The organism is Gemmiger sp. An120 (assembly GCF_002160955.1).
In the GTDB taxonomy this organism is placed as follows: domain Bacteria; phylum Bacillota; class Clostridia; order Oscillospirales; family Ruminococcaceae; genus Gemmiger_A; species Gemmiger_A avium.
The window spans coordinates 1-57,153 of record NZ_NFLN01000015.1 but is presented as its reverse complement, the minus strand read 5'-3'; the positions used below and the strand labels follow the sequence as shown (position 1 = coordinate 57,153).

Annotated in this window: 53 protein-coding genes and 1 tRNA gene (1 of these 54 only partly in view); 24 read left to right on the top strand and 30 right to left on the bottom strand. The window is 58.0% G+C overall.

Features of this window, described 5'->3' with window-relative positions:
- The 6 genes from B5E65_RS12000 to B5E65_RS11975 form a co-directional block, all read right to left on the bottom strand.
- On the bottom strand, positions 1-526 hold the 5' portion of the coding sequence (locus B5E65_RS12000) for a DUF8171 family membrane protein (protein WP_087172007.1). It extends 317 nt beyond the left edge of the window; the window shows 526 of its 843 coding nt (coding positions 1-526); it begins with the start codon at positions 524-526; its stop codon lies off the left edge, out of view.
- 249 nt (positions 527-775) lie between these two features.
- Positions 776-1,942 (bottom strand): MFS transporter, encoded by a 1,167-nt coding sequence (locus B5E65_RS11995; protein ID WP_087172006.1) that lies wholly within the window; start codon positions 1,940-1,942, stop codon positions 776-778.
- 69 nt (positions 1,943-2,011) lie between these two features.
- Entirely contained in the window at positions 2,012-4,066 is a 2,055-nt protein-coding gene (locus B5E65_RS11990; protein ID WP_087172005.1) for an oxidoreductase, read from the bottom strand.
- A gap of 19 nt (positions 4,067-4,085) precedes the next feature.
- Complete coding sequence (locus B5E65_RS11985) at positions 4,086-4,529, bottom strand: aconitase X swivel domain-containing protein (protein ID WP_087172004.1); 444 nt, start codon at positions 4,527-4,529, stop codon at positions 4,086-4,088.
- Between the two features lies 1 nt (position 4,530).
- Positions 4,531-5,802, bottom strand: coding sequence for an aconitase X (locus B5E65_RS11980; protein WP_087172003.1), 1,272 nt, complete (start codon positions 5,800-5,802; stop codon positions 4,531-4,533).
- 155 nt (positions 5,803-5,957) lie between these two features.
- A complete protein-coding gene (locus B5E65_RS11975; RefSeq protein WP_158098591.1) occupies positions 5,958-7,007 on the bottom strand; it encodes an aldose epimerase family protein in 1,050 nt (349 codons plus the stop codon).
- Between the two features lie 162 nt (positions 7,008-7,169).
- Here B5E65_RS11975 and B5E65_RS11970 point away from each other — a divergent pair.
- The 5 genes from B5E65_RS11970 to B5E65_RS11950 all read left to right on the top strand — a co-directional run bounded on the left by B5E65_RS11970 (position 7,170) and on the right by B5E65_RS11950 (position 9,901).
- Positions 7,170-7,244: transfer RNA gene (locus tag B5E65_RS11970), tRNA-Gly, on the top strand.
- Between the two features lie 137 nt (positions 7,245-7,381).
- Positions 7,382-7,879, top strand: a complete 498-nt coding sequence (locus B5E65_RS11965) for a GNAT family N-acetyltransferase (protein ID WP_087172001.1) — start codon at positions 7,382-7,384, stop codon at positions 7,877-7,879.
- Positions 7,880-7,932: 53 nt separating this feature from the next.
- The gene (locus tag B5E65_RS11960) at positions 7,933-8,652 is read left to right on the top strand and encodes a metallophosphoesterase (protein ID WP_242957548.1); all 720 of its coding nucleotides are present in this window, start codon (positions 7,933-7,935) and stop codon (positions 8,650-8,652) included.
- A gap of 44 nt (positions 8,653-8,696) precedes the next feature.
- The gene (locus tag B5E65_RS11955; protein WP_087172000.1) at positions 8,697-9,125 is read left to right on the top strand and encodes a hypothetical protein; all 429 of its coding nucleotides are present in this window, start codon (positions 8,697-8,699) and stop codon (positions 9,123-9,125) included.
- 212 nt (positions 9,126-9,337) lie between these two features.
- Positions 9,338-9,901, top strand: coding sequence for a TetR/AcrR family transcriptional regulator C-terminal domain-containing protein (locus B5E65_RS11950; protein ID WP_087171999.1), 564 nt, complete (start codon positions 9,338-9,340; stop codon positions 9,899-9,901).
- A 179-nt stretch (positions 9,902-10,080) separates the two neighbouring features.
- Here the strand turns inward: B5E65_RS11950 and B5E65_RS11945 are convergent, their stop codons facing one another.
- Positions 10,081-11,082 carry a GGDEF domain-containing protein gene (locus B5E65_RS11945; RefSeq protein WP_087171998.1) on the bottom strand — a complete coding sequence of 334 codons (1,002 nt, stop codon included), beginning with the start codon at positions 11,080-11,082 and terminating at the stop codon, positions 10,081-10,083.
- 340 nt (positions 11,083-11,422) lie between these two features.
- Here B5E65_RS11945 and B5E65_RS11940 point away from each other — a divergent pair, with 340 nt between their 5' ends.
- The 6 genes from B5E65_RS11940 (at position 11,423) to B5E65_RS11915 (ending at position 15,501) form a co-directional block, all read left to right on the top strand.
- Positions 11,423-11,896, top strand: a complete 474-nt coding sequence (locus B5E65_RS11940; protein ID WP_087171997.1) for an RNA polymerase sigma factor — start codon at positions 11,423-11,425, stop codon at positions 11,894-11,896.
- Positions 11,893-12,546 (top strand): anti-sigma factor family protein, encoded by a 654-nt coding sequence (locus B5E65_RS11935; RefSeq protein WP_087171996.1) that lies wholly within the window; start codon positions 11,893-11,895, stop codon positions 12,544-12,546. Before B5E65_RS11940 ends, B5E65_RS11935 begins: the two co-directional genes overlap by 4 nt.
- Before the next feature lie 119 nt (positions 12,547-12,665).
- Positions 12,666-13,196, top strand: a complete 531-nt coding sequence (locus B5E65_RS11930; protein ID WP_087171995.1) for an FtsX-like permease family protein — start codon at positions 12,666-12,668, stop codon at positions 13,194-13,196.
- Positions 13,196-14,461 carry an FtsX-like permease family protein gene (locus tag B5E65_RS11925; RefSeq protein ID WP_087171994.1) on the top strand — a complete coding sequence of 422 codons (1,266 nt, stop codon included), beginning with the start codon at positions 13,196-13,198 and terminating at the stop codon, positions 14,459-14,461. The genes B5E65_RS11930 and B5E65_RS11925 overlap by 1 nt, the downstream gene beginning before the upstream one ends.
- Positions 14,448-15,128, top strand: a complete 681-nt coding sequence (locus B5E65_RS11920; RefSeq protein WP_206406309.1) for an ABC transporter ATP-binding protein — start codon at positions 14,448-14,450, stop codon at positions 15,126-15,128. The genes B5E65_RS11925 and B5E65_RS11920 overlap by 14 nt, the downstream gene beginning before the upstream one ends.
- Positions 15,115-15,501 carry a hypothetical protein gene (locus B5E65_RS11915; protein WP_143403021.1) on the top strand — a complete coding sequence of 129 codons (387 nt, stop codon included), beginning with the start codon at positions 15,115-15,117 and terminating at the stop codon, positions 15,499-15,501. The genes B5E65_RS11920 and B5E65_RS11915 overlap by 14 nt, the downstream gene beginning before the upstream one ends.
- Before the next feature lie 70 nt (positions 15,502-15,571).
- Here B5E65_RS11915 and B5E65_RS11910 read toward each other — a convergent pair whose 3' ends face one another.
- The 3 genes from B5E65_RS11910 to B5E65_RS11900 form a co-directional block, all read right to left on the bottom strand.
- Complete coding sequence (locus B5E65_RS11910) at positions 15,572-20,314, bottom strand: right-handed parallel beta-helix repeat-containing protein (RefSeq protein WP_087171992.1); 4,743 nt, start codon at positions 20,312-20,314, stop codon at positions 15,572-15,574.
- Positions 20,315-20,478: 164 nt separating this feature from the next.
- Positions 20,479-22,239, bottom strand: coding sequence for a M56 family metallopeptidase (locus B5E65_RS11905; protein ID WP_087171991.1), 1,761 nt, complete (start codon positions 22,237-22,239; stop codon positions 20,479-20,481).
- A gap of 22 nt (positions 22,240-22,261) precedes the next feature.
- Complete coding sequence (locus tag B5E65_RS11900) at positions 22,262-22,633, bottom strand: BlaI/MecI/CopY family transcriptional regulator (protein ID WP_158098590.1); 372 nt, start codon at positions 22,631-22,633, stop codon at positions 22,262-22,264.
- Positions 22,634-22,780: 147 nt separating this feature from the next.
- On the opposite strand from B5E65_RS11900, the gene B5E65_RS11895 reads away from it, so the two are divergent.
- Both B5E65_RS11895 and B5E65_RS11890 read left to right on the top strand, forming a co-directional pair.
- Entirely contained in the window at positions 22,781-23,770 is a 990-nt protein-coding gene (locus B5E65_RS11895) for a 1-aminocyclopropane-1-carboxylate deaminase/D-cysteine desulfhydrase (protein ID WP_087171989.1), read from the top strand.
- A 20-nt stretch (positions 23,771-23,790) separates the two neighbouring features.
- Positions 23,791-25,221, top strand: coding sequence for a Na+/H+ antiporter NhaC family protein (locus B5E65_RS11890; RefSeq protein WP_087171988.1), 1,431 nt, complete (start codon positions 23,791-23,793; stop codon positions 25,219-25,221).
- 64 nt (positions 25,222-25,285) lie between these two features.
- On the opposite strand, the gene B5E65_RS11885 is transcribed toward B5E65_RS11890, so the two are convergent.
- From B5E65_RS11885 to B5E65_RS11840, 10 genes are all read right to left on the bottom strand, one after another.
- Complete coding sequence (locus tag B5E65_RS11885; protein WP_087171987.1) at positions 25,286-26,245, bottom strand: carbohydrate kinase family protein; 960 nt, start codon at positions 26,243-26,245, stop codon at positions 25,286-25,288.
- Between the two features lie 9 nt (positions 26,246-26,254).
- Positions 26,255-26,941 carry a D-lyxose/D-mannose family sugar isomerase gene (locus B5E65_RS11880; RefSeq protein ID WP_087171986.1) on the bottom strand — a complete coding sequence of 229 codons (687 nt, stop codon included), beginning with the start codon at positions 26,939-26,941 and terminating at the stop codon, positions 26,255-26,257.
- A 54-nt stretch (positions 26,942-26,995) separates the two neighbouring features.
- Complete coding sequence (locus tag B5E65_RS11875) at positions 26,996-27,634, bottom strand: SGNH/GDSL hydrolase family protein (protein ID WP_087171985.1); 639 nt, start codon at positions 27,632-27,634, stop codon at positions 26,996-26,998.
- Positions 27,631-28,989, bottom strand: a complete 1,359-nt coding sequence (locus B5E65_RS11870; RefSeq protein ID WP_087171984.1) for an FAD-dependent oxidoreductase — start codon at positions 28,987-28,989, stop codon at positions 27,631-27,633. Before B5E65_RS11870 ends, B5E65_RS11875 begins: the two co-directional genes overlap by 4 nt.
- On the bottom strand, positions 28,973-29,545 hold the full coding sequence (locus B5E65_RS11865; RefSeq protein ID WP_087172015.1) for a hypothetical protein: 573 nt from the start codon (positions 29,543-29,545) through the stop codon (positions 28,973-28,975). The genes B5E65_RS11870 and B5E65_RS11865 overlap by 17 nt, the downstream gene beginning before the upstream one ends.
- Before the next feature lie 14 nt (positions 29,546-29,559).
- Positions 29,560-31,710, bottom strand: coding sequence for a hydantoinase/oxoprolinase family protein (locus B5E65_RS11860; RefSeq protein WP_087171983.1), 2,151 nt, complete (start codon positions 31,708-31,710; stop codon positions 29,560-29,562).
- Between the two features lie 135 nt (positions 31,711-31,845).
- A complete protein-coding gene (locus tag B5E65_RS11855) occupies positions 31,846-33,147 on the bottom strand; it encodes a C4-dicarboxylate ABC transporter (protein WP_087171982.1) in 1,302 nt (433 codons plus the stop codon).
- A gap of 64 nt (positions 33,148-33,211) precedes the next feature.
- Complete coding sequence (locus tag B5E65_RS11850; protein ID WP_087171981.1) at positions 33,212-33,907, bottom strand: hypothetical protein; 696 nt, start codon at positions 33,905-33,907, stop codon at positions 33,212-33,214.
- Between the two features lie 14 nt (positions 33,908-33,921).
- Positions 33,922-34,932 carry a winged helix-turn-helix domain-containing protein gene (locus B5E65_RS11845; RefSeq protein WP_158098589.1) on the bottom strand — a complete coding sequence of 337 codons (1,011 nt, stop codon included), beginning with the start codon at positions 34,930-34,932 and terminating at the stop codon, positions 33,922-33,924.
- A 287-nt stretch (positions 34,933-35,219) separates the two neighbouring features.
- Positions 35,220-36,074 carry an AraC family transcriptional regulator gene (locus B5E65_RS11840; RefSeq protein WP_087171979.1) on the bottom strand — a complete coding sequence of 285 codons (855 nt, stop codon included), beginning with the start codon at positions 36,072-36,074 and terminating at the stop codon, positions 35,220-35,222.
- 116 nt (positions 36,075-36,190) lie between these two features.
- On the opposite strand from B5E65_RS11840, the gene B5E65_RS11835 reads away from it, so the two are divergent.
- From B5E65_RS11835 to B5E65_RS11820, 4 genes are read left to right on the top strand one after another with little or no spacing between them, the layout of a single operon-like run.
- Positions 36,191-36,880: a class II aldolase/adducin family protein gene (locus B5E65_RS11835; protein WP_087171978.1), complete on the top strand. Its 690-nt coding sequence runs from the start codon at positions 36,191-36,193 to the stop codon at positions 36,878-36,880.
- 5 nt (positions 36,881-36,885) lie between these two features.
- Positions 36,886-37,320 (top strand): L-fucose mutarotase, encoded by a 435-nt coding sequence (gene fucU / locus B5E65_RS11830; RefSeq protein ID WP_087171977.1) that lies wholly within the window; start codon positions 36,886-36,888, stop codon positions 37,318-37,320.
- Entirely contained in the window at positions 37,317-38,744 is a 1,428-nt protein-coding gene (locus tag B5E65_RS11825) for a rhamnulokinase (protein ID WP_087171976.1), read from the top strand. The genes fucU and B5E65_RS11825 overlap by 4 nt, the downstream gene beginning before the upstream one ends.
- Before the next feature lie 13 nt (positions 38,745-38,757).
- Entirely contained in the window at positions 38,758-40,542 is a 1,785-nt protein-coding gene (locus B5E65_RS11820) for an L-fucose isomerase (protein ID WP_087171975.1), read from the top strand.
- A 63-nt stretch (positions 40,543-40,605) separates the two neighbouring features.
- Here B5E65_RS11820 and B5E65_RS11815 read toward each other — a convergent pair whose 3' ends face one another.
- Positions 40,606-41,868 carry a helix-turn-helix domain-containing protein gene (locus B5E65_RS11815; RefSeq protein WP_158098588.1) on the bottom strand — a complete coding sequence of 421 codons (1,263 nt, stop codon included), beginning with the start codon at positions 41,866-41,868 and terminating at the stop codon, positions 40,606-40,608.
- 171 nt (positions 41,869-42,039) lie between these two features.
- Between B5E65_RS11815 and B5E65_RS11810 the strand changes: the two genes are divergently transcribed.
- The 7 genes from B5E65_RS11810 (at position 42,040) to B5E65_RS11780 (ending at position 49,812) form a co-directional block, all read left to right on the top strand.
- A complete protein-coding gene (locus B5E65_RS11810; RefSeq protein ID WP_087171973.1) occupies positions 42,040-42,678 on the top strand; it encodes a corrinoid protein in 639 nt (212 codons plus the stop codon).
- Positions 42,679-42,828: 150 nt separating this feature from the next.
- Positions 42,829-44,184 carry a uroporphyrinogen decarboxylase family protein gene (locus B5E65_RS11805; protein WP_087171972.1) on the top strand — a complete coding sequence of 452 codons (1,356 nt, stop codon included), beginning with the start codon at positions 42,829-42,831 and terminating at the stop codon, positions 44,182-44,184.
- Between the two features lie 51 nt (positions 44,185-44,235).
- Positions 44,236-45,141 (top strand): CobW family GTP-binding protein, encoded by a 906-nt coding sequence (locus B5E65_RS11800; protein WP_143403019.1) that lies wholly within the window; start codon positions 44,236-44,238, stop codon positions 45,139-45,141.
- Positions 45,138-46,094 carry a radical SAM protein gene (locus tag B5E65_RS11795; RefSeq protein WP_087171970.1) on the top strand — a complete coding sequence of 319 codons (957 nt, stop codon included), beginning with the start codon at positions 45,138-45,140 and terminating at the stop codon, positions 46,092-46,094. Before B5E65_RS11800 ends, B5E65_RS11795 begins: the two co-directional genes overlap by 4 nt.
- A 4-nt stretch (positions 46,095-46,098) precedes the next feature.
- Complete coding sequence (locus tag B5E65_RS11790) at positions 46,099-46,647, top strand: DUF2284 domain-containing protein (protein WP_087171969.1); 549 nt, start codon at positions 46,099-46,101, stop codon at positions 46,645-46,647.
- Between the two features lie 15 nt (positions 46,648-46,662).
- Positions 46,663-48,153 (top strand): ASKHA domain-containing protein, encoded by a 1,491-nt coding sequence (locus B5E65_RS11785; protein WP_087171968.1) that lies wholly within the window; start codon positions 46,663-46,665, stop codon positions 48,151-48,153.
- Positions 48,154-48,471: 318 nt separating this feature from the next.
- The gene (locus tag B5E65_RS11780; RefSeq protein WP_164488812.1) at positions 48,472-49,812 is read left to right on the top strand and encodes a hemolysin family protein; all 1,341 of its coding nucleotides are present in this window, start codon (positions 48,472-48,474) and stop codon (positions 49,810-49,812) included.
- A 115-nt stretch (positions 49,813-49,927) separates the two neighbouring features.
- Here B5E65_RS11780 and B5E65_RS11775 read toward each other — a convergent pair whose 3' ends face one another.
- The 9 genes from B5E65_RS11775 to B5E65_RS16075 all read right to left on the bottom strand — a co-directional run.
- The gene (locus B5E65_RS11775) at positions 49,928-50,500 is read right to left on the bottom strand and encodes a hypothetical protein (protein WP_087171966.1); all 573 of its coding nucleotides are present in this window, start codon (positions 50,498-50,500) and stop codon (positions 49,928-49,930) included.
- Positions 50,497-50,706 (bottom strand): 4Fe-4S dicluster domain-containing protein, encoded by a 210-nt coding sequence (locus B5E65_RS11770; protein ID WP_087171965.1) that lies wholly within the window; start codon positions 50,704-50,706, stop codon positions 50,497-50,499. The genes B5E65_RS11775 and B5E65_RS11770 overlap by 4 nt, the downstream gene beginning before the upstream one ends.
- A 34-nt stretch (positions 50,707-50,740) precedes the next feature.
- Entirely contained in the window at positions 50,741-51,133 is a 393-nt protein-coding gene (locus B5E65_RS11765) for a hypothetical protein (protein WP_087171964.1), read from the bottom strand.
- 91 nt (positions 51,134-51,224) lie between these two features.
- Entirely contained in the window at positions 51,225-51,644 is a 420-nt protein-coding gene (locus B5E65_RS11760) for a hypothetical protein (protein WP_087171963.1), read from the bottom strand.
- A 190-nt stretch (positions 51,645-51,834) separates the two neighbouring features.
- Positions 51,835-52,416 carry a hypothetical protein gene (locus B5E65_RS11755; RefSeq protein ID WP_087171962.1) on the bottom strand — a complete coding sequence of 194 codons (582 nt, stop codon included), beginning with the start codon at positions 52,414-52,416 and terminating at the stop codon, positions 51,835-51,837.
- Between the two features lie 24 nt (positions 52,417-52,440).
- Entirely contained in the window at positions 52,441-52,860 is a 420-nt protein-coding gene (locus tag B5E65_RS11750; protein ID WP_087171961.1) for a hypothetical protein, read from the bottom strand.
- A gap of 53 nt (positions 52,861-52,913) precedes the next feature.
- The gene (locus B5E65_RS11745; protein WP_087171960.1) at positions 52,914-53,960 is read right to left on the bottom strand and encodes a DUF5050 domain-containing protein; all 1,047 of its coding nucleotides are present in this window, start codon (positions 53,958-53,960) and stop codon (positions 52,914-52,916) included.
- A 233-nt stretch (positions 53,961-54,193) separates the two neighbouring features.
- Entirely contained in the window at positions 54,194-56,752 is a 2,559-nt protein-coding gene (locus B5E65_RS11740; RefSeq protein WP_087171959.1) for an RNA polymerase sigma factor, read from the bottom strand.
- 282 nt (positions 56,753-57,034) lie between these two features.
- On the bottom strand, positions 57,035-57,153 hold a 119-nt coding region (locus tag B5E65_RS16075; protein ID WP_143403018.1), incomplete at its 5' end, for a 1,3-beta-galactosyl-N-acetylhexosamine phosphorylase C-terminal domain-containing protein.

The window sequence follows — 57,153 nt, the reverse complement described above, 5'->3', positions numbered from 1 at the left end:
ACAGAATGCCGGAGAAAAGCAGGTCGTTCAGGAAGGCAAAGCCCTCGGTGGCGTAGACGCTTTCGGGCAGGCCGGCCACCGCTTCAAAATCCTCCACTGCGAACTGCACTTTGCAGATATCCACGATGGTGCCCATCAGCAGCTGGGCGCCGGTGCCGACAAACGCAGCCACACCCACCATTTTGGTGTTGCGGGGGTCGCGCACCAGACGGCCGGCGATGTAGACGCCGATGGTGACGGTAAGGAACTTTTCCAGTTCGCCCAGGCCGCCAAACTGGCCCAGCATGATCTCGCTGAAAACCAGCTCGCCGGTAGCAGCGCCCAGCGCGGCGGACAGGGGATCAAACAGCATCGCCAGCACCAGGGGAATGAACAGGAAGTACTCTACGGAAAACTCCACAATGCCTACCTGGAATTTGGGGATCAGCTCGGTAAACAGGGTGGCAAGACCGTACAGGGACATGGTCAGCACAAAGACCATCAGTTTCTGGGATTGAGAAGCCTGTTTGTTTTGAAAGGCATCCATTTTTCTTTCCTCCGTTTCACTTGACAGGGATTTGTTTCCACACGTTTATCTTACGCAAAACGGGGCCGTGCAGCTATCATGTTTATGTAAAGTGAAAGTTATATTTCCGATGCAGTTTTCATGAAAGTAAAATTTCATTTTTAGTTTCATGGGGGCGAAGGTGAAGCCGGTGTAACGGTAGTGGAATACAAACAAATAAAAGCCATGCACCTGTAAGCACAGATACATGGCTTTGGGGTATGAATCAATTCAAGGCTTGCGGGAGGCCACCGTGCGGAAGGTGCGCTCGATCATGGTGATCATCAGCACCAGGAACACGGCCAGGAACAGCGGCATCCAGGCGAGGCCCGCCCGGTTGGCGATCAGGCCGAACAAGGGCGGCATGAAGGTGGAACCCACATAGGCGCTGGCCATCTGCATACCGATGATCGCCTGGGAGTTGCGGGCCCCGAAGTTGGCGGGGGTGGCGTGGATAATGCTGGGATAGACAGGGGCGCAGCCCAGACCGAAGATCACCAGGCCTGCCAGCGCCGGGAACTCCGCCTGTACCGGAAGAGCCATGCAGATGATTCCCACCGCGGCCACCGCCGCGCCCAGGCGGATCATCCGGCGGTCGCCCAGACGGTCAGCGATGAAACCGGCGGCAAACCGTCCCGCCGTGATGCCGATGAAAAAGAGCGCCCCGCAGGCTGCGGCCCGGTCCTCGGCCATGCCCCGGGTACCCACCAGATAGCTGCTGGCCCAGAGCATGGCGGTGGCTTCCCCGGCGCAGTAGGCAAAGAAGCCCGCGAACAGGGTGGGCGCACCCTGGATTTTCAAAGCGCCCCGCACCCCCAGCGGCGCTTCTCCGCTGCTCTCGCTGCCGTCCTCGGCGTGGATTTTCCAGATCGGCAGGGTGAGCAGCAGCACCGCGGCGATGCCGAACTGCAGGAAAGATACGGCCCGGTAGCCGTCGTTCCAGCGGGTATGGGTGATGCACCAGCTCATAATATAGGGGCTGATGATGGTGCCCACGCCCCAGAAGCAGTGCAGCCAGCTCATATGGCGGGAGCGGTAATGCAGGGCCACATAGTTGTTCATGGCCGAGTCGATGCAGCCAGCCCCCAGCCCGTAGGGAATCGCCCAGAGGCAGAGCATCCAGAAGCGGGTAGCCAGGGAAAAGCCGCTCAGGGCAATGGCGGTGAGAAACACGCTTATTACCGTGACCCAGCGGGTGGTGAACCGGCGGATAAGCCGCTCGGAGGCAAGGCTGGAGCAGATGGTACCGCCCGCGATAATCATGGAGATGATACCGGCGGAGGAAAGCGGCATATCAAAGGCAACCCGCATGGTAGGCCAGGCGGATCCCAGCAGGGAGTCCGGCAGGCCCAGGCTGATAAACACAAGATAGATAATGGCTAACAGCAGCGTATACATGGAAAATCCTCGTTTTCACAGACCAAAGGCCCGGCACCAAAGCGCCGGGCCGGGGAACTCAACAGACGGTCACAGCTTCATGCACACGTCCCAGGCGCGCCAGATCACGGTGCGCAGATTGCCCACCTTTTCCGCATCGCCCACAATGTGGACATGGCGGGAGGCAGCGGCCAGGGGCTTGGGCTCATAGCCTACTGACAGGATTACCGTGTCGCAGGGCACGTCAAAGGTCTTGCCGGTCTTATCCTTCAGGGTCACGCCGTCGGGCCGGATGGCCTGCACGCCGGTTTCCAGATAGACGGGGGTCTTGTGCAAAGCAAAGGTCTCCCGCAGGAAGGAAGAGTTGGCCAGGCAGACGCCGCGCACAGCGATCAGGTCATTCTTCATCTCCACGATGGCGGGCTGCTTGCCCTTGAGCAGCAGGTCGTAGGCGATCTCGCAGCCGGTCAGGCCGCCGCCCACGATCACCACGCGCTCGCCGGTTTCCTTGCCGTCCAGGTACTCGATCGCCTCCATGGCGTTCTCGATGCCCGGGATGGGCGGTTTCCGGGGCTTGGAGCCGGTAGCGACCACGATCTCGTCGGCGTTCAGGGACTTCAGGTCGGTGACCTCGGTGTTCAGGTGCACCGTCACGGCACTGCGCTCGATCTGACGGCGGTACCAGTCGATCAGCTGGCGGTCCTTTTCCTTATAGGAAGGCGCGGCCGCCTCGATGAACACGCCGCCCAGACGGTCGGTCTTCTCATACAGGTCCACCTGATGGCCCCGGGCTGCCAGCAGCAGGGCGCTCTCCATACCGCCGATGCCGCCGCCGATCACCGCAATGTGCTTGGGCTTGTCGGTCTTGACGATGCGGTACTTCTTGCTCTGCATGGTCTGGGGGGTCAGGGCGCAGCGAGCCATATGGATCGCGTCCATCAGGTCCTGGTCGTTGGCCGAACCCTCATAGCGGGCCATGGTGAAGCAGGCGTTGTGGCAGCAGATGCAGGGCTTGATGTCCTCTTCCCTGTCTTCCATGAGCTTGGTGACCCAGGCCGGATCGGTGAGGAACTGCCGGGCCACGCCCACACCGTCGATCTCGCCGGCCTGGACAGCCGCCGCGCCGTCCTCGGGGGTCATGCGGCCGGCGCAGACCACCGGAATGTCCACAAACTTCTTGATGTGCTTTACATACTCCAAATTGCAGTTGAGGGGCATGTATGCGGGCGGATGCGCCCAGTACCAGGAATCATAGGTACCGTTGTCGCAGTTGAGCATATCATAGCCGGCTTCCTGCAGGAAACGGGCGGCCTTTTCCGACTCGGCCATATCCCGGCCGACCTCCACAAAGTCCACCTCTTCCGGCAGCGCGCCCTGGCGGAAGCCCTTGGTCTTGGAAACCACCGAGTACCGCACCGATACCGGGAAATCCTTGCCACAGGTCTTTTTGATGGCCTGCACGATCTCGGCGGCGAAGCGGTAGCGGTTCTCAAAGCTGCCGCCGTACTCGTCGGTACGCTGGTTGGTATACTTGGTGGCAAACTGGTCCAGGGTATAGCCCTCGTGAACCGCGTGCACCTCGATGCCGTCCACACCGGCAGCCTGGCACAGGCGGGCGGTCTTGGCAAAGGCGTCGATGATCTCGTGGATCTCCTCCACGGTGTAGGGACGGGACATGACCCCGTCCGCCCAGCGGTTGGGGGTGGCGGAAGCGCTGCCCAGAATAAAGTCCATATCAAAGATGGGCTTACCCAGGGTGCCCAGCACCTTGTTCTTGGTCATCTTGACCATCAGGTCATTGACCGCCATCGCACGGCCGAAGCCCGCGGTGATCTGGATGAACAGCTTGGCGCCGGTCTTGTGGAACTCGGTCATGAACTCTTTCAGTTCCTTGAACTTGCCCGGGTTCTGGTACAGCCAGCGGCCGCCCATCGGATCCCGGATGGGGGCAATGCCCGGCAGGATCAGACCCACATTGTTGCGGGCCCGCTCCAGCAGGAAGTTGGCGGCTTCCTTGTCAAAATGGTTGGGCTCCATCCAGCCGAAGATGGAGGTTCCGCCCATGGAGCACAGCACAATGCGGTTTTTGATCTCCACATTGCCGATTTTCCAGGGCGTAAACAGAGCCTCGTACTCCTGTTTCATGGATTCGCTCCTTTTCTGTTTATTCCACCGTTACCCGGCCTTCCGGACCAACGGTAATGGTCATGCCGTCCTGCACATACTGCAGGAACTCCTCGCCCAGGCTGTCCACCACCGGCATGGACGCGTCGGTCCAGTTGGCAGCCAGGATCGCCCCGGAGGCAGCCAGCGAGTCGATAGGTTTGGAGAACAGCAGGCAGGCAGGCTGCTTGCCCATGGCGCAGGCGGTATACAGCACCATGCCGCCGGTGGTGGAGCCAATGGTTTCCGGCAGGCAGAGCGCCTTGCCGATCATCGGCTTTTTGTACAGGTCGGGGTTGTTCTGGTCGCCGCATTTGACCTGCTTGTCCCCGAACATCAGTGCCATCTGGTAGCTGGCCAGGGTGTTGAATCCGCCATGGGATACCAGCGCGGGCGCGGTGGTTTCGCCGGGGGTTACAACCCGGCCCTGAAAGGTTTTGCTCATCTTACTTGCCCTCCCTCGTGATCTTGGCCAGGATCTCCTCATCGGAATAGAACCGGGCGCTGGTATAGGTGCGCAGCTTGTTGGAGGAGGTGATGACCGGCATCTTTTTGGACAGAGGGTTGTTCATGTACATGAGCGGGCAGATGGTGCTGAGCACCACGCCGGTGGCTTCCAGACGGGCGGCATATTCGGTCTGCCGGAATTCCTTCGCCACGCCGGGGGCGGTGGTGAAGACGGTGGGGATCACGACCTTCTTGTTGCCGGCGGCAGCAAGGGCTTTCTCCACCCGGACGGTCCAGTCTTTCAGCTGGCTCAGGTTCATATGGGGGCAGCCCATAAAGCAGAGCTTCGGGGTGGCGTTCAGGTCTTTCCAGATGCAGGGGTAGCCGTTCTTGATGCGCTCCAGCTCCGCGTCGTCCACCACGTAGACCGGGGCGTTTTCCCGCACCAGGCTCTCGCCCGCGTCCACCGCCTCCGGGGTCAGGTGGTCAATGTGGTACAGGCCAACCGAACCATTGGAAGCGGCCGCCGCACCGAAGTCTTTCAGATAGGCGCAGGCGTCCTCGGTCAGTTCGGTACCCAGCCACTTGTCCAGGCCCTTCACGTAAGGTACCTTTTCCAGCACCTTCATGCCCACGGCGGAGCCCAGCAGCTGCGCGTCCGGCAGGCGGCTGGTGCGCAGTTCCACCACCCAGTCCGCCTTGCGGCCGTCATCGGTCAGCAGGCCGAACTCCGGCACAAAGCCCGCGATGGAGCCCATCAGCTCGATGATGCCGGAATTGCGGTTGCAGCGGGCACCCAGCACGCTGTTGGCGTAGACCACCGCAGAGGACTCGGCCCAGGAAAGCACCTCACCCCGCTGGGGCACGTTGCCCGCCTGGGGCAGATAGCAGGCACAGGTATAGGCGTTGTCGTCCATCAGGCCCAACTTGCGCAGTTGATCCTCATAGCGGTCCTGCTGGCTGTACATGAACTTGAACACCACATCCTGCAAAAAGGACGAGGGAATGTTCTTGTCCAGCGGGCGGGGATCGGCGGAAAAGGGCTGCTTGCTCACCGCACCGGCGGCCAGCAGCTGGTCGTACAGTTCATACACCGGCTTCATTACCCCGATGCCGAAACTGATTACGGTGTGGCCATACTTGCTGGTGACCGGCACCATACGCTCGGCCCCGAAGGCTTCGCCGTACATGACCAGGGTCTTGACGACCTTGGCCATGGTTTCGCCCTGCGCACCGTCCAGCAGGGCCTGCTGCTCCTTTGTCAGAATCATAGGTATGTATCTCCCCTCACTTCTGCCGGATACCCGGCGGCAGTCGCCTGCCCGCGATGGGCAGGCACACTGCTGTTAAGTATACTACAACCTGACGGATTAACCAAGGCACAGTTTTGCGCATCTGTACAGTTTTTGTGCAAAGCGCGGTGAAATCAGTCCTCCCGGCCGAAACGGTACACGGTGGTCTGCCGATAGGTCTGACCCGGCCGCAGTACCGGATCACCAAAGCCTTCGTGATGGATGCAGTCGGGGAAATACTGGGTTTCCAGCGCCACACCGCCGCGTTTCTCATAGGGGGCGCCGCTCTTGGAATCCGGGCCGCCTGCCAGATAGTTGCCAGCGTAGACCTGCACGCCCGGCTGGGTGGTGGCCATCTCCATCCACACGCCGCTGTCCGGGCTGGTCAGGCGGGCCACCGTGCGCATGCCGCTGCCCGCCAGCACCCAGTTATGGTCGTAGCCGCCCGCCTGGTGCAGCTGCAGGTCGTCCGCCTCGATGTCCCGGCCCAGGGTCTTGGGGGCGGTGAAGTCAAAGGCGGTGCCCGCCACCGGCCGGATCTCTCCGGTGGGGATGGAGGCGGCATCAGAGGGAGTAAAGGAGGGAGCGTCCAGCCACAGGGTATGGTTCAGCAGGGCGTCCGCGCCCGCGTCGTGGCCGGCCAGATTGAAGTAGCTGTGGTTGGTGATGTTCACCAGAGTGGGCTTGGTGGTGGTGGCCGTGTAGTCCAGGGTCACCGCACCGTCTGCGGACAGGGAGTAAACTGCCTCCAGATGCACCGCGCCCGGATAGCCCTGATCGCCGTCGGCACTGTCCAGAATGAAGCGGACAGCGCTGTCCCCTTCGGGCTTGGCTTCAAAGACACGGCTCGCGAAACCGCCAGGGCCGCCGTGCAGCTGCTTGGTGCCCTCGTTGGCTACCAGCGGCCAGACCGTCCCGTCGATGGTGATGGAGGCGTCGGCAATGCGGTTGGCATTGCGGCCCACCAGCGCGCCCAGATAGGCGGTGCCCTTTTCATAATCCTGCAGACGGCTGTAGCCCAGCAGCACGTCCAGTTTCTGCCCGTCCCGGCCGGGGACAAACAGGTGGGTGATGGTGGCGCCGTAGGTCAGAGCCCGCAGCTCGTAGGGGCCATTCTCCAGAACAACCTGCTGGACTTCCAGCCCGTCGGCGGTCTTGCCGTACGGTGTGATGGTAACTGCCATAATGCGACTTCCCTTCCCCGCCCGCATCCTTGCAGGCGGCTGTATTTTGTATTTGCCAGCATTATACCACGCGTCCGCACACCCGGAAAAGAGCCGTATAAAAAATCTGCTCAGGGCTGGACAAATGCCCCCGCTCTGTGCTATTATAGGGGAGTTGAAAATGCAGGTGTCGTACAACGGCTAGTACATCAGCCTTCCAAGCTGAGGACGTGGGTTCGACTCCCATCACCTGCTCCATACAAGCGAACCCCGTTTTTCGGCTCTCCGAGAAACGGGGTTTTTGTTTCTGAGAATGCCCAAATTGACAGGGGGTCTTTGCTGCCGGTATACTGAAATTATCGCATGGAAAGCCAGCATTGAATGGAGGGAATCCGATGGACTACCGGATACGGCGGGTAAAGCAGGGAGATGCCCCTGCCCTTGCACAGATTCAGACAAGCAGCTGGAAAGCCGCCTTTCGCGGCATTCTCTCTGATGATGATCTGGAACGGCTCACAAATATAGAGAAAGCAACTGCCATGTACCAGCACTTGCTGAACGAAGGAATTGGTAACGGATACATAGGAGAAGTTGACGGAAAAGCGCACTGCATTGCATACTGGGATCGTACAAGAGATGCCGATATGCCGGATTATGCGGAGATCATCTGCATACACAGCCTTCCGGACAACTGGCGAAAAGGCTTCGGCAGCAAAATGATAGATCGGCTCCTTGCTGACATTGCACAGGCCGGCTTTAAGAAGGTTATGCTGTGGGTGTTTGTGGAGAATGCCCGGGCGAGGGCCTTTTATGAGGCAAAAGGATTCCAGCCTACGAATAAAATCAAGCCATCGTTTGGGACGATGGAAATATGTTATGAGCGGAATCTATAACAGTTTACCGCCGATTGCCTGCGTTGGCTTTTGTATAATCCCCGCCAAGGGGAATGAAAGGGTTGGTGTGCAGCATGGTGTTTTATACCGGTGACACGCACGGTGATGTTACAGGGATTGTAGAGTTCAGCCAGCGTTTGCAGCTAAACCCCAGCGACACCTTAGTAATTCTAGGCGATGTGGGGGCTAACTACCATCTGAATGGGCTGGACATGTATATCAAGGAGCAGCTCAACACCTGTGGTCCCACAGTTCTGTGCATTCACGGCAACCATGAGTGCCGGCCCGCCAACGTCCCCGGCTACCTGCTGCAGGACTGGAACGGCGGACAGGTATATGTGCAACCGGAGTATCCCCGTGTCCTGTTTGCGGTGGACGGCGAAGTTTACACGCTGGCCGGGCGGGATCATCTGGTAATTGGCGGCGCCTACAGCGTGGACAAGGACTACCGCCTGATGTGGGGATTCCACTGGTGGCCGGATGAGCAGCCTGACGAAGCAACAAAGGCTAAGGTGGAACAGGTACTGTCCGCCCGGGATCGGAAAATTCCTGTAGTGCTGAGCCATACCTGCCCTTTCAAATACGAGCCGACAGAAGCCTTTTTGCCCGGTATCGACCAAAGTGGTGTGGATGACTCCACCGAGCGATGGCTGGATACCATCGATGACCGTCTCAGCTGCGATGCCTGGTACTGCGGGCACTGGCATATTAACAAACGGAGCGGAAAAATGCACTTTTTGTTTCACGAATTTGAGGCAGCGCCGGAAATATAACTGGAGAGCATGCAATCTACATTTGGTACAGGAGGAAAACAGAAATGCTTACTTCCCATCAAAAGGCATCCGACATCGTACGAGAAAAGCTTCTGGCAAACGGCGGCACTGCTGTTTGCCTTCTTCAAAAGGGTGCGCCCTGCACAGTCACCCTTACCGACAGCGGACGTGCTTTTACCAGCGATAAATTGAACCATCATACGTTCAAGTATGATCTTTTTGTCTTTGATGTAATTGTAGATCTGCTGCAAAATTCTCCGCAGAGAAGAGCCCCAAAAGGAAACGCCCATGGCCGGGAAGATAAAGTCGGACGTGGACACTGCACAGCCGATACCGTAGTCGGTGCTATTGCAATCCAATATTTTGGCAAGAAAACCGGCGAATCCTGCTTTGACCCGGTATTTGTTCTGGCTGCCGTTCTGGAATGGGCTGGCATCGCAAAAAATGGCCGGGGCTATCTCCAACTGCTTTGAGGCAAAGCAATGTGCTTTTTCGCATAGAAACTTGCTTTCAGATAAAGTGTACTATTTTTTGCAGCGCGAATGGGGCAATTTGAACCCGCTTGTTTATTGGCTGCTCTTCACAGTTCGAGTGCTGTCTCTGTTTTCATCGTGCCTGCTCTGTGTTATACTGGCAACAGAGCGCAGCCCCATCAGCAGATACGGACAGGACGGGAGGGTACGGAATGTCTGCTTCAGAAATTACCAAGCGGCATATTGCAACCACACTGAAAGAAATGGTACGGCAGCAGGGGTTCTCCTCGCTGTCGGTGGGCGAGTTGATTCGCCGCTGTGATATCAGCCGCAACACGTTTTATTACCATTTCCGGGACAAGTATGAGGTTGTCAGCTGGATCTTTTACGACGAAATCCGCCCGTTTTTAGCGCAGTTTGACCGGCTGGAAAACTGGACCGCAGGGCTTTCCGAACTGTGCCTGTATCTGCAGGCAAACCGTGAATTCTACATTCCGATGCTGGAGGTCGAGGGGCAAAACAGCTTTTGCGAATGCCTGACCCAGTTTTATCAGGACCTGATTTATGCGCTTCTTCTGAAACAAGGTGCGCATGCGCTTCAAGAGCGGCAGATGCAAACCGTTTCCCGGTTTATTGCTGCAGGAATTGTGAGCGAAATCCGCCGCTGGGGACATCGCGGCATGAAAAGTGACCCAGCCCCGGCGATTCAGATGCTGCGGGAACTGTTCTCCGGCCAGCTTCTGAATGAACTGCACCGGATGGATCAGCCGCAATAATCGGGTGTTCAGCCTGCCAGTTTTCTGGTTTTTTATGCTTTCTTTCTGCTATAAAAAAGCGGACGATTCGATTGAATCGTCCGCTTTTTATTACCAGTACAGTTTACATACTGCAAAAGGCAAATCCGCACCGAACGGCAGTTCTTTGATTTGTCCGGAAAGCCCTCTGCAGGCAGCATTTACTGCCGCCGGCTTTTTCGCCGGTCATGCTCACGCGCACTGTAAAATGCCGTTTTTTCCTGGTACATCTGTCTGTCCGCTTCGTCAAACTGTTCTTCGATGTCACAATGGCTGTTTCTCCAGGATATACCGACGGAAACGCTGATGCCGTCCTTTTCCATATTCTCTTTCATGGCCGCGATTGCTTTGTAGAACACATCCTGCTCCCATTCCGAATCAACAACCACAAATTCATCGCCGCCTATGCGGTAGCATTTTCCTGCAAACGCATCCGCGATATGGTTTGCGGTTCGGACAATCAGACCATCTCCGGCACGGTGTCCCCTGCCATCATTGACAAGTTTCAGCCCGTTTAAATCGACAGCTGCCACCCCCAACCGGGAAAGATTGGCTTTTTCAAGATCCTGCCGGTCAAGGTTAAATTTGTTCCGGTTGAACAGCCCTGTCAGGGAATCCTCAAATCTGAGTTTTTCCAAAAGCTTTGTCTGCTCTTCGATCTTTGCCTTGTACTCGTCAATGCATTTCTGAAGGTATTCGTAGGTATACTGTCCCATCTGTGCCGGGAACCCTACATCCTGCTGTGTCATTTCGGAATACGGATTGGAAATATGAATATGGCAGCAGCGGGATGTGTGGTCTTCCCAACGGAAAACAGCCGTAATACGCTGGTGCACGCGCAGATAGATATTTGCAGAGGGATCCGTAGCAATCCAGGCTCTGCCGCTGCAGACATATACATCCGGCGAAACATCAACCACGTCATATTCTTCGTCCCAGATGTTGCATTTGGGAATCATATTGACAAATTGCCGGAAAATACCGGCGATTGTTTCGGTTCCCACATTATACTCGTGCTCACCTGCTCCAAACCAACTCAGTTTATCATCAAACAGCCCGATAATCGCTTCTACATCGTTCTCACAATAGTGCTTGTGAAACAAGAAACTGGTTAGTTCTTTGACTTTTTGTATCTTTTGATCCCTGTCAAGAGCGTTTGTCATCCGTTACCTCCATTCTTGTCTATTCTCGCAGGCAGCTGGCCGCATGTACTGCATTGACAGGCTGCAAGCCCCCTCTTCGTTGTATATCAAAATTAATATTTTTCATTAATTTTATATTAGTTGTGATTTTGCTTACCGTCAATAAGTAATACTCATTCCTAAAGTCAACTATTGCATTCTTCCGGCTGTATACCCGCAAAGAATCATCCATATTGTATGCAGTTTGCAGACAAGTCGATGCTCCACACAGCCTGTTTACGGTGTTCAAAAAATAATTTATGATTTTCTGTAACGATTTGATAGTTCGTTCGTCTTAGTAATCGGAAAGCGGGGTGAGCGGGTGAAGGATTTTGAACAGGTATATTCGGACTATTACGACATGGTGTTCCGGTATGTTGTGTCCCTGTGCGGGGATGAACAGTGGGCGGAGGAAATTACCCAGGAAGCCTTTTTCAAGGCCCTGAAGCACATCGGCTCGTTCCGCGGGGAGTGCAAATTGTCGGTCTGGCTGTGTCAGATTGCCAAGAACACCTTTTACACCATGGCAAAACGGCGGCAGCGGCAAGTGGAGATCGTGCCGGAACTGCCCGCAGAGGAAGAACCGCTCGAGCAGAAGCTGCTGGACAAGGAAACGGCCTTGCAGATTCACACAAAACTGCACAAGCTGGAGGAGCCGTATCGGGAAGTGTTCTGGATGCGAACCTTTGGTGAGTTATCGTTTCGGGAAATCGCGGCGCTGTTTGGGAAAACCGAAAGCTGGGCGCAGGTCACCTACCACAGAGCCAGACTGAAAATCAAGGAGGGAATCGTATGAACTATCCTTGCGATGTAATCCGGGATCTGCTGCCCCTGTATCTGGACGGGGTATGCAGTGAGGAAAGCCGCCGTGCGGTGGAAGCGCATCTGGCGAAATGCCCGGACTGCCGGGCCTGTCTTGCCGAGTTACAGGAAACTGAAAACATTGCCATTTCTGAATCCTCTGCCGGGCAGGAACTGAAGAAAGCAGCTTCTTTCCGAGGGGTGAAAAAGCGGCTGCTGCGCCGGCAGCTGCTTGTGGCAGCGGCCGTGGTGGCTGCGCTGCTTTTGCTCGCCGGCGGAACGGTGGGCCTGTTGAAGCGGTCGGTTCAGATGGTGGAATACCGGGACAACCTGTCGGTTTCGCTGACCGACGTGGATCTGGTTGGACGGCTGCGGGGCAGCCGATACGATCATCTGCGGATCAAGACCGTTACTCTGGACGGGGAGCAAACCTGCCTTTTCTTCTGCCTGTGGGACACCCGATGGGATGATCTGACCACCAGTGATGAGGTCTATTCAGAATTCACCTTAAGCTACGCCGGTAAAGGCGCGGAACAGGTGGATGTCGTATACTATTATACCGGCGATTATACCGGGCTGGAAACGCTGGACGAAGCCGGATTGCAGGAGGTTCTGGCGCAGTCGGTATGTTTGTGGGAACAGTAAAACAGATACAAGAGCCGCACCGGGATTTTTCGGTGCGGTTTTTCTTTTTCTCCGGACGTGTGTAACGGATCGGCTGCTGCGCGGTCTTACAGGCAAACATACAGAAAGAGGTGGTCCCTATGCGGCAGGTTCTGCGGCGGAACTGCCGGCCAACAACAATTTTGCTGATGGGCGGTTTTGCTGTTTCCCTGACGGCGGTATTGATCGGCATCAGTTCGGTGGATGCCGTACTGAGCGCACTGGCGCAGACCGGCAGCGAGGCCCCCATTTATGCCACTATGCAGAATACCGGGCTTTCGCTGGCGCTCTCTTTATATCTGTTCTCGGTTGTGAACGGGTTTGCGGTTACCAACTACTGGATTGTGAGCCGGCGGCGGGAGATGGCGGTACGAAAAGCGTTCGGCTGGTCCAACCGGCAGCTGATCGGACTGGTGATTCGGGAGATGGCCGGACAGCTGGGCGGCAGCCTGGGAATCAGCGGTCTGCTGCTGGCGATTCTGGCCCGGGAGAGCAGCGGGGCGTTTTCGCTGCGGCTCACCCCGTTTTTTCTGCTGGGTACAGGGGTGCTGCTGATGATGACCTTGTTTCTTGCCCTGCTGGTACCGGGTATCCGCATCTTGAAAATCCGGCCTGCGGAGGTAGTTTGCTGATGAATGTACGGTTCTATTGGGCTGTTCGGGAGGTTCTGCGGCAGAAGCGGCGCACGCTGCTGTTGTTTTGTGTCAGCTTTGCGGCAATGCTCACCGTTTTAAGCGCCCTCACCAATGCAGCCGCGGCGTTCTGGCAGCAGGATACCTTTGCGGACAGTCTGGCTTTTCCCCTGGAAACGATCCTGCATCTGGATTACGGAGATATGGAAGAAAACCCTTCCCTGCCCCATACGCTGCGCCAGTATCGGGCGTATATTGCCGGGCTGCCCGGCGTACAGGCGGTGGGGCGGTTCGATGCCACCGGGATGTATTTTGCCGAGTTGAAAGACCGGGCAGACTATCAGGCTGTCAACAGCCGGGTTCTGGCGGGCGGGAAGTATGAGGATTATCCCGGTATCAGCCAACTTCTCAGCGTAGACGAAGCGCTTCTGCCTTTTGTGCAGGGCAATCTTACGGAACACGCGCAGTCTGCTTCCGGTGCGCTGCCCTTGTACGCCAGCGAGGTGTTTGCCGGGATTCTGCCGATAGGCACTCGCCTGACCGACGAGCGTACCGGCGAGGTTTACGAGGTGATGGAATATTTTCCCCGGGGCAGCCGCTGGGTGGAGGAGGACGATCTGATCCGGTTCCCGATGGTTTCTTTGGACGGGTGGTTCATTGCCCCCTTTGCCCCATCCGCGGACGGGGATCTGATGACCCAGCTGTCCTGCCTGCACAACACCTATGTGCGGCTGGATACCGATGTAGACCTGAACGCGGTGACGCAGGCGATACAGACCTATCCGGCGCAGCATGGGTTTGCGGCAAAGGCGGCGCTTCTTGCAGAAGAATTCCACGCCTACTGCCGGGAAACCGGCGTATTCACCCGGCGGCAGACGGCACTGGCGGCGTTTGTAGCGGGGATGGCAGCGGCTTCGCTGCTCTCGGTTTCGGCAACCGGCATCCTGCTCAAGCGCCGGGAATACGGCGTTCTGCTGGCCTGCGGCTTTACCCGGCGGGATCTGGCGCTCTGTATGGGGCTGGAGCTTCTGCTGGTTGCGGCGCCGGCCGCTCTGGCGGCCTGGCTGTACAAGCTGCGGGAGTTTGCCGGAAGCGACGATCTGTTCCGGGATATTCTGCTGGCGGCCCACTGGCGGGTTTCCCTGCCTTTATGCCTGGCAGCCGCCCTGCTGCTGACCATCGCAGCAGCAGCGATACCGGCGGCCATGATTTTGCGGTGTCAGCCATCTCAATTGACAGGAGGAGAAGCCAATGGCGCTGATTGAACTGGAGAATGTAACCAAGGTCTACCATAGCGGCGGCACCGCATACCCGGCGCTGCGAGGTGTAAGCCTTTCGATCAGGACCGGGGAATTTGCGGCGATCATGGGGGCATCCGGTTCCGGCAAAACCATCCTGCTGAATCTGATCGGCTGCATGGATCTTCCCACCTCCGGCATCTATCGGTTTGACGGGGTGGACATGAGCCGCGCCGGAGAAAACCAGCTGGCCCAGATCCGCGGCCGCCGGATCGCCTTTGTATTCCAGAATTTCGCCCTGCTGGACCGGTACACTGTGCGGGAAAACGTGGAGGTTCCCCTGCTGCGGCAAGCCCTGCCCCGGGCAGAACGGAAAACGCGCGCCATGGCGGCGCTGACCGCTGTGGGGATTGCCGGACTGGCACAAAAGAGGCCCGGCGAGCTTTCCGGCGGGCAGAAACAGCGGGCTGCGATTGCCCGGGCCATTGCCTGCGGTGCGGAGGTATTGCTGGCGGACGAGCCCACCGGTGCGCTGGACAGCCAGACCGGCAAGGAAATCATGGATCTGTTTGCCCGGTTTCATGCCCGGGGCGGCACGGTTGTGCTGATTACCCACGACCGGCAGGTTGCCGCCTATGCAAAGCGGCAGATCACAATCCAGGACGGGAGGATTATCCAGGATGAAATGGTGTAAATGTTTGATGGCAGCACTTCTGGCGGCTGCTCTGGTTGCCTGCGGCAGCCAGCCGGACTACGAGCTGCGGCAGAATTTTGAGTACCACTTTTACCCGGAAGAGTATGAGGAAGCGTATTCCCGGGTGGAAAAGGCCCTTGTGCTGGAGGATGGAACGGAATATCAGGTGAAGATTCAGGCCAGCTGCGAAAGCGGAACCCTTGCTGTATCGGCAAGCTGTGCGGGAGAAGAATGGGCCTACACCGTCAGTCCGGAGGAACCTTGTGCGGAAAGCCTTTCCCTTTCTGCCGGCAGCGCCGGGCAGGCCGACTTTGTCATCACAATCGAACCGGATACCCGGGGCAGCGTAATCGTGGAACTCTGGGGCCGGTAATCCAACATAAATGCCCTCGCCCGGCTTGCGCCGGACGGGGGCATTGGGTTACTGTCAGACTGCAGACAGATTATTCTCCGCGGCGGCGGGTGAGGAAGAACACAGCCGCAGCCACCGCTGCCAGTGCCAGGCCCGCCAGAATCAGAGGCGCCGCCAGAGAACCGCCCTGGTTGGACGCTGTTTCTTCCGATGCCTCGGGAGAGGACTCGGCCGGGGCGGAGGAATCCGGTGCGGATTCCGCAGACTCGCTGCCGGACCCGGCAGGCAGAGTTTCCTCCACCGCCAGATAGTAGACCGAGCAGTGCTCCAGCGGCAGCTTTGCCAGGCCGTTGGCATCCACCTCCACGGTGGCGATCCGCTCGGGGTCACCCGCGGCGGGCAGGTAGAACAGGCCGCAGCGGGTATTGGCAAAGATGGCGGGATCCACGGTGATTTCCAAAATGGCCTTGCCGGGCAGCGCACCGGAGAACGCGGTATCCAGTGCTGTCATGGGGGCATCGCCGGTATAGCTGCGGATTCGGTCCAGCGTTGCCTGATCCAGCTGGCGGTTTACCGACACGTCAAAGACGCCGCCGGGCAGCTCGCTGCTGACCAGATCCGCCCGGTCAAAGACCCAGGCGCAATCGCTGCTCTCCAGACGCAGGACACCCTCGGTGCGTTCCATGAGCAGCGCAAACGCCGTCTGGCTGATCTCGGTGCGGTCGTTCAGCCGCAGAACCACGTCACCCGGCTGGGCCTTGAAGGCGTCCATTACCTGCTGGGCGCTGTACAGGTTGTCCTGGGTATTGTCGCTGGACGGATCGTCCGGCTTCTGGGTATTGCCGGTCTGACCGGGTGCCGGGGTTGCAGTGGGCGCCGCGCTGGGGGCCGGGGTCTCACTGGAACCACCGCCCGTGGAGCCGCCCGAAGAACCGCCGTCCGGGGTGGGGGTAGGAACGGGCTCGGAAATGCTGGTCAGTTCACCGCTGGTGATGACATACTCCGAGCAGTGATCCACCGTGATAATGTACTCATTGGTTTGCGCGTCGTATTTCACTTCCACCACTTCGGCGGGTACGATGGTGCCGTCCGGCTTGACCCAATAGAGGAACAGGTTGTTCACGTCACCGTCGGGCACATCGGTAGCCTTGATGCGGATGGTAGCACGGCCGGGCAGTTCACCGTTATGGCTCAGGTTGACCTCCTGCCGGATCTTGTCCTGATCCTCTTGCGGCAGCTTGTCCACGGTGCTCTGGCCCTTATCGGACAGCTCATCGGACAGGTTCAGGTTTGTTTCAATACCGGCGTTGGTAATCTCCGGGAAAGCCCAGGAGGCAAATTTCTTGCCCTCGTTGTTCTGGATGGGGGCGCTGACCGCCAGCCCATCTTTCTGCAGAGCGGCAAAGGCCTCGGCGGTGAGCAGCAGGGAGTCGGTCTCGCCGCTTTCCGGCTGCTGCAGGGGCAGCACGGCGGTGCCATCCTGCACTTCGGTGGTAGTCAGATCCACATTCAATTTGCTGTGGGCCTGATCCAGGTAGTAGGGCGACGAATAAACGGTGACATCCTGTTCGCCGTCCAGATTTGCCTTGATGGTATCCCCCGTTCTGATGACATAATCGCCCATTGCGATCATGGCAACCGACGGGCCGGTCTTTACTTCGCCGTCCACCATACCCCAGAAGTTCTGGGTCATGGACTGCTGGATGATCACATCGCCGTACGCCGAATACTGGCCCGCAACGTCATAGTCGTTTCCGCTGAAATCGCAGAAGCGGGTAACGCCATAATACAGGCGGGCGATAATATTATCGGTAAAGAGGGTGTTGAAGCAGCTTACCCACTCAGCGCCCACCTGACAGTTCTGCACCGTGCAGCCCCGCAGATAGATGCTGTTTTCGTGGATGCCCTCCACGCCGATCACACAGTTGCGGATGGTGCAGTTTTTCAGGGTATACGGAGCGGGTACCCGGATCATGGAGTGCATGTCACAGGTATGGGTCGCGCCGCTGCGCACCCCTTTGCCGTCGATGACAATATTCTCCAGCACCAGCGAAGCATTGTAGGGATTGATGCGCACGATAAAAGATTCCTGCTTCATATTCGCTTTTGCCAGCGAATCGGACGTACCGGCACCGGGGGTACCGGTGAAGATGGCCGGGTTCTTGGGGTCTTTGCTGCGGAGGATGACGTTTTTCTGCTCGATGACCAGATCCATGGCATACTCACCGCCCGCCAGCTCGATAACGGTGGGGATGTCGGAGGTGGGCAGGCTGTCCAGAATGCTCTGGAGAGTCTCGGGCGTTGCGGACTTGGTCTCCACCGCGGCGTTGCTGACGACCTTGAAGGTATAGCCGATGGTGGCGGTTTTGGTGCCGGCCACATCCGGGGTCTTGAAGGTGATGGTAGCGGTGATATTGCAGCTGCCGGTCTTGCCCATGGGGGTGATTTGGACACCGAAAGCCGCATCCGAGTTGTTTTTCTCGTCCTTGAGATCCGCTTTGTTCAGGTTCTTGGTGATCTTGAGGATGGTGGGATCGGAGCTTTCAAACTCCACCTTCTCCACCAGCTCGCTGCCAAAAGTGCAGCCCAGCCGTTCGGAACCGTCGTACGACTCGTAGCGGCCATAGAAAAACAGTTCGAAGGGGCCGTTTTCCACAAAGCGGGCACGGGCCACATCCAGCGCTTCAAAGTTGAAGCTGCCGTTGGTGTAGGCGTACTCCAGGTCGTCCATCAGTTTGAATTTCACGATACCCGTTCCGCCGCTGAGTATATACTGGCCGAAAGCGGCCGCGTTGCCGAAGTTGACGAGGATCTGAATATTCTTTTCCGGGGCGGTGCCGCTGCCCGGCTTCGGGCCGGTGGGAATGGAGATGACCGCCTGGCCCGGCACCTGGTTTTCCTTGTAGACGATACCGATGCAGGATTCGTTCTCGGCCCAAAGCACATGGATATTCTGGGCCGCGTCACCGGTGACCGTGACTTCGCCGGTGATTACCGGGATACTGGGATCGTTACCGCCCTGTTCGTCCATATTCTGGCCGCCCAGGAAGAAGCTGCTGTTCTGCTCGAAGGAAGGCAGCTTTTCCACGCCCCGCTCGATCACCGTGCCGTTATAGAGAATCGTCAGGAAGTCCTCATAATGGGTACCTGCGTTGACCGGCTCGCTGCCCACCGTCTTGCCTTCGCACAGCATATTCAGTTTGACCGAATTGCCCTCCCCGATGGCGCGCAGCGGGAACAGCACATAGGCCCATACCTGACGGGTAGTGCCGTTATCGTAATACGTAGTCGGCGCTTCCAGGGTATAGAACACGTCGTCAAAGCTCTCTCCGTCTTTCAGGCCGCTGCAGGTAAAGGTGAGGCCGCTGTTGGCCAGATCTTCTTTGCTGTCAGCCAGGGTACCGTCCTGCATCACAGGGATGATCCGGTAGGAACCAGCAAAGGCGCGGGTAAAAGAACCGGTCCCACTGCGCTCATATCGATAATAATTGGGCTTCATGGTCAGGGTAAATACGCCGCTCCATTCATTGGCTGCCGTATAACGGCCATCAGCGGCCAGACCCAGTTTGGAAACCCACTCATCATCCCGGCCCGTGGATTCATAGCGCAGTTCCACCGTCCGGCCGTCCTCCAGCACAGTGGCAGTCACCCCTTCTGCCAACTGGGAGATATCCAGATCTTCCATGGTGACAGGATAGGTTTCCGTATCGATGGGGAAACCCATCGAGCTGTACTTATACAGGCGCAGCTGCACGGTAACGGAACTGCCGGCGAAAACCGTCGGGCTGGTGTTCACGCTCAGTGCGCCATTTTCCACCATGTACCAGACAGCCGGGGTCTGCAGCTTCTGATGGGTGTAGGTAAGCTGCTGGCTGTGCGTTTCCCCGGTAACCTCATCTGTGAAGGAAAGCTCACCGGTCAGCTGTGCGCCGATTTCCAGACTGTCCAGAGCTGCGGTGGCCTTGAGGTGGACCGTCTCTCCGCCGAAACGGAGCCAAGGCTCATCCACCAAGGTAAAATAGGTTTCCAGGCCGCCGGTAATGGAAACGTCCGATGCCAGCGGGAAGGCGCTTTCTCCCGATACAGGCTGAACCTCATCCTCGTCCCACCACGGGCTGCTGAACCGAAACAACCCATCGCCCTCATAGGTGATAACAGCCGGGTTAGAAAGGCTCCCGGTGTTTACGCCCGAGGACTTTTTCAGCTGCTTGGTTAAGGTGATGGTCTGGGCTTCCTGCCCGTCGGGGGCATAGGTGATGCGGATCTTGTACGCTGTATCGTCCTTGTGCGCCGTCCAGAACTGACGGCACGCCTCGGTGTCCAGGAACGTGTTGATCAGCATAGCGCCGTAAAAATCGCTTTGAAGCTGCGCCCGCATCACGTCGTCAGAAATGGGCTCGTCCCCCATGGTGAGATATTGAACCGTCACCTTGGATTTGGACACCGGATCAACCTGACTGCCGTTCTTTATATGCAGGTAATAACTGGTATTCCCCATCGGCAGCGTCCCGCCGTCAAAAATATATTCATAGCCATCTGCACCCCAATTGCCCACGCACAGGCCGCGGCCTTCCGCGAGGGGCTCTGCGTCCGGCGCTTCTTCGGGTACTTTGCTTTCATTGGACACCGCGGGGACAACCTCCTCCGCCGGCTGGGTTTCAGGCTCATCCTGTGCCGCGCTCTCCGCTGGCTGCATCTGGCTTGCGTCAGGTATGGCTTCCACCGTCACGCCGTCCTGGGCGAACGCCAGCGGCGACAGTGCACTGGCTGTCAACGCAAGGCAGAGCCCCAGGGCCGCAATCCGCCGGACAAGGCTTCGTTTTTTCTGCTTCATCACGTTCCTCACTTTCCCCTGTTCGCCCGGGCGGGCGATCAGGTGCACAATATTATTATATCGCGATAAAATATTTTATCTTGATATAACCATCCGCTGATGAAAGGATACATCATTCCCGCAGAAAAAGCAATAGGTTTTTTACCTTTTTGTACTGCAAAAAATCAGGCTACTTTGGTCAGCTGGCATTCCAGCTTTGTTTCGGGAAATACGCTCATGGGATCCCGGTAGCTTTCCACTGTAACGGTGGTATGCCCATTTTCAGCCTGGGCAAACTCCACCGGGTAGCAGGCTTCCCTCTCTAATTCAGAAAGGTAATAGCAATCGGCGGCCGCGTCGTATACCGCCGGGTCATCACAGAAAAAGCCATCAATGGCAAAATACTCGTTTGCCAGCTGCGCCATGCGTTCCCGGGTAAATGGGGAAGTTTCCCCTTTGTCGGCTATAGCGCTCTGCATGCACACCTTTGCCACCGTCACGGGCGAAAGTCCACCGGCGGTAAAGCTTTTGTCCTCTCCGCCCCCGTCCAGGCTGCCGGCCAGGCGTACTGCCAGACGCACCGCTTCGTTTGTGTCCTCCAGCAGGCGGATATCCTCGTACTTTTTCTGGGGCATCAGGCAGGTGACAAACGGCTCATCCCGATACCCGGTTTGGGACAGGCGGGCCACCAGCACGCCTTCGCCCTCGCTGTACACACCGCCGCCCTCCAGCACCTCCACCGTCAGGTACACCTCCGCCGAATGGTTGCTGTTGCAGTAAAGCCGCGCATCCTCCACACGCAGATGCACACCGCCAAGCGGCGCATACACCGGCTCGTAATAGGCCGGATCCATGCTGGCAAGCTGCGCCAACTGCGCGGCGTCACCGGTTTCCAGCGCCGTAACCAGCTGCCGGGCGGCAGAACGGAACATCTCCCGCTGCTGCTCCCTCACAAAGGGCGAGGATACCGGCAGGTAATGGCCATCCGCCAGCACGGGATTGGTCAGGGCACAGGTAAACACCCCGCAGACCACCACCGCCAGCACCATTTCTGCCCACGGCGGCAGCTGCTGCCAGTTCAGCGCCCGCAGGATCCGCTGTTTGGCCGCACTTCGGCCAAAATTCGCGTACTGCAGAGAATGCCGGCGGGTATCCGCCCAGTTCAGCAGGGTCTGGGCATACTCCACCCGCCGGTCCGAGTTCAGAAGCCCCAGTACACGCTCATCGCAGGCGGCCTCCATATCCTGGATCATAAGCCGCCGGGCCAGCCAGGCCAGCGGATTGAACCAATGGAGGATCGCCGCCGCTGTAAACAGCTGCAGAACCATGTAATCCCGGCGGCGCACATGGGTCAGTTCATGCAGCAGAATATACTCGGTGCCCTCCGTCTGCCCCTGCATCTTGACAGGCAGTGCGATCTTCGGGTGAAGAAAGCCAAATACCAGGGGCGCCGCTACCGCCGTGGTGTAGATTACCGGAACCCGTTTTCCCCCTGTTGCACGGGCAAACAGGGACTCCATGGCCGTGAGGTCGGCGCTGCGGCCATGGGCCAGCTTTTTGCGCAGCAGGAAATACCGCGCCAGCACCCATACCGCCTGTATCACCGCCACAGCAGCCCACAGACCGGCGGCAAATCCCAGCAGTTCTTTTGTAACCAGATGCTCACCGCCTGCCACGCTTTGCAGTACCGGCTGCTGAGGATCAAAATACGTTACCGAAAGCAGGACGCCGCCGGGCGTGGACAGGGATTTCCCAAACAGATTGAACAGGCTGGCCGGGCTGGGCAGCGAATAGGGCACCAGCATACGGAACAAAAGCGGCAGCCAGAGAAGATACAAAAAGCCCGCGCTGCCAAGACCACGCAGCAATCTGCGCAGCAGCAGCACGAGCAAAAACAACACGCTTGAGGCAATGCTCATATTCAGGATGGAAACAAACAGTTCCATGGTTGTTGTGACGCCCTGCCTCTCAGTTTTTGGTTCGTTTTTCGTCAATCAGGGCCTGCAGCTCATCCAGCGTTTTATCCGAGAGCTGCCCCGAATTCAAAAAGTTTGCAAACAGACTGGCAAAACTGCCGCCAAACATCCGGTCCACCAGCGTATTGGTTTCGGCACTCTGCACCTGCTGGCGGGACACAATGGCGGTAACATTGTATTTGGGGTACTCCCGGGAGATGGCGCCTTTACCCTCCAGGCGCTTGAGAACGATATAGGTAGTGCTTTTTTTCCAGTTATATCGCTTCAAAAATTCCTCAGCCAGATCCGCGGCCAGGCAGGGGCCGTTCTCCCACAGATACTCCATTACCAGCAGTTCTGAATCAAAGATTTTGATCTCACCCATTCGTTTCCCTCCCATTTTATTCATATAAATTTATCTTCAGTTTACCCGTCACGCCATCGAATGTCAAGGCCGCTGCAATTCCCTTTGACTTTACTACTTCATCTTGCTATAATGCTAATGCATTATATTTGAAAGGAAATCAGATCGATGGAACCGCTGGAGGAATTTCTGGCAAAGGTACCCCGCGCACAGCTGCTGCCCGGCCCTACACCGCTGCATCCCATGGCCCGTTTTTGTGTACAGCCCGGTGTGCAGCCGCTGATCAAGCGGGATGACATGACCGGCATCGGGCCGGGTGGAAACAAGATCCGCAGTCTGGAATTTTTGCTTGGCCAGGCGATGGCGGAAGGCTGTGACTGCGTGCTGGCAGCCGGACCGGAACAGTCCAATCTCTGCACCCTGACGGCCGCTGTCTGCGCCCGGCTGGGGCTGGCCTGCGAGCTGGTGCACAACAGTGACCGCCCCGAACAGGCCCGGGGCAATCTGCTGCTGAATCGCCTGCTGGGGGTACGCTCTCATTTTCTCGGGCCTGTCTCCGGGGAGGAGCGCAACGTCTGGATGGAGAAACTGAGCGAACAATACCGCCAGCAGGGACGCCGGCCTTTTGTTGTGCGCAACGGCGCATCCACCGGCTGCGGGGCACTGGGATACGCGGCCGCCGCCGTGGAGTTGCAGAAACAGTGCCGGGAGATGGGGATTTCGTCCCTGACGTTGTTTGCCCCGGGAGGCAACGGCGGCGTGGCCGCCGGGCTGGTTTACGGCAACGCGCTGCTGGGCGGTCCTTTCCGGATTGTGGTGGTAAGCGTGGAGGATGAAGCCCCCGTGCTGGAGGCCCATATGGAAACGGTGATCCGGCAGGCGGAAGCCATTACCGGACTGCCTTGTCCCGCGCCGGTGCACCAGCTGTGCACCATTACCGACCAGTACCGGGGCGGCGGCTGGGGAATCAACACCCCGGACAGCGCTGAAATGGTGGCAGCCTTTGCCCGGATGGAAGGTATCTTTATTGAAAACGTATACACCAGCAAGGTGCTGGTGGGTATGGAAGACTGGGTGCGGACGGGAAAAGCCACCGGCGCGGTATGCTATCTGCATACCGGCGGATTTGGTTCCCTGTTCAGTCAATACGAGGAGTAAGAAAATCAGGAGGAATCGTTATGGAATATGGATTTTTGACCCTGCTACCGCCGATTATCGCGATTGTGGCGGCGGTTGCTTTCCGGAAGGTGGCGCTGGCGCTGCTGATCGGTATCTTTTCCGGTGAAATGATCCTGTTTGGCTGGAACCCGTTTCTGGCCCTGGACGCCACCGTCAATGAGATTCTGAACGTATGCAGCGATACCGGCAACCTGAAAACCTTTCTGTTTACCGCTTTGATGGGCGCTTTTGTTATTATGGTGGAAGTGTCCGGCGGTGTGGATGGGTTTGTAAACTACCTGACGGTGCAGAGCCGGAAGGTAAAAAGCAAGCGGGCCGCCATGCTGATTGCCTACGGCATCGGTATCCTGATCTTTATTGACGGACTGCTGAGCATTATGTTCACCGGCGTTGTGACCCGCCCGCTGATCGACAAATACAAGGTATCCCGGGAAAAGCTGGCCTACATCTGCGACGCGACCTCTGCCCCGGTAAACGCGATCATTCCGCTGAACTCCTGGGGCGCGATGCTTATGGGACTGATTGCGGCGGAGATCACCGCCGGGTTCATCTCCGGCGATCCGATGACCCTGCTGGTTGAGAGCCTGCCCTTCCAGTTCTACAGCATTCTGTCTTTGGTGTTTGTGCTGTTCTACATTCTGACCGGCAAGGACTGGGGGCCCATGAAGCGGGCCGAGCAGCGGGTGCAAACCACTGGCGCTTTATACGACGAGGGGGTCACTCCCCTGCTGAACGACCGGGACGGCATCGAGCGTCTGGTGCCTGCCGGCCAGGGGAACAAATGGAACATGATTCTGCCCCTGATCGTGCTGATCGGCGGCACCTTTATCGGGCTGTTTGTCACCGGCGGCGGCAGCATCATCAACGGCAGCGGTACCACGGCGATTCTGTACTCGGTGATCGTTACCCTGCTGTTCATGGCCGTGCTGTACACCCGGCAGAAGATCATGACCGGCAAGCAGTTCAGCGACTATCTGCTGAAAGGTGTCAGCAACATGATCAATCTGGTCTGCCTGCTGGTTCTGGCCTTTGCCATCGGTGCGGTGGTCAAGCAGCTGGAGACCGGCCTGTTCCTGGCCAGCCTGATTGGCGACCAGATCAGCGGCGCGTTCTGCCCCGCGATCATTTTCGTGCTGGGCGCGGTGATGGCGTTCGCCACCGGCACCAGCTGGGGCACCTTCTCCATCATGATGCCCATTGCTATCCCCATGGCGGCGGCCATGGATGCCAACATGCTGCTGACCATTGGCGCCGTGATCTCCGGCGGCATCTTTGGCGACCACTGTTCCCCCATTTCGGACACCACCATCCTGTCCTCCATGTCGGTGGGCACGGACCTGTTCTCTCATGTTAAGACCCAGCTGCCCTACGCGCTGGTGGTAGCCGCCCTGTCCACGGTTCTGTATGTGGGATTCGGGCTGGCGCTGTAAACCATAAAAAGCAACCCCACCGCCCGGCGAGCGTTTCGGCTCGTAAGGCGGTGGGGTTATTTTTTTATTCTTCTTCCAGGCGGCGGATAACCTCGCTGTATGCCGGGACGCTGGAGATGCCGCCGGGGCGGGTGGTGGAAAGGCCCGCACTGGTGCAGGCGAAGCGGACCACCTGGCGCAGTTCGTCGGCGTTCAGGGTCTCGGGAGATTTGCCCAGCGACAGCAGTTTCCACATTGCGCTGCCGCCGAAGATATCCCCTGCGCCGGTGGTATCCACCACCGTGATGCCGCTGAGCGCCGGGACCCGGCCCTCGGCGTTCTGATTTTTGAACACGCAGCCTTCACCGCCGCAGGTTACAAAGACCAGCTTTACCCCGTACTGGCTGAGGATATGCCGGGCGCCTTCCTCCGGGCCAAGGCCAAAGAGGAACTCCACCTCTTCGTCACTGATTTTTACCACGTCCGCCTGAGAAAGGCCCCAGAGCAGCTGGGTACGGGCTTCCTCCAGGCTGGACCAGAGGGGTTTGCGCAGGTTGGGGTCATAGCTGATCAGCTTGCCCTTTGCTTTTGCGTACTCCACCGCTTTGCGGGTAGCCGATCGGGCCGGTTCGTTTGTAAGGGACAGGGTGCCGAAGTGAAGGACCTTGGCCTCGTCCAGCAAGGACAGATCCAGTTCTTCAAAAGACAGGCAGGTATCCGCGCCGGGTTTGCGGGCAAAGGAAAATTCCCGGTTGCCGGTGCTGTCCAGCGTAACGAACGCGAGGGTGGTAAAGGTCGCTGCATCCGCTGCAATGCCCCGGGTTTCCACCCCGGCCTTGCGCAGCGTACCGATGAGCAGACGGCCGAACGTATCCTCCCCTACCTTGCCCAGCAGAGCGGTATGCGCGCCGAACCGGGCCAGCGCGGCCAGATAATTGGCGGGAGCCCCGCCGGGATGGGCCGCCATGGTGGGGTACCCGTCCGCATCCGAGCCGATACAGGTAAAATCGATGAGGAGTTCGCCCAATGCCACTACGTCAGTCATGCCGCCACCTCACTTTGCTGCCGGATACTCGTTGCACAGAAGGCGGTAGGGCGGCTCATCCTCTTCGATGGTGGGGAAACGGCCTACCGGCGGCTCAAAGCGATTGTCGGTGTTGTCATCGTTGCACTGGCTGACCTCACCCAGCAGCACCGGGCCGGTGCCCTCTTCTACCGTGAAGTCGTGGTACAGATACTGCTGTACATGGATGCTCTCCCCCGGTGTCAGCCGGATCTGGGTGCCGGCCGGTACCGTATAGGTGCGGCCATCGGTGTGGACGGTCACATCCGATTCGTAGTCAATGGACTCGTCCGGCAGGCTGTTGTATACCCGGATCAGCACATTGCCGCCGCCCCGGTTGATGATGTCTTCGGTTTTGAACCAGTGGAAATGGTTCGGGGCATACTGGCCCTCTTTCAGATACAGCAGCTTTTCCGCGTAGACCTTGGGATACTTGTCCGCCATGGCCCGGTTGCCGTTGCGCAGGGTAATGAGGGAAAAGCCCACCCGGTCAAAATCGCCCATACCGTAGTCGGTGATGTCCCAGCCCAGCATACAGTCCCGCACTTCGTCGTACTCGTGGCCCAGGGTCTGCCACTGCTCCGGGGTGAAATGGCAGAAAGGCGGCAGGTAACAGCAGTATTTCTGGCACATTGCCTCCAGTTCCCGGAGGGCTTTATTGATTTCGGAACGTTTCATGAAATAGCCTCTCTTCTCAATCGTCAATTCGGTTGCTTGCGGAAACGGCTGCTTTTATCGGTTCAGAGCGTTCCGGATCGTTTCCGCCACATGGCGGCCCAGGCGCTCAAACCCGCGCTCCGTCAGATGAACGTAATCCGCGTATTCTGCTTCGCCCCAGTCCTGCAGGAATACGTACAGGTCGTCCACCTCTACCCCCAGCGGCAGCAGTGCCGCTTTGGCCGCCTGGTTATAGCGGGCAATCTCCGCCCGGCTGCGGGGGTTCGGACCCATGGTGCCGTTCGGGTTGGGCGGTGTGGTCGTGGCAAACAGGATTTTTGCGTTGGGGAAATACCGCTGCAAGCGCCCGCAAATGCGCACCAGCATAGCGGCGTATTCCGGCTCGGTGTTCAGCGGCTGCGGATCGCCGTCCCAATGGGCGACATCCCAGTGGCCATTGTTCCAGTATACCAGCCGCACGGCCGCGGGATCGGCCACGAGTTCTTTCCAGCCCGCCAGGCTGGTGTAGGTGTACTGGGTATAGCGGCAGTTTTCCTCCGGGGCCACCAACGTGGCCTGCCCTTCCAGAGCACGCTGCAGATAGGGCTGAAACCCCATCCGTATGGAATCCCCGATCAGAAAAACCAGGTTTTCCCCTTTGGCGGCAGCCCGGGAAGGGCCGCCCTCCTCATCGTATACCGGCACGTCTCTCACCCCGCATATTCATCCAGGAATGCGCCGTCCTGCCGCAGGGTTTCCCGCAGCCGGTCGGTATCCAGCTGATTGGCGGGCTGGCCGGTCTGCACGCTCTGGGCGGCGGCGGTACCCGCTGCCTGGCCAACCGCCATCACAATGGGGGTTACCCGGATAGCGGCACAGGCTTCGTGGGTAGTGCTGATGCAGCGGCCCGCCACGATCAAGTTTTCCACCTCATGGACGACCAGACAGCCATAGGGCACCGAGTACCAGCTGCCCGGTTTCAGGTATTCGTGTTTCATGGTGGCGCCGTCCGGCGAATGGATGTCGATGGGGTAGCCGCCCATGGCGACCGCGTCCGGGAACATCCGGTTGCTCAGCAGATCCTGGGCGGTCAGCTTGTAGCAGCCGTTGATCTTGCGGCTTTCCCGGATGCCGATGTTGGGCCCGGTGGAAAGGATGCGGCAGTTTTCGAAGCCGGGAATGTGATGGCGCATAAACGCTGCGATCTGATGGGCCTGACGGCGGCCCTCGATCTCCGCATCGGTAAGCTGGAACGGGTCTACCGCCGAATGCTGCACGATGCGGGACATGTTCAGGATGAACTCACCGGGGGTATTGGTTTCAAAGCAGAGCACCATATCCCGGTCCACGTTGAATTCGCCGGCTTCCTTGGCCGCGCGGATCACCGAATAGGCACCCTGGATACCGGTGCGGGGGATCTTGTCCAGATGATCAAAGGGAATGGTAGCCAGCATGTCGTCCGGATGGGTGCGCACGTACTCCATGACCTTTTCCCGGTCCACACCGCCGACCTTGATGTTCATGGTCATGGGCTGGGCCAGGTTGTCCTTGTCGCGGCCGTAGACGCTGGAAACACCCGCATGGGTGGCCAGGTCGGCGTCGGCGCTGCAATCCAGGAAAACATCGGCGGTTACGGTAAAGAATCCGTTCTTTGCATAGAGGGTAACGGAAGTGATCCGCCCATCCTGCACCTGGCAGCCGGTATATACCGTGTGGTAAAGCAGCTGCACACCGGCTTCCAGTGCCATCTCCTCCAGCACCAGTTTAAGGCCCTCGGCATCAAAGGGGGTGATGCTGCTGGCATACCCCACAAAGTCCTCCATATGGCCGGGTGAAAAGCCTTTGGCTTTCATGCGTTCCACAATTTCGTCCGGAATGCCGCGCACCACCTGGGTATCGCCGGCATGGAAGGTCATCTGAGGGCCTACTCCCGCGCCGGTGAGCGAACCGCCCAGGTAGCCGCTCTGTTCCACCAGCAGCACCCTGGCACCCCGCCGGGCAGCAGCGATCGCCGCCGTAACACCGGCCGGACCGCCGCCGATAATGACCACTTCATAGTTCAGTTCCATCTTCTTGCGCCTCCTTCTGCCGCAGCAGGTCGTGATAGGTACGGGCAAAGGCATGCGCGCCGATCTCCGAAAGGGCGCGCAGCCCGGTCTTCCCCAGCCGAACCGGGCCAATCTGTACCATAGGGACGGTATAGTCCCGGCTGGTAAGGCCCAGTTCGGTGACCTCGAGGAAGTGGAAATACTCATGGCTGAGGATCAGATTCACCGCGGTTTCATAGTCCAGGGCATTCTGCTGTGCCCACAGTTCAATGGCTTTGCGATACAGGTTGACGCACTTCTGGCCGGAGATATAATCGCTGAAATAGCGCTGACCGCCCGCCACGAAGTCGCTGTCCTTTTCGTTCAGCTGCAGCCCGCTGTTCTGCACAATGGCCCGGAAATCCCCCGACCCGTTCTGCCGCCGGAACACCTCCCGCGCGGCCGCGCTGCCTTTCTGCCAGGCTTTTTCCACAATGGCGGCGCGGTCCTGCTCCGGAACGCGGGCATAGCAGGGATCATAGGTCAGTTCCTTGTCGGCCAGTTCCCGGCCGGGAAAGGGAAAGCGGAATTCTTCCATCGCATCCTCCGGCATTACGCGTCCACCCGCTTGGTGGCCGCCAGAATCAGGGGCTCTTCCTGCCGGCAGCCCGCCAGTTCCACATTGCCCAGGCTGGCAATCTGCTCCGGGCTCTGCAGGCCGGACAGGTCAATAATCCGCTTGCCCAGCACCACATACACGTTGGGCAGGTTGGTGCCGCCGTCGTTGTATTCGGTCAGCTCTTCCAGGATCCAGGCCAGGTCCTTTTCCCACTGGGCCACCGTGGTCTGGCGCACCCAGGCGTTGTTTTTCTGCAGGCGGATTACGCCCTCCTCGTCGATCAGACGAAGCTGGTTGCTGCTCTTCTTCACAAGACCGAACAGCTTCTTTTCCACCTTGGTATACTGCACCGCATACATCACGCCGTTCTGGGCGGCCACCTTCAGTTCCGACTTCGGAGCGTCCAGATTCTCGGCTACAATCTCCAGCAGCTTTTCCTGGTCCAGTTTCTGGTTCATCCGGTCCTTGCTGCGCATCTCGGTGGCGCCCACGGCGATGGCCCGCACAATGTTGCGCTGGGTATCCACCTCTACGCTGACCTCCACAGTGCCGGGGGCCGCGCCGTTCTGGATGGCTTTGAGTTCCGCTTCACGCCGGACGCTGATGATGTCGTCCTCGGTGGGGTTGGTCACGCTGCGTTCCACCATGTCCCGCACCATGGCCAGCGCCACGCCGATGGTGGAGATGACCGGCGCGTTTTTGGCGATGTAGGATTTATGGCCCATGGTCTGTGCCAGGTGAGGCACCACGGTGGCCGCACCGCCGCCGCCGCCCACAAAGACGGTATGCCGCGGATCCATGTCATAGTCCTTGAGCAGTTGGGCGGCAACCTTGCTGTTTTTGGCGGCCGCGTAGTCCAGCACCTTCCGGGCGGCTTCCTCCACGGTGCAGCCCATATTGTCCGCCAGGGGCTGCCAGGCCTTGCGGGCGGCCTCCACATTGCCGTAGGCGTAGTCCTCCGGGCGGACAAAGCCCGCCAGGTTGGCCGCGCCCGCCATGGTCAGCGCTACCCGGACACCGCCGGCACACTCGATGCAGGCATACTCCGGGTCGCCCTCCATCGGACGGACGGAAACCAGTTTCGGCTCCACGATCTTCTCCGCCGGGGTGTAGACTTCGTAGTCCAGACCGGCGATGTGGGCGCTGCGGGGGCCGGTGTTCACGGCTTTGCCGTTCTTGATCTCCACCATACTGCCGCCGCCGATGCCTACGGTGCGCACATCCAGGCTGTTCAGATAGGTCTTGTGGCCGCCTACTTCGGCGTACCGGATCATGACCTTGCCGTCCTTTACGCAGGAGATATCGGTGGAGGTGCCGCCCACCTCAAAGAAGATGCCGTCGGTGAGTTTTTCATACATCAGCGCGCCTGCCACGCCCGCCGCGGGGCCGGACAGAATGGTCAGGATCGGGCGGTTGCGCACCTCGTCCACCGTCATAACGCCGCCGTCGCACCGCATAACCATCAGCGGGCTTTCGATGTTGGCGGCCTTGATGCTCTCGTCGGTCATGGTAGCCGCTTCCAGCATCTTGGGCATGATGCTGGCGTTGACCACCGCCGTGCGGGTACGGATCTTGAGGCCGTACAGTTTGGAGATATCGTTGGTGGCGGTACCGGGCAGCGAGGCTTCCCGGCACAGTTCCACCGTGCGGTTTTCCTTGGCGGGATCATCCACGCTGAACGCTTCGGCCGCCACAAAGCTGGTGCAGCCGCGGTTTTTCAGCTCTTCCAGCGCCTGGCGGATGGCACCGTCCAGGTCCGCAGCGGAGGTATCCACATAGCTGTTCTCCGAGCGCAGGAACTTACCGGGGGCCAGCTCGATATCACCGATGGTGGTATCGCCTTTGCTCTTGGCGCCCTGCAGGCCCTGGCCCAGGGTGATCACGCCCACCTTGGCCACGTCGCCTTCCAGCAGCGCGTTGGTGGCCTGGGTGGTGCCGTGGGCGATGAAAACCACGTCCTCCGGCGCGATGTGGCACTGCTCCATAACCTTGTGCAGCACCTGAATGATACCGGCCGCAACGCCTTCCTTTGCGTCGTGGGTGGTGGGAGTTTTTACGACGCCGATCACCTCATAGGTGTCGTTGTCAATGGCGACGGCATCGGTAAAGGTGCCGCCCACGTCAATGCCAATGCGAACTTTCATAAGATGACCTCCACGTTTTTCTTTTTCTGGTCCTGAGGTTCAACCGAAAAGGCTGCTTTTCGGCTCAAGCCCGGGACCAGACCGGGATGTCCCCGCAGAGGCATCCCGGCTTGGCAATAGTTCCGGTTTTAAAAATCAGAAGTAGATGAACGCGCTGACCACAACGCCGATCACCGCAACCGCCCACAGGTAAGGCAGCAGCTTCTTGGTGATGCCGTTCACGTCAACCTCTACAAAGTTGGCGGTCCAGACGTTCTGGGTGTTGGTGGGGTCGCCGCAGCCCTGGATACGCTCGGCCGCGAGGAAGGCGCCCATGACAGCCAGCGGGCTCAGGGTGCCCAGCCCGATGACCAGCGCCGCAATGCCGGAGCCCAGGCCGAACAGGTTCATGGGACCACGGTACAGGGACAGAGGAGCCAGCAGGGAGAAGAAGATGATGTAGCCGATCCGGCTGGAGGGCACAACCGCCAGCAGGAAGGGATTGAGCACTTCCTTGACCATGCTGTGGGTCACAGCCAGGTACAGGATACCGATGCCGATCATCAGGATGATGGCGGGGCCGCCGTCGGTGATACCGTCGTAGCAGGTCTTGACCAGGGTGTTCATGGCCTTGGAGAAGCTCTTGGAGGTAAACACCAGGATCCAGATGATGCCGGCCATGAAGGCGGGGCAGACAGGGGCCTTGAACGCAGCCACCAGGATGATGGGGATCAGCGGGGTAACCATAGCCAGGGCGCCGCGCACACCGGTCAGCTGCTTGGTGGGGGTGGGCTCGGAAACCGGGGCGGAGAAGGCGAACTTGACGCCGTTGCGCTTGAACTCAACGAACACCAGGATCAGGGTGGCAACCGCGGTGGCAGCCAGCATGTAGATCTCGAAGCCCTTGATCTGTTCAATATCCAGGCTGAACAGGCTGGAGAAGGTCTTCCAGTTGGCGATGTTGAAGGTCAGGCCGCAGGTAAAGGCCATCAGGAAGATGCAGGCGGCGCTCATGGCCGGCACACCTACCGAGATGAGGATGGGCAGCACGATGGAGCCCACCATGATGATGGAGCCCAGGCCGCTCAGGGTGGTGAACAGCACAGCACAGGCCACAACCATGATCAGGGTCACGATCAGGGGACGGTCGCCGCCCAGCTCTGCGCTCTTTTTGATGATGTTCTCGGTGACGCCGGTCTTGTTCATCAGCTGCCCCAGCCAGGCGCCGAAGATAACCGCCATGATAGCGCTGCCCATACGGACAGTACCGTTTTCCACCACAGTCTGCAGCCAGCCAATGCTGTTGCCTTCCGCGTCCACACCCACAGCGGGAACGCCGGCAATGATACAGATGACCACCGCCATCAGCGGAAGGGCCAGCAGGGTGGGGATCTTCTTTGTCATCATAAGCGCCGCAATAATGACAAAGGCCACAATGATCAGGGAACCTTGCAACATAATGTCTACTCCTTCTTTCAGGCTTTCGCCCTTTATTCACAACCGTTCACACGGATGCTCCGGATTAAATGGCCTCCACGGCTTCACGGAAAGCGGCGGTGGCAGCGCGGACCTGGTCGGCGGTGGGCTCTTTGCCCATAACGATCGCACCAATCATAACGGCCTTGCAGCCGGCCTCGTACAGATGCCGCACTTCAGAGGTCTTGATCTTGCGCTGGGTGGGGATCAGGCAGGGTTTGCCGGTCTTGTCGGCAATGTCGCTGTACCGCAGGATATCTGCGTAGCACAGCGGGGTGCCGTAGTTTTCGCCCGGCTGGACCGAGCACTCCAGCACGTCCATGGCCGAATGGCGCACCGCGTCCAGCGTATTCTGGTTGTAGGTGTAATCAATGGCCACCATCTTGGTCAGCTTCTTGCTTTCCATCATGAAGCAGGGCAGGTGATGGCTGTAGGAGCTGAAGAATTTCAGGCCCATCTCTTCCAGTTCCAGCCGCTCTTCGTTGGTGATGAAGGCATCCTCACCGCCGGGCACCAGACCTACCGGTACATCCCCTGCCATCTGGATCAGCTGCCGCAGGAATTCCCGGTTTTCCGCGTAGGTGCCGAAGGTATGGCCGCTGGCGCGGTGCCATACGTTGCAGTGCACCTTGACCGCCTGCGCACCGCCTTCCAGCGCGGCTTTTGCCATCTCCAGATTATTGGAGGGAAGGCTCACCACAAGGGTGAATTTGTTCGTTTCGATCAGGTTCTTGAACTCCATAGTATCCTCCTTTTTTATTGGGCGGCCAGTATCTCCGCTCGGATCCGTTGGGCGAACACTCCTTTCCAGTGCTGCGGCTGCTTTGTACGCAGCAGCTGGATATGGGGCATTCTATCTTTCGCCAGAATTTCTCCCAGCCGGGTCTCCAGCCGGCGGACTGCATCCGCCTCTTCCAATCCGGAGAGAAAAACGGTGTTAAGGGAAAACATCATGCACAGCAGTGCAATGACATTGCAGGCGTGGGCGGGAAGATCGGCCCACGGGCGCTCTTTCTCCTGCGGCTCGGGGGTATACAGGGGCGTCCCCAGCAGTTTGACCGCATCTTTGTAAAAATCCTTCCGCAGAGGAACCGCACGCCCCTCTACCGTGACGCTTACCACCACGCTGGAGCCTACGCTTACGTGGGCGCTGTTGCGCTTCGCGGGGTCGGGACGTTCCGCCAGGGCCTGTTTTACGGTATAGCTTTGAGAAAACTCTTCCACCACCGGTACCCGCAGCTGAGAGGTCAGCGCCTCTTTCAGGGTGATGTTGGCAGAGGCGATGCCGGTGGAGTACATTACGTGGAAGTCGCTTTCCCGCATATCCTCCTGAAACAGCAGGCCGATGCCCGCCAGCGGCAGTTTGCCGGCGCAGCTGGTATGAATGGCCTCCACAATAGTTTCAAACAGTTCATTGCCCGCCAGATATTCCTGTGCCAAGACGCTGGTGACCAGGGGGCGCAGCGCCATATCAAAAATGGTCATGCTGCTCTCTTTACGGCCGATTTCCACCACGGCCACAGCGCCGAATCCCGCGTTGATGGTCAGGCCGGTGCGGCTGCGCCCGGCGGTGGTGGTGTGGCTGCCGCTTTCGGTGAGGATCCCCTCCCCGATCAGTTCCGCCACCAGGGTGGACACTGTGCTGGGCGACAGTTCTGTACGCTGTGCGATCTCCACCCGGGACAGGCCATCGTTTTCCAGGATTGTCTGGATGATGACCTGGCGGTTGCGCCGCTTCACATCCTGCAAGCCCCGTTTACGAATCATATGGTTAAACCTCTCGTTTCTTCTCTCTTGGCGGCTTATTTCGAACTCCGAACCCGTTATTTCGGACTCCGAATTAAGCAACTTCATAGTATCCCTGTTCACAGGATTTCGCAATAGTTTTTGGGTGTTTTCTCTGATTTTACCATGATTTGAAGAAAGTATATGTGCAAGTTTACTCTACGCTTTTTGAGCACATTTCTCAGGTTGTTCTGTTTTTAAAACAAAAATCCGGAAGCGGACAGGCGAGGCACCTGCCGGGGCTTCCGGATTTTGCATGTAACTTATTTTTATGTCCCGTATGCCCGGCGGAACTCGCCGGGCGTTTTTCCTTTAAACCGGCGGAACATCCGGTCAAAGTAGCCTGCATCCCCAAAGCCGCAGGCCAACGCTACATCGGTGATGCTGTCCTGCGAAGCGCAGAGCATTTCGGCCGCGCACTCCACCCGGTAATAGAGCAGATAGTCAATGGGGGTGCGGCCGGTCAGCTGGCGGAAAACACGGCAGAAATATTTGGGCGACAGGCCTGCCTGCCGGGACAGGTCCTCCAGCGTGAGGGGTTCCGAATACTGGGTGTGAATCAGCCGCAGGGCATTCTTTATCCCCTGCGTGCGCTTGATATCCCGCGGGGATTCCGCCTCTGCCGGGCGGTAGAGGTGCCGGGCCAGCATCTCCCCCAGAAACTGCCACAGCAAGCCGGTCGTGGTGAATTCGTAGCCGGCTTTTTCGGTTTCCATTGCTTCAAATAGCGCGCTGATCAGTTCGGCAGCCTGTGTTCCGGCCGGGAAATGTCCTTCCAGGCGCGCGCCGGTTTCCCGCAGACGGGTCAGCCGCTGCCCGCAGACGCTGGCCCCCGGCAAAAAGCGTTCCAGATCGAATACGACGCATTCATATATACAGTCCTCCGGGGTACCGCCGTGGATTGATCCGTCTGCAATCAGGGCGCAGTCCCCCGGCCCCAGATCGCACGGCTGCCCGTCCACCGACAAATGCAGCTGCCCGTGCAGCACCAGGATCAGCTCATGCTCCATATGCCAATGAAAGGGCATCTCATAGCGGGGATGGGTGGGATCTACATAATAAAGTTCAATGGGAAAGTCAAAGGTGCCGCGCACGGCCCGTTCATGGCTGGCAAGATAACGCATACTCGTTTCCTCAAAAAGTGAATATCCTTCAATTTAATCTGATTATACATCAAGACAACCGACTGTACAAGCAGATATACTTCTAATCAGATAGCAACGAAAGGAGTGTCCCCCTGATGGACATCAATCTGATTAAAGAGCAGATCTGCGACGTCTGCCACAAAACCTGGCAGCTGGGCTGGGTAGCGGCCAACGACGGCAACGTATCCGCCCGGCTGGAAGACGGCACCTTCCTGTGCACCCCCACCGGCATGAGCAAGAGCTTCATCACCCCGGAAAAGCTGCTGCGCATCAACGACAAGGGGGAGGTTCTGGAAGGCGCCGAGGGTCTGCGCCCCTCCAGCGAGATCAAGATGCATCTGCGCTGCTACGCCAAGCGCCCCGACGTGTGGAGCGTCATCCATGCTCATCCCCCCGGTGCTACCGGGTTTGCCGTAGCCCACAAGGCAATGGATATGTACAACATGATCGAGGATGTGGCGGTGATCGGCAGCGTGCCCCTGACCCCCTACGGCACCCCCAGCACCAGCGAAGTGCCCGACGCCATTGAGCCCTATCTGGAAGAGCACGATGTGATGCTGCTGGAAAACCACGGCGCACTGGCGGTGGGCAGCGACGTGATCACGGCGTTTTACCGGATGGAGAGCCTGGAACTGTGGGCCAAGATCACCATCAATGCGGTGATTCTGGGCGGCAGCATCGACATCAGCCAGGAAAACATCCAGAAACTGATTGATCTGCGGGGCTTCTACCGGGTCACCGGCCGGCACCCCGGCTACAAGAAGTTTGATAACGGATTGAGGTAATCATCATGCTGAAAGGAGTTCCCGCTATCCTGTCCCCCGCTCTGCTCAAGGTACTGTGCGAGATGGGCCACGGCGACGAGATCGTGATTGCCGACGGCAATTTTCCGGCTGAAAACATGGGCAAAGATGCCATTGTTATCCGCGCCGACGGCCACGGTGTACCGGAAATTCTGGACGCGGTGCTGCGGATGATTCCGCTGGATCAGTATGTGGAGCAGCCCGCCGCCCTGATGCAGGTGGTTCCCGGCGACTCTTGCGTACCAGGGATCTGGGACACCTACCGCACCTTGCTGAACAAAAACGGCGAGGATCCCCAAAACGTTGAAATGATGGAGCGCTTTGCCTTTTATGAGCGCGCAAAAAAGGCCTATGCCATTGTGGCCACCGGAGAAACCGCCATCTACGCGAACATCCTGCTGAAAAAAGGGGTGGTGGAATGAAGCGGGTACTGGCCTTTGACTTCGGCGCGTCCAGCGGCCGGGCCATCCTGGCGGAATATGAGAACGGACACCTTACCTATAAAGAAGTTCACCGCTTTGAGAACTGCCCCCGGGAGCGGGACGGGCATTTCCGCTGGGATTTTGCCGACCTGATGGCCAATGTGCATCAGGGAATTGAAAAAGCGGGTGCGTTTGACAGCATCGGGTTTGATACCTGGGGCGTGGACTTTGGCCTGCTGGACGAGGACGGCAAGCTGCTGGGCGACCCGGTGCACTACCGGGACAGCCGCACCGAGGGCATGGTGGAAAAAGCGATGGCCCGGATGGATGCGGATGCCCTGTATGCCGCCACCGGCAGCCAGATTATGGCCATCAACACCCTGTTCCAGCTGCTGGCGGTGCAGGAGCAGGACGCAGAAACCTGGGAAAAAGCCCGCCGCCTGCTGTTTATGCCGGATCTGTTCGCTCACGCCCTGTGCGGGGCGGATGTGTGCGAAACCACCATTGCCTCCACCAGCCAGATGCTGGATGCCCGCACCGGCGCCTGGAACCGGGATGTGCTGCAGTCCTTTGCGATTCCGGAGCACCTGTTTGCCCCCCGGGTGAACAGCGGCACGGCGGTGGGTGAATACCAGGGCGCCAAGGTGATCGCGGTGGCCGGGCACGACACCCAATGCGCGGTAGCCGCCATGCCGGCACCGGATGCGAACGCCGCGTTCCTGTCCTGCGGTACCTGGAGTTTGCTGGGATGCGAGTTGGACAATCCGATCCTGACACAGCGCAGTCGGCTGGACGCATTGTCCAATGAGCAAGGAGCCAATGGTAAGATCAACTATCTGAAAAACATCGTGGGTCTGTGGCTGATTCAGGAGAGCCGCCGCCAGTGGCGGCGGGAGGGGCAGGAATACTCCTACGCCCAGCTGGAGCAGCTGGCCCTGGCCGCCGAACCTCTGCGCAGCTTCATCGATCCGGACGACCCGCTGTTCACCCCGCCGGGGGATATTCCCGGCCGGGTGCGGGAATTCTGCCGCCGTACCGGCCAGCCGGTGCCGGAAACCGTGGGCCAGGTGATGCGCTGCATCTGCGAAAGCCTGGCGCTGAAATACCGCTTCGCGCTGGAACAGCTGAGCCGGGCCACCGGAAAACAATTTTCCGTTCTGCACGTGCTGGGCGGCGGCGCCAAGGACGGGCTGCTCTGCCGCATGACGGCTGACTGTGCCGGTATCCCGGTGATTGCCGGGCCGGTGGAAGCCACCGCGCTGGGCAATATTCTCATCCAGCTGGTGGCGCTGGGCGAATTGCCGGACATCGCCGCCGGCCGCGCCCTTATCGCCGCCACAGAACCTGTAAAGCGCTTTGCTCCCGGTGATCGCAACGATTGGGACAAGGCTTATGAAACCTATACCACCATCTTATCCGAATAAGGAGGGAACCAAGATGCTGTGCCCGAAAATTGGTATCCGGCCCACCATCGACGGCCGTTGGGGCGGCGTGCGGGAGAGCCTGGAGGAGCAGACCATGGCTATGGCCCGCAACGCCAAGGCCCTGATTGAGGAAAACCTGCGCTATCCCGACGGCACCCCGGTGCAGTGCGTCATCGCAGACACCACCATCGGCGGCGGTGCGGAGGCCGCTGCCTGCGCTGACAAGTTCACCACTGAGAACGTGGTGGCCACCCTGACCGTTACCCGCTGCTGGTGCTACGGCAGCGAGACCTTTGACATGGACCCCCGCACCATCAAGGCGGTATGGGGATTCAACGGCACCGAGCGCCCGGGCGCGGTGTATCTGGCCGCTGTTCTGGCCGCCCACGCCCAGAAAGGTCTGCCCGCTTTCTCCATCTACGGCCATGATGTGCAGGAGGCCGCTGACACCAGCGTGCCTGCCGACGCGGCCGAGAAGATTCTGCGGTTTGCCCGCTGCGCCGTGGCAGTTGGCTGGATGAAGAACAAGGCCTATGTGAATCTGGGCGGCGTGGCCATGGGCATCGCGGGCAGCTACTGCGACGCGGCCATGTTCCAGAAATACTTTGGCATCCGGCCCGAGTGGGTGGATATGACCGAGATCATCCGCCGCATCACCCTGGAGATCTACGACCACGAAGAATACGACCGGGCTCTGGCCTGGGTCAAGGCCAACTGCAAGGAGGGCTTTGACTGCAACGCCGGCAAGAACCTGCCCGAGGTCATCACCAAATCCAAGGTGGTGCCCGCCGACAAGGACTGGGAGTTCATCACCAAGATGACCATGGTCATGCGGGATATCCTGTACGGCAACCCGAAGCTGGACGAGATGGGCTGGCACGAGGAGGCGCTGGGCAAAAACGCGGTGGCCGGCGGTTTCCAGGGGCAGCGCAACTGGACCGACTGGCTGCCCAACGCGGACTTTACCGAAGCCATCATGGCCAGCACCTTTGACTGGAACGGCCCGAAGCGCCCCACCCCCTTTGCCACCGAGAACGACACCCTCAACGGCGTGGCCATGATGCTGGGCACTCTGGTATCCGGCACCGCGCCCTGCTTCCATGATGTGCGCACCTACTGGAGCCCGGAGGCCTGCGAGCGGGTGACCGGCCACAAGCCCACCGGCGTGGCAAAGGATGGCTTTATCCACCTGATCAACTCCGGCGCCACCGCGCTGGACGGCAGCGGCGCTGCCACCAACGACCAGGGCGAACACGTGATGAAGCCCTTCTGGGAGATGACCGACAAGGACGTGAATGCCTGCCTGGCCGCCACTGACTGGTGCCGTGCCAACTACGAATATTTCCGGGGCGGCGGATTCTCCAGCCACTTCCGCTGTGCCGCCGAGATGCCGGTTACCATGCTGCGGGTGAACATCGTGGAGGGTGTGGGCCCTGTGCTGCAGCTGGCCGAGGGCTGGACCGCCCACCTGCCCGACGAGGTACACACCCCCATCGACAAGCGCACCGATCCCACCTGGCCCACCACCTGGTTTGTGCCCCGCCTGACCGGCAAGGGCGCGTTCAAGGATGTATACAGCGTGATGGCCAACTGGGGCGCCAACCACGGCGTGACGGTATACGGCCATGTGGGTGCCGATCTGGTGACCCTGGCCTCCATGCTGCGCATCCCCGTGGCGCTGCACAACCTGCCGGAGGACAAGGTCTACCGGCCTCACGCCTGGGCGGCATTCGGCACCCAGGACACCGAAGCCGCCGACTTTGCTGCCTGCAAACATTACGGCCCGCTGTACCGGTAATGCACTGACAAATAAAATCCCTGCCCTTGGTTCGGCTGAACCCGGGGCAGGGATTTTCTGTTTTCAGGTGCTGTATGGTGTGTCCGCATGGGCCAGCAGGCGGTATTTGACCGGGGTCACGCCGGTAATCCGGCGAAACACTTTGGTAAAATAGCTCTGGTCGTCAAAGCCCACCGCGTTGGCCACGTCGGCCACCCGCAGGTCGTTGTATTTCAGCAGGCTTTTGGCCTTGTTGATGCGCACCGCGTTGAGATAATCGTTGAAGCTGTTTCCGGTTTCCCTGGTAAAAATCCGGCTCAGGTAGGACGGCGACAGATACACCATCTCCGCCAGCTGATTCAGCGTGACCTTTTCATAATAGTGCACCTCGATGTACTGCATACACAGGTGCAGGGCATGGGCATGCCGCACGTCGGAATACTGGAAGATGCTGTCCATCAGATGGTTGACGCTCTCGGTCAAAAACAGGCACATTTCGTCAATGCTCCGTGCGGTGCTGATCTGGATGCGGTTCTGGTGGCACAGCTGCAGAGTAGCCCCTGCGTCGGCGCCCGCGTCAATGGCGGCGCGGCCGGTCAGGGACAGCAATTCACACACGCGGGATTTGACCTGTTCCAGATCCCGGCCGGAGGAGAACAGAATATGCCCCAGCAGTTCGTTCAGCAGTTTCTGCGCGGCGGCCTTGTCCGACTGAAGAATACTTTTCAGGAAAAGCTTTTCGGTGGCAAGGGGATACGGCGGAGGCAGCACCTCCTGTTTCAGCTGCAGGATATAGCTGGAAATCTGCCCCTGGATCGCGTCGGCGGACTGGGTCTCCAGCAGGCGGTTGGAGGCAGATACCTTGTTCATGAATCCCACCGCCATGAACAGCAGGGTGGACAGATGGTTCACCTTGCTGGTGGTCAGTACCGGCACCCAGCGCAGTTCATCGGTGATTTTTTCCCGGATCTCCGGCGGAAAGGCAACCAGCTCACAGTCCGCATAATCGTCCTTTTCCACCATCAGGAACGGGCCCGCCGTGATCCGGGCACAGCTGCCCACGTCCCCTACAATCGGGGAAATAAAGCAGGTCAGCCCCATGGGGCAGTAATAGATGTACTTGCCGCCGAACCGTTCCGCTTCCGCCATGCTGTAGTTCTGCGCGTCCACACATTGGGCGTGAGACTGATTGGCCAGGCGGCAGATGCGGCAGCCCGCACAGCTGTACCCGTAATCCGCCAGCTGATTGCCTTCTTTGTCGGATACAATGCATCCCAGATCGGTAGCTCCTGCAAAGGCCTGGGCACACTCCTTGGCAAGGGTCAGATTGAAATCTTCCTTTTTCATATTCCTATGCAGCCCCTTTTGGACAAGCATTCTTTTGAGCAAAATAATACCAAAACAGGCAAAGAAATACAAGCCTTTTCCACAGGGATGTGCTATTCTAGCAATATAGAAAGACCGTGACGCGACGGTTGGGCATTTACAAAACAGCAAATATGTAAGGAGAATGGAACTATGAACGTACTGACCGAAATTTCCGAAAATCTGCAGCGCGGCAAAGCCAAGGTTGTCAAGGAACTGGTTCAGCAGGCCATTGATCAGGGTATCCCTGTACAGCAGATCCTGGACGAGGGTCTTCTGGCCGGCATGAGCGTGATCGGTGAGAAGTTCAAGAACAACGAGGTCTTTGTGCCGGAAGTTCTGGTTGCGGCCCGCGCCATGAACATGGGCGCCGCCCTGCTGAAGCCCCTGATGGCTGAGGCCGGTGTGGAAGCGGCCGGCAAGGTGTGCATCGGCACCGTCAAGGGCGACCTGCATGACATCGGCAAGAACCTGGTCAAGATGATGATGGAGGGCAAGGGCCTGGAAGTTATCGACCTGGGCACCGACGTGGCCCCCGAGACCTACGTACAGACCGCCATCGATCAGGGCTGCCAGATCATCTGCTGCTCTGCCCTGCTGACCACCACCATGGGCATGATGGAAGAGGTTGTGAAGAAGGCCGGCGAGGCCGGTATCCGCGACAAGGTCAAGATCATGGTGGGCGGCGCCCCCGTTACCCAGACCTTCTGCGACCAGATCGGCGCTGACTGCTACACCCCTGACGCCGCTTCTGCTGCCGATGCTGCTGTGTCGATGTGCCAGACCGCGTAAGTAACCTGCAATAAAAAAGCTCCGCTCTCGCCGACGCCTGTGCAAAAGATGTACGGCTGAGAACAAAGCTTATTACAAATTTGAGTATATTCTCTGCGGGCGGCCTTGTCAAGCGGCCCCGCATACGATTAAATAGTGGAGGTTTTTACCATGACTCCGAAGGAACTTCTGTTTGCTACCCTGCGCCATGAAGCCACCCCCCGCGCCCCGTGGGTTCCCTTCTCCGGCGTTCACTCCGGTTTTCTGACCGGCGCCGATGCCACCAAGGTTCTGACCGATGAGGATGCGCTGGTGGAAGCGCTTCTGGCGGTGAACCGTCTGTACAAGCCCGATGGTCAGCCGGTTGTGTTTGACCTGCAGCTGGAGGCCGAAATCCTGGGCTGTGATCTGGTGTGGGCTAAGGACGGCCCGCCCAGCGTGGCCAGCCATCCCCTGGCCGACACCATGACCGTTCCCTGCCGCTGCACCCTGCCCACCGCCGAAAAGGGCCGTCTGCCCATGGTGCTGAACGCCATGCGCCGCATGAAGAAGGAAGTGGGCGACACCACCGCCCTGTACGGCCTGATCTGCGGCCCCTTCACCCTGGCTTCTCACCTGCGCGGCAATGACCTGTTCATGGACATGTACGACGATGAGGAGTATGTGCAGCAGCTGCTGGCGTTCTGCACCGACTGCGGCAAGCGCATGAGCGATCTGTTCATCGAAGCCGGCATGGACGTGATCGCTGTGGTAGACCCGCTGGTTTCCCAGATCTCCAGCACCCATTTTGAGGACTTCCTCTCCGGGCCTTACACCGAGTTGTTCGATCACATCCGCAGCAAGGGCGTGTTCTCCTCCTTCTTTGTCTGCGGCGACGCGACCCGCAACATCGAAGTGATGTGCCAGACCGGCCCGGACTCCATCTCGGTGGACGAGAACGTGGACATCATCGCGGCCAAAGCCATCACCGACAAGTACAACGTGGTCATCGGCGGCAACATCCCCCTGACCTCCGTTATGCTGCATGGCACCCAGCAGGACAACATGAAGTATGTGGTGGATCTGCTGGCTCAGCTGCCGGAGTATCGCAACTTCATCGTAGCCCCCGGCTGCGACATGCCCTACGCGGTGCCGGTGGAGAACGCCATCGGTGCGGCTCAGGCTGCCCTGGAGACCGAGAGCGTGCGCAAGATGGTGGAAAATTATGTGTCCGCTTCCTTTGATATTGACGTGGAGCTGCCGGATTACGAGCATCTGCCCCGCCCGCTGATGGAGGTCTTTACTCTGGACAGCGCCACCTGCGCCGCCTGCACCTACATGCTGGGCGCTGCTGTGGTGGCCAAGGAGCATTTTGGTGATGCCATCGATATGGTGGAGTACAAGTTCACCGAAAAAGAGAACATTGCCCGCTGCAAAAAGATGGGTGTCAAGAACCTGCCCAGCATCTACATCAACGGCAAACTGAAGTTCGCCTCCATCATTCCCAGCAAGGAAGAGCTGGAGAAAGCCATTCAGGAAGTACTGTAAATCAACTTGTGCCGCGAGGATTTCTCGCGGCACTTTCTGAAAGGGTCCGCCATGGAACTGTATCTGATCACCGGATTTTTGGGTGCGGGTAAAACCACCTTTCTGCGGGAATTTGTCCGCCAGTTTGCGGGCAAGCGCCTGCGGCTCATCATCAATGAATTCGGCAAGGCCGGTGTGGACGGAGCGCTGCTTCGGGATGTGAACGCCGTGATGGCCGAGATCACCAACGGCTCGATCTTCTGCGCCTGCCGCCTGGACAAGTTTGAGGAAGAACTGCACCGCTGCATTGCCGACGCGCCGGATGTGGTGATTGTGGAGGCCTCCGGGCTTTCGGATCCCACCAGCGTGCAGACCGTGCTGGGGCGGGAGGAGTTTTCCGCCATTCAGTACCGGGGCAGCGTGTGCCTGGTGGACACGCCCCGGCTGGAGCGGGTGCTGCATACCGCCCGGGTATGTCCGAAACAGCTGATGGTGAGCAGTCTGGTATTGCTGAACAAGACCGACCTGGCCAGTGAAGAACAGGTTCACGCGGCCGCGGCAGCCGTGCGGGAGCGCAATCCCGAAGCGGTGGTGCGCACCACGCAGTTTGGCGCGTTTGATCCCGCCTGGATGCGGAACATCCACCCGCTGGGCGGCACCGATATGACCGGGCAGCCGGACATTCAGCTGCAGAAGCAGCTGATTGAACTGGATCCTGTCATGACGGTGGAACAGCTGACCGGCGCGCTGCGCCTGATTGTCGAGGACAGCTGGCGCATCAAAGGGTTTGCCCGGCTGGAAGGCCGCTGCCTGCTGGTGGATTGTGTGGGCCCGGCTGTACGTATTAGTGACACAAATATTGAGACGGAACAGGAAAACCGGCTGGTGCTGCTGGCCGGGCCGGGTATGCCGCTGCGCCGCGCAGTCAAGCAGGCGATCCAGTGGTACCCGGGCCTGATCCGGGAGGTTTGGGAATGATCGAATCCATTTTAGAGCGCTTTGCCCAGGGCGAAGATCTGACAAAAGAAGATCTGTGCACGCTGCTGCGCGTGCCGGTGGGCAGCCGCGACTACTACAATCTTCTGGCCGAGGCCAACGGCTACTCCCGCAAGGCGTTCGAGGGAAAAGGCCTGCTGTTCGGGCAGATCGGGCTGGATATCCAGCCCTGCCGCATCAACTGCAAGTTCTGCAGCCTGGCGGCGGATTTTCTGAAAGGCTGCACGCCTTTTATCCGCGATCTGGACGACACGGTGCAGCTGGCGAAGCAGCTGGCTGACGCCGGCGTGCGGGATGTATTCCTGATGACCACGGCGGAGTTCTCCCAGGAGCGTTATCTGGACTACGGGCGCGCCGTGCGGGCGGTTCTGCCGGACGATGTGCGTCTGGTAGCCAATGTGGGCGACTTTGATGAGGCTTACGCCCTCCGGCTGCGGGATGCGGGCTTTACCGGTGTATACCACATCTGCCGTCTGGGCGAAGGGGTGGATACCGGCGCATCGGTGGAGACGCGGGTGCGTACCCTGGACGCGGTCAAGGCGGCCGGGCTGGAACTCTACTATTGCGTGGAGCCTATCGGCCCTGAGCACACCGACGAGCAGCTGGCGGACGAAATGCTGCGGCCCCGCCAGTACCCGGTAGGGGTTATGGCCGTGATGAAGCGCACCGCTGTGCCCGGCACACCGCTGGCGCCGCGTGGCGAGATCAGCGCGGCACGTCTGGCCCAGATCTGCGCTGCCGCTACCCTGGCCATGCGTCCGAAGCGGGCCATGTGCGTGCATGAGCCGGATGAGCTGTGCCTGATGGCGGGGGCCAATCAGCTGTATGCGGAATGCGGGGCCAATCCCCGTGATACCGAAGCCGAAACGAGCAAGGGCCGCGGATTCTCCGTGGAGGATGCCCGTGCAATGCTGCGAAAGGCAGAATGGAGCTGAAAGCATGAAAAGCGAAACGGAATTGGTACAGACCCTGTTGGATTGGGGCGCCTATCGGGCGGGTGTTGTCCCGGTGGCAAATATTGAATTTGAGCCGGAATTCCGTAAAATGTGCGAGTCCAACGCTTGCGGGATGTACGGCAAAAGCTGGATGTGCCCGCCCTGCGTGGGCCCGGTGGACGAGCTGATTGCCCGGGCAAAAGGCTATCGCTGGGCGCTTGTATACCAGACGGTGGACAATCTGGAAGACAGCTATGATTTTGAAGGCATGATGGCTGCCGGACAGCGGATGAACGAACTGACCCAGCGGGTGCGCGCGGAACTGGCGGACGAATTCGGGCCGGATGCGCTGCATCTGGGGGCAGGCGGCTGCCGCCTGTGCCCGGTCTGCGCCAAGCGGGAGGACAAGCCCTGCCGCTTCCCTGACAAGGCGCTGGCGTCGCTGGAAGCCTATGGCATGAACGTCTCCCGCCTGGCCGAGTTGGCCGGCATGAAGTACATCAACGGGCAGGACACCGTGACCTATTTTGGCGCGGTGCTGTTCGGCCGCTGAAAGTGAGGAATATCCATGGCAGTTGTGACGATCAACAGGGCCCCCTGCAACGCAGAGCCGGGAACGCTTCTGAGCGATGTGGTAAGCCCGCACATCCACCTGGAGACCCCCTGCGGGCGGCTGGGCCGGTGCGGCAAATGCCGTGTGGTGGCTCATGGCGAACTGAGTGAGCCTTCCGCGGAAGAAACCAAACTTCTTACCGCCGATGAGCTGGCGCAGGGTGTGCGTCTTGCCTGCTGCACCCGTGTACTGGGGGATTGCCAGGTTACCGCCGGAAACGAGGCCCAGGCCCATGTGCTGGGCAGCGAGCAGGCACTGACCGCCCGCGCTCCCCTGTTCTCTCACTGGGGGGCGGCCATTGATATCGGCACCACCACCCTGGCCACCTGCCTGTACGACAAGAACGGCACGCTGCTGGCACAGGCAGGCTGTATGAATCCGCAGTCCCGCTGGGGCGCGGACGTCATCACCCGCGTTGGCGCAGCGCTGAACGGAGAATCCGAGGCACTGGCCCAGAGCATCCGCGGCAAGCTGGACGAACTGCTGGGAGAGATGGCGCAAAAGGCCGGGATTCCCGCTGAACAAATCGACGCCGTGGTGATTACCGGCAATACAGCCATGCTGTATCTGCTGACCGGAACAAATCCGGACTGCCTGTCCCATGCGCCGTTTGAGGCCGACCGGCTGTTTGGCGAAACCCTGCGCGGTGAGCAGCTGGGGCTGCGCTGCGCCAACGCGGCGGTGTATCTGCCCCGCTGCTTCTCCGCCTTTGTGGGTGCGGACACCGCCACAGCCCTGCTGGCCAGCGGTATTACCCACGGAACCGGCACACGGGTAATGGCGGACATCGGCACCAACGGTGAAATCGTGCTGTGGGATCAGGGAACGCTGCTTTGCTGTTCCACAGCGGCGGGCCCCGCCTTTGAGGGTGCGGGCCTGACCATGGGCATGGCCGGACGGGACGGCGCTGTAGACCACGTTACCGTAGAAAACGGCGAGCTGAAAGCCCATGTGCTGGGCGGCGGCGAGGCGGCAGGCATCTGCGGCAGCGGTGTTGTGGATGCGCTGGCCTGTCTGCTGGAAACCGAGCAGATGGATGAGACCGGTTTCCTGGATCCGGAACCGGCGGTGATCTGCGGCAAGGTAACGCTGGCCCAGAAGGATGTGCGGGCGGTTCAGCTGGCCAAGAGCGCTGTGGCGGCCGGAATTACCACCCTGCTGGAAACCGCCGGCAAAAAGCCGGAACAGGTGGAAGAACTGGCGGTGGCCGGTGGTTTTGGCAGCTATCTGGACGTGAACAGCGCGGGCCGCATCGGGCTGATCCCCGAAAAGCTGGTGCCGCGGGTGCGGGTGCTGGGCAACGCGGCGCTGCAGGGTGCGGCGATGCTGCTGCTGGATCAAACGCTGGTGGCCGCCTGCGAGGAACAGACGCTGCAGGGCAAGACGGTGGATTTGACCTCCAGCCCGCTGTTCCTGCAGGCGTACACAGACGGTATGTTTTTCTGACATTTTCCTCATACTCTGTTTTTTCGTATGCAGCCGGGGCATCTTCAGGCCCCGGCTGCATTTTGCGCTGTACCGCTTTTATCACTGTTGACGGCAACGCATTTCTCTGCTAAGATAGTATCCAACAAGATGAAAGGAGACTGTTTGCAACTTATGGACGACGGTGACAGTAACGCCCCCGCCAATTCTTTCTCTTGCCGGTACAAACTGAAGAAAAAACAGACAAGACATAGCCTGCGTTTACGTGAGTAGCGTGACAGGCTGTGTCTTTTTGTGTTTTTCAGCCGGTGTCCGGCAAGTAATAAGGAGGAATTACCCTTGAACGATTCACTTATTTTCATGATCCTGCTGCAGGTTTTTCTGATTCTGCTTAATGCGGTTTTTGCCAGTGCCGAGATTGCGGTAATCTCTATCAACGATGCCAAACTGGCAAAGATGGCCGCTGCCGGCGACAAACGTGCTATACGGTTGGCGCGCTTAACCAGCCAGCCTGCCCGCTTTCTGGCCACAATCCAGGTTGCCATTACTCTATCCGGTTTTCTGGGAAGCGCTTTTGCGGCCGAAAACTTTTCAGACGGTTTGGTGGACTGGCTGTTAGGCCTGGGCGTACAGATACCTGCTGCTACGCTGGACGCTGTTGCGGTAGTGATCATCACCCTGATTTTGTCTTACTTTACCCTGATTTTCGGAGAACTTGTGCCCAAGCGGGTAGCCATGCGTAAAGCCGAAGTTCTGGCCCTTGGAATCTCTGGCCTGATCTCCGCCATTGCCGGACTGTTTGCCCCTGTCGTTTGGTTTCTGACCGCCTCCACCAACACAGTTCTGCGCTTGCTGGGTATTGATCCTGATGCGGAAGACGAGGCGGTCAGCGAGGAAGAAATCCGCATGATGGTGGATGTAGGATCACAAAAAGGCACCATCGACCGGGAAGAAAAACAGTTCATCCAAAACGTGTTTGAATTCGATGATCGGACAGCCGGACAGATCGCTACCCATCGCACTGAGCTTACCATTCTGTGGACGGACGAAAGTATGGACGAATGGGCTGCTACCATACATAACAGTCGGTTCACCCACTATCCGGTGTGTGGTGAATCGGCTGACGATGTAGTGGGCATTCTCAATGCCAAAGATTATTTCCGCCTGCCCGAAAAAAGCCGGGAAATGGTAATGAAACAGGCCGTAAAACCTGCTTATTTTGTACCGGACAGTGTTCGTGCGGATGTGTTGTTCCGCAACATGCGAAACGGCAGTCATCCTCTGGCGGTGGTACTGGATGAGCACGGCGGCATGACCGGCATCGTAACGATCAACGATCTTGTAGAACAGCTGGTAGGCGATCTGGGCGAAGAACGCAGCGGAACCTGCCCTGTTCCGTCGGTTGAAGCCGAAGGGGGCGGCGCCTGGCGGATTCGGGGAGATGCTTCACTGGAAGAAGTCGCCCGAACGCTGGGCATATCACTTCCCTGCGACGAGTTTGACACCTTCAACGGCCTTGTATTCAGCGCTTTACCCACAATTCCCCGGGATGGTTCTACCGCAGAAGTGGAAACCGCCGGACTGCGGATCCGGATTACCGAAATCCGCAATCATCAGGTAGAAAGCGCTTTGGTAACCCGTAAAGAACAGCCGGCAGAAGCTGTACAGCCGCACAATTAAGCCGATTCACCATGCTATATTCTTCTGCATGGTTTTCGGCATAGCAAAGCCCCCATCGAACCGATCGCTTCCGGTTGATGGGGGCTTTCCTTTTATATGCAGCCTGGAAATCAGGTCAGGAGTTGTTTTTTGCTTTGCAGATCAGCTGAGTCATGGTGCCCATGGGGCAGTAGACGCACCAGCTGCGGGGCTTGAACAGAACCATGGTGATCAGACCCAGCACGGTGGATGTGAGCATGACGCTGTAAAAGCCAAAGGCAAACTGCGCCACGCCCGGATGGAACAGAGTGCCGTGGTAGGCCCAGTTCCAGGGCAGTTTGAAGGTCCACAGCAGGGTGACCACCTGGCGGAGATCCTGCGCCCCGGCGAACACCAGCCAGGTGTTCCAGAGCATCAAAAAGAACATGGCGAAGAAAAAGGCCAGGAATCCATACCGGAATGCCTTGCTTTTCATCCAGCCGGGGATATCCTTTTTGCGGGAAAGGCCAAAGCGTCCGCCCAGCATCCCGAACAGCTGGCCGCGACCGCAGTAGCGGTTGCAGTAGCCCTTATTGCCGCCAGCCACAGCGATGATCAGCGGGATGAAGAAGCACAGCAATCCCAGCCAGGCAAACAGGATATTGAAGAAGCCCAGTACCAGATACAGGGCCGAAACGATCCACAGATAATCGTACCACCGTTTTTTCATGCCTGCACCTCCCGGATTTCAATCACGCTGGCCGGGCATTCCCGGGCGCACCGCCCACAGCCCACGCACTTGCTTTCGTTTACCCGGGCCGTCACGCCCCGGACAACCTCAATCGCCTGCAGCGGGCACACCTTTACGCAGCATCCGCAGGCAATGCAGGCCGGGCGGTCCACCACGGCCTTACGCCGTCTTTTTTCCGTATTCATAAGATACCTCCCTGGTCAGAATGGCACTATAATACTATAAAAGAAACGGGCGGCACCGTGACAAGGTCACAGTAGCCGCCCGTTTCTTTTTATGTTTCGCTTGCCGGAAGCAGGCGAACGGTAACCCGAAAAGAACCGTCTTCCCAATCGGAACCACCTTCGCCGGTATCGGTGTATTCGTGAATAAAGGAATACTCTTCCCCACCCGCAGAACAACCGCTTTCTCTCCGTTATCAAAACCATATCCGTGGCCCAGATCGCACAGCACCTTCATGCCGGTTGTGCTGCCGGCGGTATCCCGCTCCCAGGATACAAACGTGAGGTGGGCATTCCTTAGATATTGCAGCGGCAGATCCATGCGGAAGGGTTCCGTCATTTGTATACGAAACGGACAGCCGGTTTGATCGGTCAGGTTTTCTGTACACATCGTTCTCTCTCCTTATGCGCCCAAAAGGCGCATTTTTCATTTTAAAAGAAACGACGCAGCGCTTTCTTTCTGAACTTTTCCAGCACACTTCTCATCTCCAGAAGGTCATTGTGGGGATCCGTTTTCGCCAGCATGGCACAGGCAGCCAGCCCCATTTCGGCGTATTCCGCTGCTTTGGGTTTGTTCTTCTCATGGCCAGATAAAGTTCACTTACAAAGACACAGGCCGAAATCTCGATCTGCCAGGCAGGATTGCTTTGCGTGCGTTTTGCCATATCCGCGGCAAGACAGGCCGATTGCGCGCCATAGAATTCCGCTTCCGATGTATTCCCCTCTTCGGATGCAATCAGTGCCATATACAAATAGCACTCCGCATACACGATGGTTACTTCCGCTTCGGATGGCTTGTATTCCTTCTTGTTGGTCAGCAGGTCAATGGCTTTTTTGAGGGCTGCCTTCGCTTTTTCCGGCTGCCCGTTCTGATACCAGTAGACGCCCAGCATATCCAGCATTTCAACGCAACAGTTCTTTTATATCCTAAACAATCGCTTTTTTGCTGATGTTGGTTCTTTTCCTGTAAGAATGTAAAAGAGACAGGCTTTCCGAAAAGGTAGCCTGTCTCCTTTTATGTTCCGGGCTGTTTCGAATGAATCAATACGCAGCTTCTTAATTCACCTTCACTGACATTCGAAATGGATGAACTCAATAAAGGGAAAAGCCCTTGTAGTTTTCGCCTTCGACATCTGATGCGTAGAATGTTACTGTCTCACCGTTAGGTCCATAATAATCCACATGATCACCGTAAACGCCCTGTTTGCGCCAGGTAGCCCGCCCGTTGTTGGTGTCATAAATGGTGTCGGGCATGGATTCCAGGGACGAACTCACGGTTTCGCCGCTGTCCATAGGCGCATGTGTGATAATTGAAAAAACCAGACGCCAAGCGAATCCGCATGCGATCATACAGGCTGCAAAAGGCAAGGTCACCCGTTGAACCGTGGTTTCGCATCGGCTGAAGATGATCAGTGCGGTGTACAACAGGCAGATAACCGCAAAGAACAACGAACCGGCGATGTCTCCGAAAGAAAGACTTGCTTCGTGTCCCACAAGCCCCTTGATCAGGCCCGCTACCAGCACAACCAACTGCACAACCCCGATCAAAACGATATATGAGCCGCCCACACCGATAATTCCTGCCCATTTGCGCCGCAAATCTTTGTAACCAATGGTGCCCGCAAGGCACAGCACCAAGATAAACGTACATACGATTCCAACAACTAAATCCATGATAAAACGCTTCTTTTTCTCACATTATTCTTCGCTGATATGAACGTTGTATTGATTGCCCTGCCTGTCCTTCGCAGTTGCAAATGTACCATCCCCATTGATGGAAACAGCTGTCAGTCCTTGTTGGGCCAGTTTTGTGCGAATCGCTTCCTCCCGAGCCCGCTGCGCACGTTCCTTTTCCGCCAAGTTATCCAGCGCTCCGCCAATAAACGCATCCGTCTGTTCGCCGATTTTCAGATACATTTCCTTTTCCGCTTTTTCCTCATCACTGTCTGCAATGATGAGGCGAGCAAACAAACTCCCGAACGGCAGATGGGAGCTAAACTTCATGTTGTCATTCCAAAACCGACGGAAGAACTTATTCTTGCGCGCCAGCTTTCTGAACGAAATCAGCAAACCTATTACAAGAACAACAAATAAAACCATTCCAACTTCATAACCCATTTTTATGACACTTCCTTTTGATTCAATTTTCCTGCGCTTTCAGGCAAGCGCTGTTATTTCCCCAATTTTCCCATGGACGTAACTTCTTCAAAGTTGCTGCCATCTGTGTTGATCCAATACCAGAGTTTGTTGTCAGGGTTCAGCATATAAATTTTATCTCCCAAAGCATGAACGTGGGAAAAGGTTCCAGGTATAATCTCTTCTTCCCCGGTGCCATCCAAATTCGATCGGTATAAGCCTTCTTGGTATACTGCATAATAGAGTTTGTCATCCAGAAGAGCAAAACCGTACTTATCAGTCATTTCTGTAGATTCGGAACCGTTCAACTTGTATCGGTGCGAGGATGTATACAGCCAGTCATCATGAATCACATACTCATAACTCTCCATTTCCTCGCCCACAGCCACTGCTTCGTTCTGTGCCCCATCCGTGCTGACACGCCAAAGAGAGCGGTTCCGGATGTAATAAAGCCAATCTCCATCCAGAAGCAAATGATGTCCTTCTTCCGCCAGATATGTTTCCGAAGTACCGTCTGTTTTGATTTTATAAATTCCACCCGGGTCATTTTTGGTGGCACGTGCTGCAAAATAGATCCATCCATCATCGACAATGGAGTAGTTACAATAGCGCTCGCTTAAAACTTCCACCTCAGAACCATCCACCGGTATCCTACTCAACTTAGACTCGTAGTTGCAAAAATAGAAGTAGCCGTCATAAAGGTTGAGCCACCACGGGTTCATCTCTGATTTGACCAGTTCCAGCTTGTCTCCGTTTACAGAACGTTTCATCAAATCATAACCTTTTCCGGTGGGGCCGCCTATATTGCTCCGGAAATAGATCCATTCCCCGTCTGTGACCGCATAACCACCACTGTTGGTGAGGTTTCCCAGCCCGTTGTCTGCGCTAGCGGAGACATTGGAGGTAGCCTTGTCTTCCTCTTTGTCAGATGTCGCCGAGGAGTCTGCGGCTTCTGAAACAGAGCTGCTGCCATCGGACGAATTTCCCGCGGAAGAAGCAGTTTTTTCAGCATCTCCGCACCCTGCCAGAGCTGCCGCCACAAAAGAAACGGCCAGAATTAGTGATAAAATTTTGAGTTTCATATTTATCCTTCCTTCTTTATGTGTTTACAGGCGGCTGCGCATCCCGCCCGGTACCGTCCCAATTCAACAAGCGCTCCTTTCCCGGGATTGGTCCGCACAGACACATACTGATATTGGTACATTTACTAATTGCGCCTTTTTTCGAAAAAGGAGACAGCCTTCAAAAAAGTTTTAAAATTTTTCAAAAAACAAAAAAGCCCGGCTTCCCGAAAGGTCAGGAAGCCGGGTTTGCATCATTCAGGGATCGTTACGGGGATCTCCATCGGGTGGTTCCAGCGGTAGAACTGCTCGGTAAATCGCAGTTCTGTACGTTGGAGACCGGTAAAATATCGCAGGGTCAGGCCGGTTTGCTGCATACCGGCTGTGCCAAAATCATATTGGAAAGAAAACGCGTCGTTGAAAAGCGCGTTTCCCAGCTGGAGGTTTGTATGCAGCAGCGTAAGTTCCGCATCGGGATTCTGGAACGACAGGGCGAACTGAGCCTGCTGGGGAAGTTCCTCCCGCTGTTCCAGGCCGCCGTCTTCCCAGGCAATCGCCAGTACGCGGGTATCGTACATCGGCTGGCCGGTTTCATCCATTCCGGTAACAGGGAACTCTGTCATTTGTTCAAGCCCTGCGGCGGAATCCAGACAGATTATGCTGCCAAGAGCGGTCCTCGCCTGGGCGTTTTCCGAAAGAAGTTCGCCTGCTGTCTGGGGCAGCGTCACCGACAGCCGGGCGTCCTGTGCGGCGGTAAGGTACAGATAGGGGATGTGCAGCGTGTATTCCCCTGCCGGAAGATCGCCAAAATCCCAGTCGCTGGCATCGCTGGTTCGGGAGGGACGGTAACTGCCCGGATATTCTGTGCCGTCCGGGGCCGTCAGGATGATCGGTTCTTCCACCGCGTCTACCGGCAACGCCGTGCGGGTGATGTCGGGAGAAATCTGCGCGTCCGAATGGGTGTTCAGTGGCTTCAGCGCCAGGACGATCCGGTCGTTTACCCGCCGCGGCGTTGCCTCTATGCCGCCGAAACTCCCGGTTTGGGAGAAAGAAGGGTGCTCCGGTTCCGGCTCCACCTCCATAGGGATAGAAAACGGATGGTTCCAGCGGTAGCAAAGCCCGTTTTCCGAAAATTCCAGCGTCAGCTGATCGGTTTTCTTGCTGGTGCCAAATAAAACGCCGGAGAACAGACTATAGGCGTCTCCTGTTTTTGTATCTGTTTGTTCTGTGCGCAGGATGGTCCCGGCGGTATCGTTTGCTTCTATCGCTTTTACCGAAACCGGAGCTGCCGCCAGCAGGCGTTCCGGGTCATCCCCCTGCCAGGCCACATCCATCTTCCACCAGGAGTAGCCGGAATATAGTTCCGCCGGGAACAGGATACCGTCGGTCAACAGAGCCGCAGTATCTGCAACCGGCGCCATTTCCCGCAGTGTTAAACGGCCGCCCGGAAGCGCGATTGCCTGTTCTTTACTGCCTGTAAGGGGAATTTCCAGTGAAAACTGCCCATGGGAGACGGGATACTGGTACACATAGGGAATCTCCAGCGTATAGCTGCCCGGCTGAGCCGGACCGAAGTACCAGTCCAAATATGAATCCCCGCTGAAAGGAGAATACTCAGCGGGTTCTCCGGTCAGCACGGTTCCGTCTTCATACGTTGCGGTAATGGGGATCTGCTCACCGCCGTATTCTTTCCACACGCCTTCATTCAGGAAGAAACAGGTATGGAAATCACCGCTGTTCAACGGGTAGACAGAAACCACCAGTTCCCCGTTTTCCAGGCGTGGAATGGCCAAAAGCCCGCCATCCTGTTCGGTCAGTGCATAAAACCCGTCGTTCCCCAGTTCTGTTTCTTCGGGAGTCTGCTGCAGCAGCAGCGGGATTTCTGTACCGTCGCAGTGCAGAACAAGGTTCCAGCTTTCCCCTGCTTCATCCGGCAGCGCAGTTTGTGCCGTCAGCCGGATGGACTGGTATTCCGCTGTTTTTTCACGGATATGATAGCTGATGGCCGGCGCTTCTGTCAGCCCCTCCAGGGTGAATTCCAGTTCTCCATTCTGTACGGTAAACAAATCCCCGCCGTAAACTTTCAGGTCAACTACCAGCAGATCGTTCTGCCAGTACGCATCTTCCAGTTGAATCTCGTAGCGGTCGCCCTGCCCCATCTGCGGCTCGTCCAAAAGATAGGTGGCCGCATCGGCATTAAAGTTGACACCATACCCGGGAACCAAGCCGAAATAGCGCAGAACCAGGTACCCGCAGGCTGCCAGCAGAGCCGCCAGCGCCGCAATAACCAGACCAATGGTAAGGTATTTGCGCAGTTTTACCAGACTGCGCTGGTGCCGTTTTTTTACCGTTTCATAGGGCAATCCCAAGGATTGCGCAATCTGCATGGCCGTCATGCCCTGGAAATATTTCAGCTGCAGGATCTGCGCATCCACAGGATCCAGCTGTGCCATGGCCGTCAAAAGTTCTTCACGGTCCAGAAAGTCCTCGGCCGGGTCCGGTATATCCGGATCGGACAGGGCGGTCCTGCAAGCGGACTGCCGCTGCTCTTTCTGGTAGCAATGGATGGCGGTTCTCCGGGCAATAGCGGCCAGATATCCCTTTATGGTGCCCTTTTGAGGGTCAAATCGTTCCCTGTGCAGATAAAACTCAGAAAATGTCTCGTTAACACAATCCTTGACATCTTCCTCATTGCTGACATACTCCCGACAGATCTTCCATAAAAGTCCGCTGTATGTTTCAATCAAAACTGCCATTGCATTTTCCGGTTCGGTGTCCAGCAGCGCAAGCAGTTGCTGGTCTGTGCAGGGCATGATGTTCCCTCCTGTCCGTATTGTCCTTATATGGGCAAATGCGGCCTCCAGTTTTGCTTCATTATAGCATTCACAGAAACAGCAAAAAAGGCAGGCAGCAGATTGTGCCGGGATGCGGGATTATTTGGCCGATCGCTGCCATTCAAAGCCGGAGAAATGGTTGATTGGCTTCGCATATTTCTTCAAATAAAAATTCCCGCCCGGCTCCTGGCAGGAATCAGGCGGGAGTTTTTATGCAGTTTTATTGGCCATTCTGAAAACGCCAAGTAGGCTTTCTGGCTATCAGATCTCGTACCAGCGGATCTCGTTGGCTTCCATGTCCAGATCGAAGCTGGAGCCGTCGCCCTTGTAGACGGTGGTGTGCTGCGGCTCGTAGGTGTTGTTGACCACGCAGTACTTGC

Coding starts and splice junctions, on each gene's coding strand:
- B5E65_RS11825 (WP_087171976.1), top strand. CDS start 37,317: ATGAAGCGGGTACTGGCCTTTGACTTCGGCGCGTCCAGCGGCCGGGCC.
- B5E65_RS11910 (WP_087171992.1), bottom strand. CDS start 20,314: ATGAAGCAGAAAAAACGAAGCCTTGTCCGGCGGATTGCGGCCCTGGGG.
- B5E65_RS11820 (WP_087171975.1), top strand. CDS start 38,758: ATGCTGTGCCCGAAAATTGGTATCCGGCCCACCATCGACGGCCGTTGG.
- B5E65_RS11775 (WP_087171966.1), bottom strand. CDS start 50,500: ATGAAAAAACGGTGGTACGATTATCTGTGGATCGTTTCGGCCCTGTAT.
- B5E65_RS11890 (WP_087171988.1), top strand. CDS start 23,791: ATGGAATATGGATTTTTGACCCTGCTACCGCCGATTATCGCGATTGTG.
- B5E65_RS11845 (WP_158098589.1), bottom strand. CDS start 34,932: ATGATTCGTAAACGGGGCTTGCAGGATGTGAAGCGGCGCAACCGCCAG.
- B5E65_RS11950 (WP_087171999.1), top strand. CDS start 9,338: ATGTCTGCTTCAGAAATTACCAAGCGGCATATTGCAACCACACTGAAA.
- B5E65_RS11930 (WP_087171995.1), top strand. CDS start 12,666: ATGCGGCAGGTTCTGCGGCGGAACTGCCGGCCAACAACAATTTTGCTG.
- B5E65_RS11795 (WP_087171970.1), top strand. CDS start 45,138: ATGATCGAATCCATTTTAGAGCGCTTTGCCCAGGGCGAAGATCTGACA.
- B5E65_RS11980 (WP_087172003.1), bottom strand. CDS start 5,802: ATGATTCTGACAAAGGAGCAGCAGGCCCTGCTGGACGGTGCGCAGGGC.
- B5E65_RS11905 (WP_087171991.1), bottom strand. CDS start 22,239: ATGGAACTGTTTGTTTCCATCCTGAATATGAGCATTGCCTCAAGCGTG.
- B5E65_RS11810 (WP_087171973.1), top strand. CDS start 42,040: ATGAACGTACTGACCGAAATTTCCGAAAATCTGCAGCGCGGCAAAGCC.
- B5E65_RS11965 (WP_087172001.1), top strand. CDS start 7,382: ATGGACTACCGGATACGGCGGGTAAAGCAGGGAGATGCCCCTGCCCTT.
- B5E65_RS11835 (WP_087171978.1), top strand. CDS start 36,191: ATGGACATCAATCTGATTAAAGAGCAGATCTGCGACGTCTGCCACAAA.
- B5E65_RS11885 (WP_087171987.1), bottom strand. CDS start 26,245: ATGACTGACGTAGTGGCATTGGGCGAACTCCTCATCGATTTTACCTGT.
- B5E65_RS11975 (WP_158098591.1), bottom strand. CDS start 7,007: ATGGCAGTTACCATCACACCGTACGGCAAGACCGCCGACGGGCTGGAA.
- B5E65_RS11985 (WP_087172004.1), bottom strand. CDS start 4,529: ATGAGCAAAACCTTTCAGGGCCGGGTTGTAACCCCCGGCGAAACCACC.
- B5E65_RS11750 (WP_087171961.1), bottom strand. CDS start 52,860: ATGGGTTATGAAGTTGGAATGGTTTTATTTGTTGTTCTTGTAATAGGT.
- B5E65_RS11895 (WP_087171989.1), top strand. CDS start 22,781: ATGGAACCGCTGGAGGAATTTCTGGCAAAGGTACCCCGCGCACAGCTG.
- B5E65_RS11960 (WP_242957548.1), top strand. CDS start 7,933: ATGAAAGGGTTGGTGTGCAGCATGGTGTTTTATACCGGTGACACGCAC.
- B5E65_RS11800 (WP_143403019.1), top strand. CDS start 44,236: ATGGAACTGTATCTGATCACCGGATTTTTGGGTGCGGGTAAAACCACC.
- B5E65_RS11840 (WP_087171979.1), bottom strand. CDS start 36,074: ATGCGTTATCTTGCCAGCCATGAACGGGCCGTGCGCGGCACCTTTGAC.
- B5E65_RS11740 (WP_087171959.1), bottom strand. CDS start 56,752: ATGCCCTGCACAGACCAGCAACTGCTTGCGCTGCTGGACACCGAACCG.
- B5E65_RS11755 (WP_087171962.1), bottom strand. CDS start 52,416: ATGGATTTAGTTGTTGGAATCGTATGTACGTTTATCTTGGTGCTGTGC.
- B5E65_RS11765 (WP_087171964.1), bottom strand. CDS start 51,133: ATGTGTACAGAAAACCTGACCGATCAAACCGGCTGTCCGTTTCGTATA.
- B5E65_RS11920 (WP_206406309.1), top strand. CDS start 14,448: ATGGCGCTGATTGAACTGGAGAATGTAACCAAGGTCTACCATAGCGGC.
- B5E65_RS11935 (WP_087171996.1), top strand. CDS start 11,893: ATGAACTATCCTTGCGATGTAATCCGGGATCTGCTGCCCCTGTATCTG.
- B5E65_RS11785 (WP_087171968.1), top strand. CDS start 46,663: ATGGCAGTTGTGACGATCAACAGGGCCCCCTGCAACGCAGAGCCGGGA.
- fucU (WP_087171977.1), top strand. CDS start 36,886: ATGCTGAAAGGAGTTCCCGCTATCCTGTCCCCCGCTCTGCTCAAGGTA.
- B5E65_RS11860 (WP_087171983.1), bottom strand. CDS start 31,710: ATGAAAGTTCGCATTGGCATTGACGTGGGCGGCACCTTTACCGATGCC.
- B5E65_RS11760 (WP_087171963.1), bottom strand. CDS start 51,644: ATGCTGGATATGCTGGGCGTCTACTGGTATCAGAACGGGCAGCCGGAA.
- B5E65_RS11995 (WP_087172006.1), bottom strand. CDS start 1,942: ATGTATACGCTGCTGTTAGCCATTATCTATCTTGTGTTTATCAGCCTG.
- B5E65_RS11880 (WP_087171986.1), bottom strand. CDS start 26,941: ATGAAACGTTCCGAAATCAATAAAGCCCTCCGGGAACTGGAGGCAATG.
- B5E65_RS11955 (WP_087172000.1), top strand. CDS start 8,697: ATGCTTACTTCCCATCAAAAGGCATCCGACATCGTACGAGAAAAGCTT.
- B5E65_RS11805 (WP_087171972.1), top strand. CDS start 42,829: ATGACTCCGAAGGAACTTCTGTTTGCTACCCTGCGCCATGAAGCCACC.
- B5E65_RS11790 (WP_087171969.1), top strand. CDS start 46,099: ATGAAAAGCGAAACGGAATTGGTACAGACCCTGTTGGATTGGGGCGCC.
- B5E65_RS11870 (WP_087171984.1), bottom strand. CDS start 28,989: ATGGAACTGAACTATGAAGTGGTCATTATCGGCGGCGGTCCGGCCGGT.
- B5E65_RS11745 (WP_087171960.1), bottom strand. CDS start 53,960: ATGAAACTCAAAATTTTATCACTAATTCTGGCCGTTTCTTTTGTGGCG.
- B5E65_RS11770 (WP_087171965.1), bottom strand. CDS start 50,706: ATGAATACGGAAAAAAGACGGCGTAAGGCCGTGGTGGACCGCCCGGCC.
- B5E65_RS11915 (WP_143403021.1), top strand. CDS start 15,115: ATGAAATGGTGTAAATGTTTGATGGCAGCACTTCTGGCGGCTGCTCTG.
- B5E65_RS11945 (WP_087171998.1), bottom strand. CDS start 11,082: ATGACAAACGCTCTTGACAGGGATCAAAAGATACAAAAAGTCAAAGAA.
- B5E65_RS11925 (WP_087171994.1), top strand. CDS start 13,196: ATGAATGTACGGTTCTATTGGGCTGTTCGGGAGGTTCTGCGGCAGAAG.
- B5E65_RS11855 (WP_087171982.1), bottom strand. CDS start 33,147: ATGTTGCAAGGTTCCCTGATCATTGTGGCCTTTGTCATTATTGCGGCG.
- B5E65_RS11850 (WP_087171981.1), bottom strand. CDS start 33,907: ATGGAGTTCAAGAACCTGATCGAAACGAACAAATTCACCCTTGTGGTG.
- B5E65_RS11815 (WP_158098588.1), bottom strand. CDS start 41,868: ATGAAAAAGGAAGATTTCAATCTGACCCTTGCCAAGGAGTGTGCCCAG.
- B5E65_RS11865 (WP_087172015.1), bottom strand. CDS start 29,545: ATGGAAGAATTCCGCTTTCCCTTTCCCGGCCGGGAACTGGCCGACAAG.
- B5E65_RS11900 (WP_158098590.1), bottom strand. CDS start 22,633: ATGGGTGAGATCAAAATCTTTGATTCAGAACTGCTGGTAATGGAGTAT.
- B5E65_RS11990 (WP_087172005.1), bottom strand. CDS start 4,066: ATGAAACAGGAGTACGAGGCTCTGTTTACGCCCTGGAAAATCGGCAAT.